Origin of the sequence: Gabonia massiliensis, from assembly GCF_001403595.1 — a bacterium.
Taxonomy (GTDB): domain Bacteria; phylum Bacteroidota; class Bacteroidia; order Bacteroidales; family Coprobacteraceae; genus Coprobacter; species Coprobacter secundus.
This window is the reverse complement of the sequence record NZ_LN877940.1, coordinates 1,278,070-1,335,740: the sequence shown is the minus strand read 5'-3', so window position 1 is coordinate 1,335,740 and position 57,671 is coordinate 1,278,070. Positions and strand designations below refer to the sequence as shown.

The 57,671-nt window shown below is 36.7% G+C and carries 51 protein-coding genes (2 of these 51 only partly in view); 16 read left to right on the top strand and 35 right to left on the bottom strand.

Translation table 11 applies throughout. The features are described from left to right. The 15 genes from BN2628_RS15145 to BN2628_RS15080 form a co-directional block, all read right to left on the bottom strand. Window positions 1–2,736 carry the 5' portion of a TonB-dependent receptor gene (locus BN2628_RS15145; RefSeq protein WP_044227354.1) on the bottom strand. Its footprint begins 93 nt before the window's first position, so only the first 2,736 of its 2,829 coding nucleotides appear in the window; the start codon lies at window positions 2,734–2,736; its stop codon lies beyond the left edge, outside the window. Between the two features lie 284 nt (window positions 2,737–3,020). Further along, window positions 3,021–5,723: a glycosyl hydrolase family 28 protein gene (locus tag BN2628_RS15140; RefSeq protein WP_257606511.1), complete on the bottom strand. Its 2,703-nt coding sequence runs from the start codon at window positions 5,721–5,723 to the stop codon at window positions 3,021–3,023. A gap of 28 nt (window positions 5,724–5,751) precedes the next feature. Further along, window positions 5,752–7,047 (bottom strand): acetylxylan esterase, encoded by a 1,296-nt coding sequence (locus BN2628_RS15135; RefSeq protein ID WP_021930114.1) that lies wholly within the window; start codon window positions 7,045–7,047, stop codon window positions 5,752–5,754. After that, window positions 7,044–8,450 (bottom strand): glycoside hydrolase family 28 protein, encoded by a 1,407-nt coding sequence (locus BN2628_RS15130; RefSeq protein WP_055098660.1) that lies wholly within the window; start codon window positions 8,448–8,450, stop codon window positions 7,044–7,046. Before BN2628_RS15130 ends, BN2628_RS15135 begins: the two co-directional genes overlap by 4 nt. Before the next feature lie 109 nt (window positions 8,451–8,559). After that, window positions 8,560–9,648, bottom strand: a complete 1,089-nt coding sequence (locus BN2628_RS15125) for an SGNH/GDSL hydrolase family protein (protein ID WP_055098659.1) — start codon at window positions 9,646–9,648, stop codon at window positions 8,560–8,562. A gap of 4 nt (window positions 9,649–9,652) precedes the next feature. Next, window positions 9,653–11,284: a T9SS type A sorting domain-containing protein gene (locus tag BN2628_RS15120; protein WP_055098658.1), complete on the bottom strand. Its 1,632-nt coding sequence runs from the start codon at window positions 11,282–11,284 to the stop codon at window positions 9,653–9,655. Window positions 11,285–11,362: 78 nt separating this feature from the next. Then, entirely contained in the window at window positions 11,363–11,743 is a 381-nt protein-coding gene (locus BN2628_RS15115; RefSeq protein WP_055098657.1) for a hypothetical protein, read from the bottom strand. Window positions 11,744–11,772: 29 nt separating this feature from the next. Beyond that, window positions 11,773–13,581, bottom strand: a complete 1,809-nt coding sequence (locus BN2628_RS15110) for a RagB/SusD family nutrient uptake outer membrane protein (RefSeq protein ID WP_055098656.1) — start codon at window positions 13,579–13,581, stop codon at window positions 11,773–11,775. Between the two features lie 12 nt (window positions 13,582–13,593). Further along, window positions 13,594–16,290, bottom strand: coding sequence for a SusC/RagA family TonB-linked outer membrane protein (locus BN2628_RS15105; protein ID WP_257606510.1), 2,697 nt, complete (start codon window positions 16,288–16,290; stop codon window positions 13,594–13,596). A 2-nt stretch (window positions 16,291–16,292) separates the two neighbouring features. Then, on the bottom strand, window positions 16,293–16,679 hold the full coding sequence (locus tag BN2628_RS17665) for a carboxypeptidase-like regulatory domain-containing protein (RefSeq protein ID WP_257606509.1): 387 nt from the start codon (window positions 16,677–16,679) through the stop codon (window positions 16,293–16,295). A gap of 105 nt (window positions 16,680–16,784) precedes the next feature. Next, the gene (locus BN2628_RS15100) at window positions 16,785–18,173 is read right to left on the bottom strand and encodes a T9SS type A sorting domain-containing protein (RefSeq protein WP_257606508.1); all 1,389 of its coding nucleotides are present in this window, start codon (window positions 18,171–18,173) and stop codon (window positions 16,785–16,787) included. A gap of 55 nt (window positions 18,174–18,228) precedes the next feature. Continuing rightward, window positions 18,229–19,338, bottom strand: a complete 1,110-nt coding sequence (locus BN2628_RS15095) for a glycoside hydrolase family 26 protein (protein ID WP_055098655.1) — start codon at window positions 19,336–19,338, stop codon at window positions 18,229–18,231. 105 nt (window positions 19,339–19,443) lie between these two features. Further along, window positions 19,444–20,640, bottom strand: coding sequence for a glycoside hydrolase family 130 protein (locus tag BN2628_RS15090; protein ID WP_055100456.1), 1,197 nt, complete (start codon window positions 20,638–20,640; stop codon window positions 19,444–19,446). Between the two features lie 451 nt (window positions 20,641–21,091). Then, window positions 21,092–23,881: a family 78 glycoside hydrolase catalytic domain gene (locus tag BN2628_RS15085; RefSeq protein ID WP_055098654.1), complete on the bottom strand. Its 2,790-nt coding sequence runs from the start codon at window positions 23,879–23,881 to the stop codon at window positions 21,092–21,094. Window positions 23,882–24,000: 119 nt separating this feature from the next. Next, entirely contained in the window at window positions 24,001–24,879 is an 879-nt protein-coding gene (locus BN2628_RS15080; RefSeq protein WP_044227370.1) for an AraC family transcriptional regulator, read from the bottom strand. 541 nt (window positions 24,880–25,420) lie between these two features. Here BN2628_RS15080 and ffh point away from each other — a divergent pair. Together ffh and folD are read left to right on the top strand one after the other, a co-directional pair. After that, window positions 25,421–26,749, top strand: a complete 1,329-nt coding sequence (gene ffh, locus BN2628_RS15075; protein ID WP_021930791.1) for a signal recognition particle protein — start codon at window positions 25,421–25,423, stop codon at window positions 26,747–26,749. A gap of 140 nt (window positions 26,750–26,889) precedes the next feature. Beyond that, window positions 26,890–27,768 (top strand): bifunctional methylenetetrahydrofolate dehydrogenase/methenyltetrahydrofolate cyclohydrolase FolD, encoded by an 879-nt coding sequence (gene folD / locus BN2628_RS15070; RefSeq protein ID WP_021930790.1) that lies wholly within the window; start codon window positions 26,890–26,892, stop codon window positions 27,766–27,768. Window positions 27,769–27,840: 72 nt separating this feature from the next. On the opposite strand, the gene BN2628_RS15065 is transcribed toward folD, so the two are convergent. From BN2628_RS15065 to BN2628_RS15055, 3 genes are read right to left on the bottom strand one after another with little or no spacing between them, the layout of a single operon-like run. Then, on the bottom strand, window positions 27,841–28,992 hold the full coding sequence (locus tag BN2628_RS15065; protein ID WP_055098653.1) for a cytochrome d ubiquinol oxidase subunit II: 1,152 nt from the start codon (window positions 28,990–28,992) through the stop codon (window positions 27,841–27,843). A gap of 6 nt (window positions 28,993–28,998) precedes the next feature. Continuing rightward, the gene (locus BN2628_RS15060) at window positions 28,999–30,555 is read right to left on the bottom strand and encodes a cytochrome ubiquinol oxidase subunit I (RefSeq protein WP_021930788.1); all 1,557 of its coding nucleotides are present in this window, start codon (window positions 30,553–30,555) and stop codon (window positions 28,999–29,001) included. A gap of 18 nt (window positions 30,556–30,573) precedes the next feature. Next, entirely contained in the window at window positions 30,574–30,825 is a 252-nt protein-coding gene (locus BN2628_RS15055) for a DUF4492 domain-containing protein (protein ID WP_044227379.1), read from the bottom strand. A 465-nt stretch (window positions 30,826–31,290) separates the two neighbouring features. Between BN2628_RS15055 and BN2628_RS15050 the strand changes: the two genes are divergently transcribed. Then, complete coding sequence (locus BN2628_RS15050) at window positions 31,291–32,109, top strand: hypothetical protein (RefSeq protein ID WP_044227381.1); 819 nt, start codon at window positions 31,291–31,293, stop codon at window positions 32,107–32,109. Between the two features lie 11 nt (window positions 32,110–32,120). On the opposite strand, the gene BN2628_RS15045 is transcribed toward BN2628_RS15050, so the two are convergent. Next, window positions 32,121–33,749, bottom strand: a complete 1,629-nt coding sequence (locus tag BN2628_RS15045; RefSeq protein WP_154668483.1) for a DUF6383 domain-containing protein — start codon at window positions 33,747–33,749, stop codon at window positions 32,121–32,123. A 220-nt stretch (window positions 33,750–33,969) separates the two neighbouring features. On the opposite strand from BN2628_RS15045, the gene BN2628_RS15040 reads away from it, so the two are divergent. The 5 genes from BN2628_RS15040 to BN2628_RS16915 all read left to right on the top strand — a co-directional run bounded on the left by BN2628_RS15040 (window position 33,970) and on the right by BN2628_RS16915 (window position 37,272). After that, the gene (locus BN2628_RS15040; protein ID WP_052431470.1) at window positions 33,970–34,197 is read left to right on the top strand and encodes a putative signal transducing protein; all 228 of its coding nucleotides are present in this window, start codon (window positions 33,970–33,972) and stop codon (window positions 34,195–34,197) included. 59 nt (window positions 34,198–34,256) lie between these two features. Beyond that, a complete protein-coding gene (locus tag BN2628_RS15035) occupies window positions 34,257–35,390 on the top strand; it encodes a CapA family protein (protein WP_044227384.1) in 1,134 nt (377 codons plus the stop codon). Between the two features lie 102 nt (window positions 35,391–35,492). Further along, a complete protein-coding gene (locus BN2628_RS15030; protein WP_044227387.1) occupies window positions 35,493–35,771 on the top strand; it encodes a tetratricopeptide repeat protein in 279 nt (92 codons plus the stop codon). Between the two features lie 148 nt (window positions 35,772–35,919). Next, entirely contained in the window at window positions 35,920–36,888 is a 969-nt protein-coding gene (fmt, locus tag BN2628_RS15025) for a methionyl-tRNA formyltransferase (protein ID WP_044227389.1), read from the top strand. Between the two features lie 3 nt (window positions 36,889–36,891). Beyond that, on the top strand, window positions 36,892–37,272 hold the full coding sequence (locus BN2628_RS16915; RefSeq protein WP_074024205.1) for a YbaN family protein: 381 nt from the start codon (window positions 36,892–36,894) through the stop codon (window positions 37,270–37,272). Window positions 37,273–37,291: 19 nt separating this feature from the next. Here BN2628_RS16915 and BN2628_RS15020 read toward each other — a convergent pair whose 3' ends face one another. The 4 genes from BN2628_RS15020 to rpmB form a co-directional block, all read right to left on the bottom strand. Continuing rightward, window positions 37,292–37,702 carry a DUF6789 family protein gene (locus BN2628_RS15020; RefSeq protein WP_044227392.1) on the bottom strand — a complete coding sequence of 137 codons (411 nt, stop codon included), beginning with the start codon at window positions 37,700–37,702 and terminating at the stop codon, window positions 37,292–37,294. A 307-nt stretch (window positions 37,703–38,009) separates the two neighbouring features. Further along, a complete protein-coding gene (locus BN2628_RS16910) occupies window positions 38,010–38,162 on the bottom strand; it encodes a DUF4295 domain-containing protein (protein ID WP_021930925.1) in 153 nt (50 codons plus the stop codon). A 9-nt stretch (window positions 38,163–38,171) separates the two neighbouring features. Next, window positions 38,172–38,360, bottom strand: a complete 189-nt coding sequence (gene rpmG, locus BN2628_RS15015; protein ID WP_021930926.1) for a 50S ribosomal protein L33 — start codon at window positions 38,358–38,360, stop codon at window positions 38,172–38,174. Window positions 38,361–38,371: 11 nt separating this feature from the next. Further along, window positions 38,372–38,611: a 50S ribosomal protein L28 gene (gene rpmB / locus BN2628_RS15010; protein ID WP_021930927.1), complete on the bottom strand. Its 240-nt coding sequence runs from the start codon at window positions 38,609–38,611 to the stop codon at window positions 38,372–38,374. Between the two features lie 298 nt (window positions 38,612–38,909). Here rpmB and BN2628_RS15005 point away from each other — a divergent pair, with 298 nt between their 5' ends. Together BN2628_RS15005 and BN2628_RS15000 are read left to right on the top strand one after the other, a co-directional pair. Continuing rightward, window positions 38,910–40,064, top strand: a complete 1,155-nt coding sequence (locus tag BN2628_RS15005) for a glycerate kinase family protein (RefSeq protein WP_055100454.1) — start codon at window positions 38,910–38,912, stop codon at window positions 40,062–40,064. A 4-nt stretch (window positions 40,065–40,068) separates the two neighbouring features. Further along, window positions 40,069–41,289, top strand: a complete 1,221-nt coding sequence (locus BN2628_RS15000; RefSeq protein ID WP_021930929.1) for a purple acid phosphatase family protein — start codon at window positions 40,069–40,071, stop codon at window positions 41,287–41,289. A 112-nt stretch (window positions 41,290–41,401) separates the two neighbouring features. On the opposite strand, the gene BN2628_RS14995 is transcribed toward BN2628_RS15000, so the two are convergent. Continuing rightward, entirely contained in the window at window positions 41,402–42,139 is a 738-nt protein-coding gene (locus tag BN2628_RS14995; protein ID WP_044227397.1) for a DUF3784 domain-containing protein, read from the bottom strand. Between the two features lie 407 nt (window positions 42,140–42,546). Between BN2628_RS14995 and BN2628_RS14990 the strand changes: the two genes are divergently transcribed. Beyond that, on the top strand, window positions 42,547–42,936 hold the full coding sequence (locus BN2628_RS14990) for a T9SS type A sorting domain-containing protein (protein WP_044227400.1): 390 nt from the start codon (window positions 42,547–42,549) through the stop codon (window positions 42,934–42,936). Between the two features lie 111 nt (window positions 42,937–43,047). Here the strand turns inward: BN2628_RS14990 and rpiB are convergent, their stop codons facing one another. Next, window positions 43,048–43,500, bottom strand: a complete 453-nt coding sequence (rpiB, locus tag BN2628_RS14985; RefSeq protein WP_044227403.1) for a ribose 5-phosphate isomerase B — start codon at window positions 43,498–43,500, stop codon at window positions 43,048–43,050. A 55-nt stretch (window positions 43,501–43,555) separates the two neighbouring features. Next, window positions 43,556–44,992 (bottom strand): ATP-binding cassette domain-containing protein, encoded by a 1,437-nt coding sequence (locus BN2628_RS14980; protein WP_044227405.1) that lies wholly within the window; start codon window positions 44,990–44,992, stop codon window positions 43,556–43,558. Window positions 44,993–45,339: 347 nt separating this feature from the next. On the opposite strand from BN2628_RS14980, the gene BN2628_RS14975 reads away from it, so the two are divergent. Then, window positions 45,340–46,551 carry a BamA/TamA family outer membrane protein gene (locus tag BN2628_RS14975; protein WP_052431472.1) on the top strand — a complete coding sequence of 404 codons (1,212 nt, stop codon included), beginning with the start codon at window positions 45,340–45,342 and terminating at the stop codon, window positions 46,549–46,551. Between the two features lie 353 nt (window positions 46,552–46,904). Further along, a complete protein-coding gene (locus BN2628_RS14970; RefSeq protein ID WP_052431473.1) occupies window positions 46,905–47,528 on the top strand; it encodes a C40 family peptidase in 624 nt (207 codons plus the stop codon). Window positions 47,529–47,809: 281 nt separating this feature from the next. Here the strand turns inward: BN2628_RS14970 and BN2628_RS14965 are convergent, their stop codons facing one another. The 8 genes from BN2628_RS14965 to BN2628_RS14930 form a co-directional block, all read right to left on the bottom strand. Beyond that, window positions 47,810–48,148: a DUF4491 family protein gene (locus BN2628_RS14965; protein ID WP_044227407.1), complete on the bottom strand. Its 339-nt coding sequence runs from the start codon at window positions 48,146–48,148 to the stop codon at window positions 47,810–47,812. Between the two features lie 157 nt (window positions 48,149–48,305). Beyond that, entirely contained in the window at window positions 48,306–48,884 is a 579-nt protein-coding gene (gene rbr / locus BN2628_RS14960) for a rubrerythrin (RefSeq protein ID WP_055098652.1), read from the bottom strand. A gap of 21 nt (window positions 48,885–48,905) precedes the next feature. Then, the gene (locus tag BN2628_RS14955) at window positions 48,906–49,322 is read right to left on the bottom strand and encodes a Fur family transcriptional regulator (protein WP_052431474.1); all 417 of its coding nucleotides are present in this window, start codon (window positions 49,320–49,322) and stop codon (window positions 48,906–48,908) included. 161 nt (window positions 49,323–49,483) lie between these two features. Beyond that, the gene (locus BN2628_RS14950) at window positions 49,484–49,795 is read right to left on the bottom strand and encodes a heavy-metal-associated domain-containing protein (RefSeq protein ID WP_044227660.1); all 312 of its coding nucleotides are present in this window, start codon (window positions 49,793–49,795) and stop codon (window positions 49,484–49,486) included. A gap of 25 nt (window positions 49,796–49,820) precedes the next feature. Further along, on the bottom strand, window positions 49,821–52,157 hold the full coding sequence (locus BN2628_RS14945; protein WP_055100450.1) for a TonB-dependent receptor: 2,337 nt from the start codon (window positions 52,155–52,157) through the stop codon (window positions 49,821–49,823). A 75-nt stretch (window positions 52,158–52,232) separates the two neighbouring features. Next, complete coding sequence (locus BN2628_RS14940; RefSeq protein ID WP_044227409.1) at window positions 52,233–52,652, bottom strand: hypothetical protein; 420 nt, start codon at window positions 52,650–52,652, stop codon at window positions 52,233–52,235. Window positions 52,653–52,753: 101 nt separating this feature from the next. Beyond that, window positions 52,754–53,341 carry a helix-turn-helix domain-containing protein gene (locus BN2628_RS14935; RefSeq protein ID WP_074024203.1) on the bottom strand — a complete coding sequence of 196 codons (588 nt, stop codon included), beginning with the start codon at window positions 53,339–53,341 and terminating at the stop codon, window positions 52,754–52,756. Window positions 53,342–53,601: 260 nt separating this feature from the next. Continuing rightward, the gene (locus BN2628_RS14930; RefSeq protein ID WP_044227412.1) at window positions 53,602–54,888 is read right to left on the bottom strand and encodes an O-acetylhomoserine aminocarboxypropyltransferase/cysteine synthase family protein; all 1,287 of its coding nucleotides are present in this window, start codon (window positions 54,886–54,888) and stop codon (window positions 53,602–53,604) included. A gap of 162 nt (window positions 54,889–55,050) precedes the next feature. Here BN2628_RS14930 and BN2628_RS14925 point away from each other — a divergent pair, with 162 nt between their 5' ends. Further along, complete coding sequence (locus tag BN2628_RS14925) at window positions 55,051–55,512, top strand: Lrp/AsnC family transcriptional regulator (protein WP_044227415.1); 462 nt, start codon at window positions 55,051–55,053, stop codon at window positions 55,510–55,512. Window positions 55,513–55,623: 111 nt separating this feature from the next. On the opposite strand, the gene galE is transcribed toward BN2628_RS14925, so the two are convergent. Next, a complete protein-coding gene (gene galE, locus BN2628_RS14920; RefSeq protein ID WP_044227418.1) occupies window positions 55,624–56,658 on the bottom strand; it encodes a UDP-glucose 4-epimerase GalE in 1,035 nt (344 codons plus the stop codon). 342 nt (window positions 56,659–57,000) lie between these two features. Here galE and BN2628_RS14915 point away from each other — a divergent pair, with 342 nt between their 5' ends. Next, window positions 57,001–57,651, top strand: coding sequence for a 50S ribosomal protein L25/general stress protein Ctc (locus BN2628_RS14915; protein WP_055098651.1), 651 nt, complete (start codon window positions 57,001–57,003; stop codon window positions 57,649–57,651). Between the two features lie 10 nt (window positions 57,652–57,661). Beyond that, window positions 57,662–57,671, top strand: partial view of an aminoacyl-tRNA hydrolase gene (pth, locus tag BN2628_RS14910; protein ID WP_044227424.1) — the beginning only. 554 nt of this gene lie beyond the right edge of the window; the window shows 10 of its 564 coding nt (coding positions 1–10); the start codon lies at window positions 57,662–57,664; the stop codon falls past the right edge of the window.

Sequence of the window (57,671 nt, the reverse complement as noted above, 5' to 3'; positions counted from 1 at the left end):
CAGCTTATTAGCAAAAAAAGCTAAACTCAAATGCTTGCCAATCCTTTTTGTCGCCTTAAAATTGACATACAAAGCCATCGGTATTTTCATCGGCCTAAAATTGTCTTCATTATAATTCAGTATCAAATGCTGTAAAATAGCATCTGATTTAGACTCTTCCGTATACGGATGCAACTCTCCATCAGAAACATCGATATAAGAAACCGGGATTCCGTTTTTTCTTTGTAACTGACGTTGGGTATACCATACACACTGAACTGATGATGTAAAAATCAATCCCCATTCAGGGACCTGTGTATCCAACATAAAATTAGTATTGAACCGGTGATTTATCTGCCCGTCATTCCAATTATATAAACCGATATAATTATCCTGTACAATAACATTATCTACGACATCGCTAACGGCATAATACATTGGCAAACTATTTGTATATACTGACTTAAACCACGCTCCAGTTATATTCACTGCTGTGCGTAATGGTTTTATTCGTTGCGATGTAAACTGAAATTCAACACCTTCCTTTTCCAATCGACTGCCATTTTCCGCACGACGGTAATAATCCAATTTGCTTTTTTCAGAATAAGGAATGTTCTCCAATATCGGTGGTCCTTGCAACTCACTGCTTATTATCGAACTTTCATCGTAATCTTTATAACTATACGGAGCATATACATTAGAATAGCGGAAACCGGATGATGTAATTTCTCTAAAATAACTGACGGACAAGCGATTGCCATTATAACTGATATCTGTCCGAACCTCCCATTTTTTATTCCGGGCCGGTTTCAAATTGTAATTAGTCTGGTCTTGAATATAAGATAAGACGGTAAACCGACTGTTCTCTACCGGTTTTTTATCATCATAATATGCTAATTGAGTAATATCATTATAACGTTTATCTGGATATAAATAATTCAGTGTAGACATCTTTGTTGTCCATCCTATGCCTCCTGCCAAAGCAAAAACCAAATCATGTTTTCCTATTTTTATCCCCGGAAATGTCCACTGAGCATTAAAACGAGGGTCCAAATAAACCTTTCCTTTGAGCAAATAAGCTTCATCTAAACCCAATAAAGAGTTAGTACGGACTCCAGCAAGAAGTTCCAATTTATTTTTCCAAAAATTTTTGGTAATCATATCTTCAAGGAAAAAAGACAGATTTTGTATTGCCGGAATGTCCTTATAAGCCCGAGGACGAGAATCCCAATCCCCCACAGCAGACAGAGGATGCCCTAAATCATATACTTGGCCACGTCCATAATTTTTTGTATAATCCCATTGTCCACCGACTTTAATGTTATTACGCACACCGGCCGGATTCACATTGAATTCACTCTTCAACTTGACGTATGTATTGAACGGCTTCCCTTCACTCAAATAGTCGGCCATATATTCAGAAAACAAAATCTGGGCATCATGTTCTCCGGCATCAGTACTCGTAGGGGCCAAACCATAACGTTGAGGTGATACCAAACGGGTTTGTGTCAATCGGTCTACTTGCATACTAACTGCAGAATTTAGCTCAACCAGCTTCAAAAAACTTAATTTCGGGAATTTCCACTCTAAATTATTCGTAAAAGCCGAACGATTATAGACGGACTTATACTCATCAATACGACCAAAATTAAGTTCCGGGTCCTGTTTACTATTATCAAATGAACCCGTATAATCAAATGCAGAGGCCCATCTCATCACCCATCGTTCTTTTTTCCAATTCCAAGTAAGACGAATTGAAGCATTGATACGCTGATAATTCTCAAGTTTATTGGTCGGATCGACCTTTGAATTAAGATAACCACCATCCAAATTGACAATCAAATCCTGGTTGCCTGGGACAATAAAACCTTTTCCTACAGCAACAAGTTTACTATATCCATCAGCCTTGAAACGGGCGGCCAAAGGAGTTGCCTTTCTTATCTTCTTAATATTGACAACCCCACTGGTCAAATTTCCATACTCCACAGAAGGAATACCCCTGATAATCTCCACACTTTCTATATCATCCGTCGAGATAGCCCGCATATCTACACCTCGATTAGTTATATTTCGCTTATTTTCCGCATTGTTGTTATCTCCTGAAGAATAAGTATTTGACAATGGAGAATATTGCAAATTAGCATCCGTATTAATCGGAGCCCCGTCAACTACAAACAGTGTTCCAAGAGAAGTAATGGCATAATCGGGATTATTGGTTGCATTCCCATTCGCATCGGTTGTCCCTGTTTCCCGTAAATTAATAGTATTAGCTGCACCCATATTCGGATCTTTAGAAATTCCTCCGGGCAAAAGTTCCAACAAATCAGTAAAACTGGTCGGTTGTAAATGAGACATAGCCGAACGATCAATAATAGAAGCAGTAACAGGTCCTCTTGCTTCAGTAGCAGTTACAACCACCTCATGCAACTGATTACTGGAATATATATTGACTGTGAGATAAAGATTCTTTTTAAGTTCAAGATGTTTTTTCTGTTTTTTATAACCAATGTACGAAAAATAGATATCATATTCTCCGGGTTGTATTCCTGTTATTTTGAAATTCCCTTCGTCATCGGCAACAGTTGCGTAATTTTTTATTCCTTTTATCTGTACAGTAGCATAGGGCAATATTTCTTTCGTCTGTGCATCCCTTATACTCCCGCTAAGAATAACTTTATCTAAAGAAGTTTGTGTATACGCGGATAGAGTGGAAATTATATATATGAAAAGAGTAACTATAATTCTTTCTCGTCCCATTTTCTCTCTATATTTTGTGACGTGCGAAACTACACACAACTCCATATAGAAACAATCGCAATTTTTAGGTATTTTTTATGTTAATTTCAATATAATTGTTATATCTACCTCCAAATTACCAATAAGTTAACCAAAATAACTGATATCTGTATACTTGCATTTTTTCAATATGATTATCAAATAACGACTCCGTTCAAACTCTAATGATAATCGTAACAAAAAAGAGTGAAAAGCAAAGTATCACCCTTTACTTCCCACTCTTTTCCACTCTCGCCTTTAATCCTTTACATACACATCACTTTACGCATAATACTTCCTTTTGCGGTACGGACCGAAACCAAATATACTCCACGTTCAGGAACTTCTATCGTAACACCTCCTATAGCTACCTGCTGAGTAGTATAAACCACCTTACCCGAAATATCGAATACATCCACTTCGATATTTCCTTCGATATAGGAAGATATATTCAAACGACCGCCGTCAGTAGTGATAACAATATCTTTATCTTCAAGAACCTGAGCAATATCTGTTACTTCATGATTGGTTACATCAACAAATACATAATCAGGACGAGCATCAGCATTTGTCAAATTGAATCTGACATTATCAAATTTTACGTCATTAGCATGACGCACATAAAATCCATATGCAGGAAATGGGGTACCAAACATATTAGATTCGGGATAAGCATCGACAAGCTCTGGTACATTGGCATTAGCATCATTCACTGTACCGCCACCCGGCAACGTAATCTCGACATCCTTAATCAGCACATTATCGATAATTCCTCCCGGCACTCCGACAATAGCACTGGCCACTTTACTAACACATGTTGCTGTAACATTAGATATAGTAACATTCTTCAACTGGCTCATCTGTGCAGAACCTTCACGTTTTCCTAAACGCAGGAAAATAGCCGTATGTACATCCTTCATTTGTATATTGGAAATATTCACACCATCCAATATACCACCATTTACAGATTCCAATGCTATACCTGATATGACAGATGGTCCCTGAAGAGTTATACCACAGAATGACAATTTACTGTTCTCATAATGTTTACGGAAGTTATCTTCACTGGCTCTTTCTACAACACAATCGGTATAAGTAATATTTCTAAATCCGGTCTTACCGGCTGTTCCCAATTTAATGGCATTACAATTGGTACGAATAGTACAATTCTTCACTGTTACATTCTCCACCATAATTCCCCGGTCACTCTTCATACAAATACCGTCATCATCACAATCTATATCACAATTCTCTATTTCTACATTCTTAGAATCAATATCTATCCCATCATTATTCCAATTAGTGTGGCTATATACCTTCACGCCTTTTATTTTCACTCCGTCACACATTAAGAAATGGGCTGTCCAAAACGCCGAATTCTGCAAAGTAACATCCTCAACTACAACGTTTTTACATTCCACAAGATGAAGAACTTTAGGCCTATCACCCTTTCCATTGCCAAAATCAAAATCCGGAGCATCTCCACGACCGTTGATGATACCCTTACCTATTATCTTCACATTTTCTATTCCCTTTCCAAAAACTAATGCACTGGTTTCAATAGCTCCGGCATTAGGAAATACAGCACGATAATCTTCGATATTACGACTACCGATTAACTGGGCACCCTCCTCAAGTTTCAGCGTCATATTGGAACGCAGGAATATGGGCCGAATAGCATAACGGCCACTGGGAATCACAACCGTTGCCTGTTTCATTGAGCAAGCATCGATAGCTTGTTGTATCAAATCAGTAACATCATCTCGTCCATTATTAGAAACACCACAAGACTCCACTACATTTAGCTCCCCACCTTTAGGTACAAGATCTACAAACGGATTATCAGATTCTATTCCCAAATTATATTCATCCACCGGCTGTTTAGTTAAAGAAACATTCTTCAATACCGGAAGCTGAAACGATTCATTTCCCATGGTCCAGACAGTTTCAAAATCCCAATTAGTGTAAGTCGACTGAGTAGCCAACTCTTCAGCACTCTTATCCTGTCCGTTCTTACCATTGGCGTCGCTACTTGAAAATGGAGCGTCATTAATGGTACAACCGGAAAATGCAAAATTATTAGTCAACGTTATTTTCTCTTGTTTTGCCCAAGTAAATATACGATTAGGCGTTTCATCCTTAACCGACAATCTTTTATTAATAGCTACACAGTTCGATATAGTTGCCTCCATCTGTGCAACTGCACCATCGGATGCACTGACTGTACCCATTATGCCTCCTGTAGAACCTCCACCATCAACTGTTATATTATTCAATGCATAACACTTTTCTATAAGAACCGTACATCCACCATACGAACTACCGATAATCCCACCGACACCGTCGGCTGTAGCATATACATTTCCTTTTGCGTAAGAGTTGGTAATAGTTATATGTTGGTTATTGTTCCGTCCTACAATACCACCGACAAGTGTACCTTTCGACTCTACATTTCCTGAAACATAGACCTCCTGTATCAAAGTCTGCTTAGTTCCTCCAACACCTGTAGATAACCCAACTAGAATACCTACATTACTACTCCCTGTTATTTTTTTCCCATCAGCAACAATCACTCCTAATTTCTGTATGGTAACATCTCCACCGATAACTCCAAATAACCCGACATTAGCTGCATCAGCATCTATCCATATATTTTCTATCACATGGCCATTTCCGTCAAAAGTTCCGACAAATGGTGATGTATCTGTTCCTATAGGAGCCCATCCTGTCGCAGGAGTATTAATTGTTATCCAATTTGCCAAATCAATATCGGCACCTAATTTATAGTGGGCACTCAAATTATCCCTTACACTATTCAGCTCGTCGGCTGTACTTACCACATACGGGTCTTCTACCGTTCCTGTACCAGAAGCAAAACCGGCAGCCCACATATTGAATGAGACTCCCGAACAAAAAATACAGGATACCATCCAATATTTAAAACCATTAAACATTCTCATCGTTCTCATGATACTTAAGTATATAAAAATTAAACATTTATTTCTTATTCTCCATCAGGAGTTTCTCTCCCCACATCCAAGCTTCTCGCCACAATTCTGGATAATTATAATGCTCGGTCTCCGGTGCTGGAATAAACGTCTTCGGTGATAGAATACTGTTATATACAGCGTATGATGTTGTAGGTGGACATACCATATCATTATACCCAAAAGAGATAAAAATCGGTTTATCTAATATCCTTGCAAAGTTGACAGCATCATAATAAGCAATAACCTCTTCTTTTCTTCGGATAGTAACATCTGCATAATCTTTCTCCTTAAAATAATGTGGCCATCCCCCTGCACGACCATGCAAATAACCATTTACATCAGCCAATGCAGGATAGAATACAACACATCCCATTACCCTATCATCCAATGCAGCAGTTACCAACGATAATAACCCACCTTGGCTACCACCGTAAACAATCAAATCTCCGTTGAATTTTGACATACTATATATGTAATCGACCATACGGAGACACCCCATATATACCCGCTTATAATAAACCGTCTCAAGATTATCCCAATTAAAATTCCAATAGCTGTCCAACGGGCCATAACGCAAATCTTGATATACCGAAGCCGGCATTGTTACCGGGACTCCATGTATCCCCATATCCAACGTTATATATCCTCTTTCAGCTTCTGCTATATGTCCTTCATAAGGACGTACTCCAGCTCCGGGCACACGTAACAATGCAGGATATTTTTTATCTCCTTTCGGGATACAAAGTATTCCGAACATGCGGCTCCCATACTGAAAATTCTGGACACTCAGTTCATATACATCCACCTTCGATGTACATCTTTCCGGCAATAAACGTAACCGGGCATCCATTGGTACATCTGCATTCTCTCGTTTAGCTTTCTCCCAAAAATCCAGGAAATCAGCCGGCATCTTTGTAGTAGGTTTCAAACTCTGAGGCTCATACCCTGCCGTAGCCCTCCCCTCATACATTTTTTCCCCTACCTCCACAAACGCACGACAACGTAAAAAGCCGGGAGTACGCAAAGAACCGGCATCTACCGTAATTTTGCCATTTTTCAAAACTATTGTTTCTTCCTTAAAAGGCTCCATCATATCCCGAGACAGCTCATACCGGACCTCTACCCCTTTTTGCAAAATTCCATCTTTAGTCACCGTTATTGTGAAACAGGCATCTTTACCTAACGGATATAGCCAGGTCTCACTGTCTGGAACGACCGAGACTTGTATCATTTGTCTCATAGGTTGCGCCACACAAACCCACGAAATACAAACAAAAAAGAATAACAGACTTAACTTTCTCATTTCTTTTTCAACGTAGGTTTAGCACCGTTAAACGTACATCCTGTCTGTACAAAATTTTTGACATCATCAAGATAGAACATCGGCCTTTCATCTTTATTCTTAGTAATCATCTTTATATTGGACAAGGTAATACCATCGGCATGACGTATGTAAAAACCCGATGCCGGCAAAATAGAGCCAAACATTCTATTCTCAGGATACTTATCTATTGCTTCTGGTACTTCCATTTTTATTTCATCTTTACCTACTTCTGCATCAGTAACCAATGTTATATCACTTATAGTTAAATTCTGGATGTCCCCTCCGGGAACTCCCGTAATAGAGCAGGCTACCTTGCTTTCGCTACGAGCGACAACACGGCTTATCATCACATCATTGATACGGCTCATCTGTTTAGAAAAAGTCCTCTTGCGGTCACCCAATCGAACAAATATGGGTGTCTGCACAGCACGCATCGCAATATCAGAAATGATAACATTCTCCATTAATCCTCCATCTACTGACTCCAAAGCAATTCCTGCCACCACAGTCTTATCTTTAGTTCCAAGCCAAGGATAATTTTTATACCACTGACGAATATGATCTTCTGAAGCCCTATCAATCACACAATTAGATATTGTCACATTCTTAAATCCACTATATGAAGATGTCCCGAATTTTATAGCGTTACAATTTGTTTTCAATACACAATTAGTTACTGTTACGTTTTCACAAGGTGTATCGGTATCACTTTTAAGGCATAGTGCATCATCGTCACAATCAATATAACAATCTGACACCACAACATTACGACTATCAATGTCAAGACCATCGTTATTCCAGTTAGAATGACAATATACTTTCACTCCTCTCACAATAACCCCATCACATTTTTCATAATCTTGCGTCCAATACGCCGAATTGCGTAATGTTACATCTTGTACTCGTACATTATTGCAACTCATAAAGTAAATTATTTTAGGTCGTCTCGGACCACCTTTAGAGTCATTTCCATGTTGAAAGTTAGGATGAGCCCCTTGTCCGTTAATTGTGCCCAAACCTGTCACTGCAATATTCCGGGCATTCCGAGCAAAGATCAGTGCGGGAGTTTCTTTTCCTTTGAGATTAGGAAACACTTTATGATAAGACTCCAAATCTGTACTTCCCAATAACTCTGCACCAAATTGCAAATGCAAGTTTACATCTGATTTCAGAAAGAGTGTTCGCGTTAGAAATTTACCGGCGGGTATCTCCACAGTTCCCCCTTGCCGAGCAGAACAATCATCTATAGCCTTTTGTATAATAGCCGTATTATCAGTTATTCCGTCTCCTTTAGCTCCTAATGTGGTTACATCAACTGAATAGGCAAAAGACTGAAATACAAAAAAGCAAGCAATCAGTGTCAATAAATTTTGTCTCATCATAAATCGGTTCTTTTTTATTTTTATAATTCTATTTCGTATCTTCCTGTTCTTTATTCCTTATTTACAGGACAATAGGTTACTTTCTTTTGATTACAAATTTTATTTGCAATCATTCATTATTATTTAATATTTCCATTAGTTTTGGTTCTAAATAAGCAGCCATACGTTCGAATCCCAAATCATTCGGATGTATACCATCACCTGTTCCTTCATGGTCTTTTCCTATCAAATCTTTTCCTTCAATGAAATAGAGTTTTTTCACACCTCTTTTGCAAAGTTTTTCTACTTCATTTCGTATAGTTTCATCTTTTATCCGTAAATCGCTTTTTATCTTTAAATTGAAATTGCCTATATCCATAGCAATACTCTGCATGACAATAATAGGAGCTTCCGGATGCTTGTTCCGGATCGTTTCAACCAGATAAGCCGTACGTTCAGATATCTGCTGAGCCGTAGCATTGGGGACACAATCTAAAATATAAGCATCAGCCTTTATATCGGACAAACAATCAGCCATACTATTCTCCATACGAGCATTTCCACTAAAACCCAAATTGATAAAATCAACACCGGTACGCCGAGATAGTTTAGCTACATAAGTGGTTCCGGCTCTCGAAGCTTCAGCTCCATGCACAATACTTGACCCATAAACTAAGACTCTTTTCTCAAACGGATACGGTAACGCCACTATCTCAGAACCCTCTTCCACCCCTATTTTCAATGTTTTAGTTTCGCTAAATAAAGGGAGATAAAGAAGACATTTTTTCGGAGTATCGTCCATCTCCTGCACAATTATGCTTTTGCTACGAGTGCCGTTCAATTCTGGCTTACCTACCCCAGCAAACTCCCATACTCCATTACGCTCAATATATAAATCCAATCCACTATGTGCAATAGCAGATAAATTCGGAGATGGTTTATCTGGTTTTACTTCCCACTCAGCAGCAATCACCGAACTATTCGTCATAAAGCCGATAGCCAATCCGCAAGAAAACGTAGAAAGATATTTCACTTTAGGAGGTAAATTTCTATATAAAGCCGTATCGATCCGATGAAAATATTCTTCAGAAGGCTTTGCTTTACCGACCATAAGCAACCTATCCGCATCAATATACTTCAACGTTTGTGCTCCGGCTTGTCCAATACACAATAAAACCCAAATGCCCCATCCGAATACCTTATATGCTATATTATACATAAATTTACTTTTTTATAATTTTTATCATTCCTTTCTCCGTTTTTACAAAATATATACCCTTATGATAAGATGATAAATCAATATCCTTAGCAGATGTAAGAGCCAATTGCTTACCATACAAATCATATAAAACTACCTGTGAATACGGAGATACCCCCCTAATCGAAATTCTTCCCGTCGTAGGATTCGGAAATACATTAACTCTCTCTTTATCTATCAATATCTCATCAATACTTGTGAAATGGCAATCTTCATCTTTTCCTAAGATATAATAAAATGAAACGCTAAAATTATATAATGGATAAGTTTTGCCATATATTATCCCATTTTTATCCTGAGGTTCATAACTAGGTCGTAAAGTCGATTCTGTCGCATCTCGAGAATACAGATAACTACCATCGCCATTTTTTTCATCTAAATCAATATAATTCAAATAAGCCGAATAATCATCGCTATCACGTAAATTTCCATGCCCATTCGTCCCCATTCCTGCATAAGAAACACTCATCTCTTTTCCTACAAAAGAATAATTAGATGACAAAATCACACAATCGCCTTCTATTCTAACTGAGCTAATAGAACACTTACGTCCATTGAGATACAATTCAAATCCATAATTGTCTTGTTTTTCTACTAGATATTCATCAAAGACTAAGGGCAATACAGGAACTTGAAACTGTATTTTCAACTCATTCGGATTTTCCGTACGATAAATAGCTTTCGGTTGTAGCGGTGAAAAATTTTTTCCTTCAATTTGCGTTTTATAAAAAACTTTTCCCAACATTTCTCCATACCAACGGTAACCATTCGGATCCAAATGCCCTCCTCTATCTGTCATTGGATATACCGGACCAGCACATACAATATCCGAATAAGTATTCGCTGCTTCTAATTGTGCCATACTTATAGAGAGCTCCTTATTTTTAATATACTGCCCTCCGGTTTGGTACGTAATAAACATAGGTGAAATTTCCTGCAAATACAAATCTCGAATATCTTGTTGCATATCATTTTTCAAACGAAGCAACCATTCTTTATATTCATCTTTATCATCTGTACATAAACTTCCAGATACATATCCCGGATAAGAAGTTGAATAATTATTTTCACCTTGTAACCAAAATATCGCAGGACACATTATTTCAGATTCCTGAGCTTTCACAGCAACAGATGCAGAATTAATTGCATTCTGAAAACATCCATATAAAGTAGGTTCAGAAGATCCTTTCGACAATTGCTCTATTGTACGGCCATGATATCCGCAAGATGTAACCAAACTATTATATTTATAGTTCGTTTTTTTTTGAAAATGAGTAATAAACCCATATAAAGGAGATTCTGCCAGAACTCCAGCTTGACGATTGCGTAATCCATCAGCAGGTTCCCCCCCAACTGTAACCATTTGTAAAGGGACTACAGGCTTCGACCCAACATTTCCATAATTATACCATACCTGATTTCCCATCATAAACGTATTTTGCAAAGATCCTTTTGATAATAATGGATACGATTGGGCTCCTGCTGAAAGACTTTGTCCATACATTATAAAATGCCAGTATTTCAACTCGGCCAAAACATCTGAATAAAAGAGTGAGATCATACTAAATATGAATACCACAACATATCTTTTTTTCATAACTACAGCTACTAATAAAAATATGACATTCTACATCTGTTAATAACAGTCATCTCATTATTCTCTATATTTCCACTTTCAAGGAAGCGTTTCAGCAACGACGACACTCCACTTCATCTGTTTAATTCCATTCGGAGATATCACTGTATATTCCTTTGGAGTAGAAAGATCCGTGAAACCACTTAATGCCGGAGTTATGGTCGCTCCGGTAGATATAGTCAATACCAGTCTAAGATGAGTCAAATCGGTTCCTTCTGGGACAAAAGCCTCAACGACAGCATTTTCCATATCTATCTCAAAAGACTCGATAATATTTACAGGATTTTCGCTTGTTGCATAAATAGTTATCCCTGTTATATTTGCCGTCTCATACGCATCGTTTATTTCATAATCGATTTTAGAGCATCCGGCCGTAACAGACAATAAAGCAACAAATAATATATATATCAACTTTTTCATAAGTCTTTCCTTTTTTCATTTATAAATTATTACCACCCTGGATTTTGATGTCCTGCCAGTTTGGGATTACGACTTATCGCATGTTGCGGTATAGGTAAGAGATAATTTTTCTGCGAATCGAAAATTCTCGTAAAATATACTGCCCGCGGATTATAACTCGGTACAGAAACTGCCGTAGGTACCATCTCTGCCGGTCTTTGATAAGTAATTTCCATCTTATAGAAAGGACCTACAAGGACTTTGTCTCCAATTCGCCAACGCATAATATCGAAATAACGTTTATTCTCAAACGCCAACTCTACCCGACGCTCATTGCGAATACGCTCTCTCAATTCCGCTTGTCCCAATCCCGATATTTCCGGTTGTCCGGCACGACGACGCACATGGTTGATAGCATCATATACAGATTGATCTGGTCCTGAGAATTCATTCTTCGCTTCCGCATAAGTCAACAATATTTCAGCATAACGCAATACAATGAGATTTCCTCCTTCACCATCTCTGTTCAAATATCTATTTTTTGTACCGCAACTTACAGCTTCATTCTGATGTTTACGGATAAAATAGCCGGTTTTAGTACATTCTACTTTTGAGCAATACATACCATTCGGTAAATTATCTGTTACATTCTTCCACTTTCTCCTATCATTCTCATCCCAAACGTACCGATTAGTGCTAAGTGAAAGTGTCGAATCCTTCCACACAACACCATCATACAATATGGAAGCATAGAAACGGGCATCCCGATTTTCATAAGGATGGGCAGCCTTTTCCGGGTCATTCCAATCAAATGGGGTACCATCCTGCATTTCAAAAGCATCTACCAACATTTGAGACGGATTCGAATTTCCCCATCCATAATCACTACCTACTCCCGGATATCCAGGAGCTGCAATAGTCTGATATCCCTCCTGATGACGCTCCGGATTTTTATACTGCACGTCAAAAATTACTTCTTCATTACCTTCATACGCTTCTAAAAATAAATTGGCAAAATTCTCGGCCTTTTTACTCAACTTCTTTGTTGTAGACTTCTCGTTAGGATCTCCGTCATTTTCCCGGAACAGCCTATACTCACCTTTTAGTTCTCCATTAATCAATATATCTGCTGTATTAGCTGCATCCTCATAATATTTAGCATCGATTACTCCCGCTGCATGCAAATAAGTTACAGCCTGAAAACCTACAGCCGCCCCCTTAGTAGCCCGACCATACTCCTCTGCTGGAAGTTCCGAACGCTTAGGCAAGCGTCTGGCAGCTTCCCCAAAATCCTCTATAATAAATTTCATAGTCTCCTCCGAAGTGCTCCTCTCATAATAAATATCATCAACTTCTTTATTCAAAGCCTTTTTTACCAAAGGTACTCCACCCCAAAAACGCCAAAGTTCTAAATAATTCAGAGCACGAAGGAAATACATATCCCCCAAGAAACGCTCTTTTTCAGCCTCAGACAATACTTCAGAAGCTGCAATTTTCTCCAACCCAAGATTTGTCCTACGAATATTTTCATAAAGGGCATCCCAACGACTTTTGAAAGGTTCAGGAATCGTAGCTGCCGTAAAACTGAACTCCGACAATGAAATAAATCCCGAAATACCCATATCATCCGTCCAAGCATGGTCAAAAGAATACCAATCGCGAATTCCTTTAGCCATACAATACAAAGGTCCTTTCAATGTTTTATTATACGTTTCATTCACATACAGCCCGGTGGCCGATTTACTTGACCAAACAGCCTCATCTGTAATTGCCGTCCTGGATTCTATATCCATAAAATCGGTACAAGAATTAAATAAAATACCTACCCCGACTACGGCTAATATCATCATCTTTTTCATAATCTTTTCCTGTTAAAATGTTATATTAACACCCAATGAAGTTATAAACTGTTGTGGATAAGCATTATAATTTTGGTTTTCCACATCAAAATCTCTCGGCATAGCCGAATAGATAGTCCACAGATTATAGAAATTCAGGTATAACCTCAATTTATCTACATGAATTTTTCGCAACAACCGCTGCTCGAAATTATATCCCAACTCCAAAGATTTCAATTTCAAATATGCCGTATTTACTACCCAAAATGAAGAAGTTGTATAATTCATACCTTCAATCGTAGACAAACGCGGATATTTAGCATTCGGATTAGGATTATCTACCGTCCAAGAATTTATATGGTCTTCACGAGGCTTGTCATTTTTGAATGGGAAACGTACTCCTCGGTCAGACGAACCGCTGGCATCCTGCCCCATATAAAAATCAGAATGTCCTGTACCTTGTAAAAATAAGTTCAAATCAAAATTTTTAAATTTGATACCAAGCGTATAGCCATACATAATCTCCGGTACACGGGTACGACCAATAACAGTTTCATCTTCATTATCAATTTTCCCATCTCCGTTTATATCACGATATTTAATATCCCCAGGACGAGTCGACGCACTCTGATATGCCCAATTATCTATTTCTTCTTGACTGGCAAACAATCCCTCGGCAATATATCCTCTCAACTGCGATGCAGATTTACCGGTACGTCTGAAACGCGGAATACTATAGGTTCCCATCGATTCGGCAATATCTATCTGTCTATCACGAGAAAATCCAAAAACGAACGAATTATCAATTGAGAAATTTTCATTTATTCTCGTATGGTTGGTAACAGTAAGGTCCACTCCATAACGTTCTTCCTTTCCGGCATTATATTGAGAAGGTTTAATACCATATTCAGTAGGGAAATCATCAGTCGGAACAATAATTTTGTCTTTCCGATAATCACGATATACATCGAACTCTACTCCTAACAATCCGTTCCACATTGACAAGTCAAATCCGACATTAGCTTTCAATACACTTTCCCATGTCAAATACGGATTAGGCTCTGCACTTTCATACAATCCCGAAACTGTCGTCTGAGTTCCCGTCCCCCATACATAACCATCACCTATCGTGTAAGTAGGACTCCATTGGAAAGGATTACCTACCGGATTACCCGATTTCCCATAAGAAACCCTAAATTTCAAATTATCTATAATATTTATATCACGCATAAACGACTCTTCAGAAATACGCCATCCTAACGATATAGACGGAAAGAATGCAGCTCTACTACCGGGAGCATACTGGTAAGTACGGTCATAACGTCCGGCCAGCTCTACTAAATATTTTTGTGCATAATCATAATTAACACGAAATACGAAACCGTCTTGAGCCTCAGCAGATGAAGTACCTGAATTGTACTGATTATCTTTAGAACCCATATTCAATTCGGGAATCAAAACATCAAAGCCTACACGACGAGCACTATAATCAAGTTTGGTTCCACCCCAACGACGTTCATAAACAAAGAGTCCCGAAATATTATGGTCACCAAATGAGTTCGCATAATTCAAATATGCCTGTACAGTATAATAAGCTTTTATTTTAGACGATTGGGACAACTCCTCATCTGTCTGAAGTTCCGACTTATTGTACTTATCATTAGCCGCATCATATACATAATACTCATAAGGATATCCCCAATTTTTACTATGTGTATCTTTACGGTTCATATTGAACAATCCTTTCACAGACAAACCTTCTAAAAAAGGTAACTCTTGATTTACCGATAAACTTATATTCTGATAATTGTTTTCATTACGCTTTTCTCCGCCTCCATATATTGTCTGATACATACTACTACCAATAGATGACTGAAAAGCAGGCAATCCGTTACTATACACATCAGCTTCCGTAGCCTTTGCCCGGTAAATATTGGTCATCGCCGATCCGGCAGATGCCGAATTAGTCCTTTTACGGTCAAAAACAAGACCTAAATCTGCAGAAATAGTAGTCGTTTTGGTCGGCTTCAAATCAAGATTGGTTCGTACATTATAACGACGGTAATATTGGTCGTCGCTAAACATACTGCCTTGCTTCATATATCCCAAAGCGACATAAGCTCTTATCAAATCATTACCCCCGTTAAGTACAATATTATGTTTCTGGCTGGTAGAGGTGTTCATATAATTTTTTACCCAATCGGTATTCGGGTAAGCATCAGTTCCTTGTTCGTGTGCTGCAAGTATTTCTTCTGTAATGGCATTGGCTTCATCCATCATACCATCCATTTCATACGCTTTCTTTTTCAATCGCAGCCCGTCAGCTGCATTCATAAATTCAGGAGTATTAGTAGGTTTCTGCCAACCGAACTCTCCATTATAATTCAATGTTATTTTTCCTTGCGAGTTACTTCCTCGTTTTGTAGTAATCAAAACAACACCATTGGCGCCCTTCAATCCATAAGGTGCTACCGCCGATGCATCTTTTAATAAAGTTACAGACTCAACTTCCTCCATATTGATCATATTATAATCGCTTTCGATACCATCGACCAACACGAGAGGATTCTTATTACCTCGAAGATATAATGTAGAAGCATCATTTCCCGGCTCCCCAGACGCCTGCTGAGTAACCAGACCTGAAACTCGGCCTCCTAATGCATTGGAAACATTGGCAACCGGCATAGTTGTCATCTCTTCCGCTTTTACCGAAGCTACAGAACCCGTCATATTCACACGTTTTTGTACNCAACCTCGTCAAGAGTCTGATTATCCTCTTTCAAGACAACGTTTACCAAACTTTTCCCATTTGTAGGCACTTCCTGCTTCAAATAACCAATATAAGTAAAAACTAAAGTTGAATTTTTATTTCCAGCAGGAATATTTATTGAATACTTCCCGTCGATATCGGTTACTGTACCAACCGTAGTACCCTTCACAACAATACTCACCCCTATCATCGGCTCCCCGGCGGCATCATTTACTGTACCTGTTACCTTCTTCGACCCTTGGGCAAACGCCGATGACAAACACATCAGCATTAACACAGCCATTAATGCAGTAATCCGTCTCTTTAGTTTTACAAGACCAGATACATCTGTTTTTGCAGACTTAATCATGTTATTTTTTTTAATTAATATTATTCTCAAATAGTTAAGAGTAGAAAGACAAGAGTGAAAAATATCTTTTGCTATTCGTTTTTCCACTCTTGCCCTATTCAAAGCTTATTCTTTCACAATCTTAACAACTTGCCCATCAACACTCAGCAAATATATACCTGCATTTAAAGAAGATATATTCAACTCTGAGTCAAAGCTTGTCATCACAAGTTTTCCTGTCAAGTCATATACTGAAACTTCAGATCCATCAACTTTATTGACAATCGACACTTTACCTGTTGTTACCGTTGGATACACACATATATCATCTGCCGCTGCCAATATGATGCCAGAGGTTTCTCCCGGTAAATGAGCAACTTTAGTTGTAGGTTGCTTATCTTCAGCAAAAACATTCAAAATAGGTAATTGATAATCACCATTGCCCATCGTCCAAACTGCAGGGTCCCAGAACAAATAATCATCACCAAAATATACATCTTCTTTTACTACCTCTTCCGATGATTGGTTCAACCCATTTTTATTTGTATCAAGACCGCCAGTAACTACCGCTCCATTCACCGGCATATCAGCCCAAGCATATGCATATTCATAAGTATATGGAGTTCCATTCTCAGGTTTTTCATATCCAACCAAACGTCCCACGTTAGCAGCAGGAGAATTAGGAGCTTTTACTGAAGGATTCAATGCAATAGAAGCAATTACATCATGACGGATTGGAGAACCATTAGGGAAACCACATTCTCCAATAAGACCTCCAGCCTTAGATTCTGCAGCACTAGTACCAGCTTCTACTTCGCAAACAGAATAAGACGTCTCTATTTTGATGCCTCTGTATCCTTGACCTACCAATCCTCCTGCTTTAGCAAAAGCATATACTTTACCTGCTGTATAACAGTTTATCACTTCTATACGGCCCAAAGCTGAAGTCATAGCGATAATAGGACCAGCAGTACCGGTCTTCTGTCCATCACCAACTGCATATATATCACCGATAACGAAACATTCCGACATTGTAATGGTTTGTCCCGTATAAGGAACCTGCCCAAGGATACCGCCGACATTATTCAAACCTCTAACTTCTTTACCGTCAGCAACAATCAAGCCTAACTTTTTTACACCGAATTTACCACTCGATTTCACACATCCGAACAGCCCTACATTTTCGAGTTGAGGTCTATTAATGTAAAACCCTGAAATTACATGACCATTACCATCAAAAGAACCTGTAATACCTGTTTCAGGTGCAGCACCTATAGGGTTCCATCCACTTTCTGCAGAATTAGCAGTAAGATAATCTGTCAAATCAATATCCGCATTCAAGCGAAAATGATTTCCATCCAGATAATTACGTACCTCATTTAGTTGTTCCGCCGTTTCTATAATATATGGATCACTTTCTGATCCCGTTCCCCCGGCAAACTGTGCACTTGCACTCACCGACAACATCATTGTTGATATTGCCAAAGACATACTTTTGTAGAAAACATTTTTCATAATTTTAAATTTTAAAGATTAAACACTTACGTTTACAATTTATTTTGTATTTTATTTATATATTAGAATTCATCAATATCAAAGGTTTTTCAACGAATTTCTTAAAATCAGCTTCTGACGGATGTCCGGGAAAAGGTAAATAATAATGGTTTGGTTTATCCAGCTCCCAAGCATTACGCCAAAAAAGTATCCAACCCAATTTATACTTGCTGATAATTGGATAGACAATACTCGTAAAATAAGAAGTATCCCAAATTGATTCTTCTCCAGTCTCACCTACCACTGGAAGCTTTCCGGACTGGACTGCATAATCTGTCACAATCTGTATATTCCTCTCAAAATCAATCTTATATTGGTCTACATTCTCTTCACTACGGCCTTTTAGATAATGATCAAAACCCAAAATATCGACATACTCATCACCCGGATAACGTTCGAGATAATGTTCCTTACTCTGTACATTAGAAGAAGAATAAGCATATAACAAATTATGTACGCCTTTCTTATTTCGTAAATAATCACTTGTCATTACCCATAACTGTTTATACTCATCGGGAGTAGATTGTTTACTGCTCCACCAAAACCAATCTCCAGTATGTTCATGATACATACGGAAAATAACAGGAATGTATACCCCCTTATCATCTTTTAAATCTAAAAAGAAATCTCCTAAACGGTCCAACCACACCAAATAGTTACTATGAAGGCTACCTCCCGGCAAAATAGAACGAACCACTGTATCCTGGGCACAATCCCAAGTAGAATTTCCCGTAGCAATGTTATCAGCATGCCAACTAAATGAAGAAATTCCTCCCCGAGCATGGTGTTCCCGTACATATTTTTTTATTTGACTAAAATACACCGAGTCAAGGCTATATTCTGCCCCTAACTCTATATGTCCCAACTCAAATCCGAACATGGCAGGATAATCACCTGTCATACTCTTAACATCAGACCTGCCATCTTCCCCATACCAACCATGTCCATATAACGGGTCATCCTGGTGACCCAACATAATCCCTTTCTCCATCAAGTCAAACAACCGGTTATACAAGGCCACCGTTTCCTGTGTAGCCTGAGAATCTACCGGCATCCTCTCTTTCCGGGTCGTCTTACATGAGAAACAAACAAGCATAATCATTCCTATCAAACATATATTCTTCATGGACTCTTAATATTTATCAATTATATATCTGTTACAATGTGATGAATTTCTCTTTTATATTTGCTTACATTTAAAATCTTTCATTACCCTATTACACACAAAAGACTAAAGCTTCTCCGTCAATACTTCTTCTTTATTTGTCATATTTTTATCTATCAATGCACACAAAGTCTGTACAGAAGTCATCGAACGCAATCCATCAGATTTTGTGTTGATACAATAATCCAACAAACGGTCTACTGTAGACACTGCAACATGCATACGTGTATCACTTGAAGCATAATAAATAAATACTGTACCATCATCATCCAATATCCAACCATTACAAAACAACACATTCGATACATCCCCTACACGTTCACTACCCAAGGGTGCCATAAAATAGCCAGCGGGCTCGGCTATTAATTTATCCGGATGCTTCAAGTCTGTCAAATACAAATATAGCACATATCTCAGACCTGCAGCACAACCTCTCACACCATGAGCCATATGCAACCAACCTTTCGAAGTCTTTAACGGATGAGGCCCTTCTCCATTTTTCAACTCTTTTATTGTATGGTAATACCTGAAATTAATAATTTTCTCTTCTTTAACTTCCGCATTTTCCATACTATCAACCAATGCCCAACCGATACCTCCACCACTACCGGCATCAATGAAGCCGTCTTGAGGACGCGTATACAAAGCATATTTCCCATTCACAAACTCCGGATGCAATACAACGTTGCGCTGTTGACTCTTCGACTTCAAATCCGGTAAACGTTCCCAGTTTTTCAAATCTTTAGAACGAACTATTCCAGCGGCAGCGACAGCTGAAGACAAATCTCCTGCCGGAGCATCCGGGTCTTTCCGTTCAGTACAGAAAATACCATATACCCAACCATCTTCATGTGCTGTCAATCGCATATCATATACATTTACATCTGGTTTTTCCGTTTCGGGGATAACAACCGGATAATCGGCAAAACGGAAATTATCTATCCCATTTGGGCTTTCCGCCATAGCAAAAAAAGATTTCCGGTCATTCCCCTCTACCCTAACCATCATCACATACTTACCATTCCATTTTATAGCTCCGGCATTAAATGTTCCATTTATTCCAAACCGCTCCATTAAATACGGATTCTTTTCCGGATCAAAATCATATCTCCATTCCAAAGGCGCATGCGCTGCCGTTAAAACCGGATATTTATAACGCATGTAAATACCATTACCTGGTCTAATCGGTTCGTTCTTACGTCTCAACAACATCTCATGTTCCTGCGTAATCTCTTTCAATCGTTGATCAAAAAGAAGACTCATACCATCCATATTATTTTCTAACAATATCATATTTGTATTATAGTTACAAATATACACGTTGAATTACGGCAAGAAAAATACTTTATTATCCAAAACTTGTACTTTCTGTACAAAATATTATTGAGCAATACTTTTTTATCCTATCTATTATATTTTTTTATCTCGTTTTCATTATCTATTCCTTTAGAAACAAACATCATTCCATATATTATATTATCCATAATAACAAATGTGATAAATAGCTATTAATAAATTCCGACAATGATTAAGAACAAAAATAAATTTTAAAACCAAATATTCAAAATAAGAACAGTTAACATCATATAAGGCAAAAGTTAAAAGTGTAAAAGGTACATATTTATTTCATCAGCAAAAAATTCATATTTCCTAGCCTTTAAAAACTAAGAAATATGAATTTCTATATTACCATCACTTATTAAATATCCAAATCTTAATTCAACATGTCCATAATGGCAGAAAAGCGATAAACACCAGGTTGCAACAAAAAAGACGTAACATGGTCTTTTGGGGATACTAATTCTATACCTTCAGAATGAGTCCAACTACGACCATTTTCTTTTACAGAAGAACCACTAACTCCAGGTAACTTCAAGACGGCAGTCGTATTAGGTGGCACTACTACCTGCATATCCAAAGCTTTTCCTTCGAGAGTCCACTCAGATATAATATCTCCATACATAGAATCATAACGAGACTTCACCCGTTTCGGACCTTCAGGTGTAATCCAAGGTGCAATAACAAAATGTTTGAATCCTGCTTCTGGCCGCTGTATTCCTCCTAATGCTTCAATAAACCAACTACCAACATATAAATAAGAACTATGCAAAGCAGAACCTCGACACTCCCAATCCTCAAAAAAAGTCCCGTTTCCACATTTCAACATATATCCCCAACTTGGAAAATCTTCTTTTGTTGCCATTTCATATATAAGGTCATTACGTCCACTATCTAATAAAGTATGAAACAAAAATGAACCAGCCGTAATACCTCCCCAGAAATGACCTTTACGATTTATAAGAATTTCATGTTCGAGTCGTTTCCAAACTTTATCTTTCAAATCCTGAGGTGGTAAATTTACCATTATTGCCATAGCCAGATATGCGGGGTAACCATTTACATAACTATTGTCTGTAGCATTAAAGAAAGTTGCGTGTACAGCCTTACGCACTTGAGATGCTCTTTTCCGGTAACTCTTTGCAGTATCCACATCACCCAATATATCTGCGATAGAAGCCGCTGTCTCAAGGCTATAAATCCAATGACAGTTATTGAAAAACAAAGTCTCCCGAGTATCACCAAGCGCTTTTCCTTGCTTTTCCATAGCTTTACGTTCCGGCCAAGCCGCAGGCCAAAGCCAATCACCTAGAAAACTCCATTTACCTCCCCACCGAACCAACATATCATCGCGAGAATGTGTCTCTACAAAACCAAGCCATTTCTTTATCATCGGAAAACTCTCGGAAAGAACACGTTCGTCTCCATATTGCCGATATATCTCCCAAGGTAATGTAATACAATAACCACTCCATGAAGGCCCACCTCCTCCAATTCGAGTAGGTGCCGTATAAGGAACATTTCCATCTTCTACCTGCACATCTCTCCAATCCTCCATCCATTTATAATAAAATGCCCCTAAGTCATAATTGCCCAATGCTGTACGCGTGGTAGCCAAAGCATCCCCACCATAACCACAACGTTCCCGATGTGGACAATCAACGACATAGTTCCCTAAACTCAAGTTCTCAAAAGTCCACAAAGTCGTATTATATATATCATTCAAAAGAGGTATATCACATTCAAAACTGCCTGTACGCTGATAATCAGGACGAATCAACCATCCTCGGATATCTTTCAACTCCGGCTTCGATCGTAAACCGCTTACCTGCACCCAACGACCGGTCATGTAATTAAAACGGTTACAAAATTTCCCTTCTCCGGCAGGACCTATTTTATAAATGCTATGTATACCAAAACTTACAGTATCATTTTCTCTTTCAGAAAACTGAAATACAACAGAATCACCGGGCTGACCATTAAATCTCATTTCAAACCATCCGGCATAATTTATTCCCATATCAACCCTATATGTACCCGGAGATATTTCGCTGACAGAGAGAGGTTTTATTTCTTTTACCAAACGATTCGGTTCTGTTTTATCCGCAGATACAATAATTTTAGGCTCATAAACCTTAGCTTGCGACCAATCAGTATCATCAAACCCTATAGTATTCCAACCCGGCTTTTCTAATGAAGCATCATAAAACTCTCCACCAAAATGATGCGCTTCCCAATAGCCAATCAAGGTATTGGGACTGGCATGTACCTTCCAAGTTTCATCAGAAACAATCCGTTGTTTTTCTCCAGATAAGAATGCCATCTCCGTCTGAACCAAGGCCATAGGTATGGCGGGCTCCCCTGCACGCTGATAGGCCGGAAATATCGACCATGAAACTCCCAGCCATAAAGCTATCACATTTTCGCCTGAATTTAGATATTGCGTAATATCATACGTCATATAACGTGCACGGGATTTATGGTCGGTAACCGAAGGTGAAAGAACGGCATCTCCTACTTTCCGGCCATTAACATACAACTCATGATAACCGATAGACGCTACATATATAATAGCATCCTGAACTTTTTCCGGCAAATCAAACGTTTTACGGAACCATGGGTCAGACATTTTGTTATCTATTTTTTGTCCACCGACACTTTGTCGTTCCATCAACTCACACCCGATCCATCGACCCGACCAGTTATCTGGAAATAATCCCATACGCCAAAACCCAGGAGAGCTCCAAGCGGACCAGTTACCTTGCTCGTCACATATGCGAACTTTCCAAAAACACTTTTGATTTGATTCTAAAGATTTTCCTTTATATACTATATTGACCGACTCATCTGAAACGACACATCCACTATTCCATAAATCTCCTTTATCTCGCCGTAATAATTCCGATGAACTTGCCACCAAAATCTCATAAGCTGTTTGTTTTTTCCCTCGAACGGCTGTTGGAACCTGCATTTTCCAACTCAAACGCGGTTGGCGAACATCTATTCCTAACGGACTATCCAAATACTCGCACCGTAAATCTTTCAGTTTAATAACTGAGACACTCGAAATATTTTTGCTCTCGCCCCCTTTGCCAAAAGCAATAAGAGAATTTAAAAGACAAAAAATAGTACCTAAACTATATAATAGTCTCAATCGGCTCATAATTGCACACCTTTTTTAATTTATTATTATCTAATGATGCAAAAATAACCCTACATATTTTGTAAAAAGAATACTTTATTATCCAACACTGATACTTTCTCTACAAAATACAGCAAATAAGACTACAAAAAAATACGGGATTCAGTATAATTTTCTCGAAATTCTTTGGGTGTGCACCCTTTCTTCTTTTTGAATATCCGGTTAAAATTTGATATATTATTGAAACCACAGGCGAAACAAATCTCGGCAATACTGGTAGTCGTATCGACCAACATTCGAGTAGCGTATCCCAAACGAATTTCATTCAACGAATCAACAAAACTCCGACTTGTACGCTTCTTGAAAAAACGACTAAAAGAAACGTCTGTCATTCCTACCAAACCGGCAACATCTGAAAGATGTATCTCGCGAGAATAATTTTCCAACATATAATTATATGCTTTCTCTATACGCCGGCTTTTATACACTTTAACATCACTCTCCATTGTCGGGCTGGCCAATTCTCTCATCGATGTATCCAAAGATAAATCATATAATATTCCAAAAAGTTTAAACACTGAATGAGCCCCTTCTCTCTCAGAATATAAAGAATACAACCTCTCTTTTATCTGTTCAATGGCTTCCCTCGAAAATGTCAATCCGTAATTCGCTCTTTGAAGCATCTCCCTGAGAGAACACAATTGGTTTTTCTGCAACAACTGGTCATTTAGCAAATCACGATGAAACTGTATCGTAATTTCTTTTATCTCCTTCGAGTGACAATTGTAATTTGTCCAACCATGTTCAAGATTAGGATTCACAATCAAAGTCAATTCCAAATCTCCAATTTCTTCAATACTATCTCCAACGATTCGTTTTGCACCGGCAGCATTCTCTATAAAATTGAGTTCGCATTCGGCATGAGTATGTATAGGAAAAGTAAATTCTGTCTTTTCCCTCGAAAAAATCATAAAACAATCTTTGCTCGATAATGGCGTTACTTCTCTGAATACTGTGTTCATGGTTAATAATTAATCATTTAGAAAACGTTTCAAATATACTTAATCTTTAATTATAATAAATAATATAAAAGTAAAAAGTTTCTTATACAGTCAGATACAGTTACTTAATAATCAAAATTAAATCCGAAATCACGATAAACAACTCTCAATCCTTCTATATGCTACCTACAAAATAATCGGTAACCCTAAACATACTGACAATGACTGACATCTAAAATAAAACAAACTATAATCAAAATACAATTAATGAAATCTACTCCATAACAATCATACTTCCAATAACGGATAATATCATCATATTGTCTTCTAACTGTTCTTTTTATATAAACGAACATACAATATCAATAATTGTACAAATAATAAAATATATCAGACCGATACAAAACATAATAAAAAATCCGTAGTCCATACTCCAAAAGGAAGAATATAGCAATAATAAATTTATTTATTTCATTCTATATAAAATTTAGAGAATATCGAGCTTTTTTGTACTTTTGTGTTTTTAAATAAAATGCGATTATCAAAAGGAAAATAAATATATATGTTTGAGAATTTAAGTGACAGACTTGAACGCTCGTTTAAAATACTAAAAGGTGAAGGCAAAATCACTGAAATAAACGTAGCAGAAACATTAAAAGATGTACGCCGCGCATTACTTGATGCCGATGTGAATTATAAAGTTGCCAAACAATTTACCGATACTGTAAAGGCCAAAGCTCTGGGGATGGATGTACTTACATCAGTAAAACCCGGACAATTGATGGTCAAAATTGTACATGATGAATTGGCAACCCTGATGGGAGGTGAAGCTGTTGACGTACAAATCAGTGGCAATCCAGCTATCATATTAATGTCAGGATTACAAGGTTCAGGTAAAACAACCTTCTCTGGTAAATTGGCCAACCTGATGAAAAACAAACGGTCAAAGAAGCCGTTGCTGGTAGCAGGAGACGTATATCGTCCGGCTGCCATTGAGCAATTAAAAGTATTAGGTGAACAGATACAAGTTCCGGTTTATACAGAAGAAGGGAATAAAAATCCGGTACAAATTGCACAAAATGCCATAAAACAAGCCCGTCAAGATGGTAATGACTTAGTGATAATCGATACGGCAGGTCGTTTAGCTATTGATGAACAGATGATGCAGGAAATCAAAGCTATTAAAGACGCTGTAAACCCTCAGGAAATCTTGTTTGTCGTAGACTCTATGACAGGTCAAGATGCTGTAAATACAGCAAAAGAGTTTAATGACCGCCTCGATTTCACAGGAGTCGTCTTAACCAAACTTGATGGTGATACCCGCGGTGGTGCCGCGCTCTCTATACGTACTGTTGTAAACAAACCTATTAAGTTTGTAGGTACCGGTGAAAAAATGGAAGCATTGGATGTCTTCCATCCAGCTCGTATGGCCGACCGTATATTGGGAATGGGAGATATAGTATCTCTTGTCGAACGCGCTCAAGAACAATATGATGAAGAAGAAGCTAAACGGCTACAAAAAAAGATTGCCAAGAATCAGTTTGATTTCAATGATTTTATCAGTCAGATACAGCAAATAAAAAAAATGGGTAATCTGAAAGAACTGGCATCAATGATTCCAGGAGTAGGCAAAGCAATAAAAGACATGGATATCGATGATAATGCGTTCAAAAGTATCGAAGCTATCATCTACTCCATGACTCCCAAAGAACGGACAAATCCGGAAATATTGAACGGCAGTCGCCGCCAACGTATTGCTGCCGGTAGCGGAACTTCCATTCAAGAAGTAAACCGGTTGATTAAACAATTCGATGAAACACGGAAAATGATGCGAATGGTAACACAAGCAAAAAATCCAGCTCGAATGATGCGAGGAATAAAAAGACGGTAAAATTTTAATATAAAAGGTCAAACATGAAAACCACCGCTTCCGAAATACTCAAGCTACAAAATAAAAAAAGACTTTTCCTTCTACTGTAGCAAGGCATATTCGAGACCGGTGGTTTTGTTATTATAAATATTATATACATTATGCAATTGATAGACGGAAAGGCTATTGCCGATCAGATTAAAAAAGAAATTGCGGCAGAAGTAGAAGAAATTAAAGCTGCCGGTGGTAAGATACCTCATTTGGCTGCTATTTTAGTAGGCCATGACGGAGGAAGTGAAACATATGTAGCCCATAAAGTAAAAGCGTGTGAACAGTGCGGTTTCAAATCCACCTTAATCCGTTTTGAGAACGACGTTACCGAAGAAGAACTCCTTGCCGAAGTCGAACGGCTCAACCAAGATGATGACGTTGACGGGTTCATCGTACAGTTACCTTTACCTAAACATATTTCAGAGCAAAAAGTTATTGAAGCTGTAGACTATCGAAAAGACGTAGATGGTTTTCATCCTATAAATGTAGGCCGTATGTCTATCGGCTTGCCATGTTTCGTATCGGCAACCCCTGCTGGCATTATGGAATTACTAAAACGCTATAACATAGAGACCAAAGGCAAACACTGTGTTGTATTAGGACGCAGCAATATCGTAGGTAAACCTGTAGCCACGCTGATGATGCAAAAAAGTAACCCCGGAAATGCTACAGTAACAGTATGTCACAGCTATTCCCAAAATCTAAAAGAAATATGTTTACAAGCTGACATCATCATTGCAGCTTTAGGTGTACCAGAATTCCTAAAAGGAGACATGGTTAAAGAAGGTGCAACAGTTATAGATGTAGGTACTACACGGGTACCTTCTGATAAAACTAAATCAGGTTTTAAATTGACTGGTGATGTGAAATTTGATGAAGTAGCACCCAAATGCGCCTATATTACTCCTGTTCCGGGAGGTGTAGGCCCTATGACTATTGTATCATTAATGCGTAATACTTTGTTAGCCGGTAAGAAAGCTATCTATTAATCTATTCCTAATATAATAAAAGGGGTAATTAATATTACCCCTTTTATTATATTATCTCAATGATTAGATACATCAATACTTGTGTTCTCCACTCTCCATTTCCAATTCAGTAATAGGTGCTCGGTCCATCGCCCGCCAAGCATAGAAAATATAGCCCAATACAAATGGTAACAGCAATGATACAACACTCATTACTTCAAGGGTAAACAAACTTGATGAACTATTATAAATAGTCAATGAACTTTGCATATCGGTAGCTGAAGGATAATAAGGCGTATTATTATATCCAGCCAAAAAAAACAGGCTCAACACCACAAGCACCGTTCCTATACCACTAAACCATATTCCCAAACGCCATTTCGTTGCAAATGCAGCTCGTATTATAGCATATAAGACACTTGCTACACCTGCCAAAAATAAGACAGCAACCCAAGGCATCTCTACCAAATTAAAGAAATACTTGTACGGTCGTACATATATTTCAGAACTTCCGTCAGCAAACTCATAACCATCGGACAACAACGTTACAGCAACAAAAGTCAAAAACAAAACCACAAACGGAATCGCATTATACAATACCTGTCGACGACAACGGATATAAATCGTATCATCATCTATATTATTCATAAAATAAAGAGAAGCCTGTACACGTGCCAAGAAAAATACCGTAACGCCCAGCAACAAATTGCGCCAATCAACAATGGCCTCCAAACCATGAGACGGATTTTGCCAAGTCGAAATCACCGGCATAGATACATCCATCAAATTATTCTTATCTATTCTAAAATCAGCTCCAGTAAAAAACGTTCCCACAGCGATACCCAATAAGATAATGCCAACAAACCCATTTATTAATAAAAAAATATCATACACCTTAGTTCCCAATAAATTACCTTTTTTGGAACGATATTCATATGAAACCGCTTGTATAATAAAGCTAAACAATATAGCCATCCATAACCAATAAGCTCCACCAAAGCTGGTAGAATAAAATAACGGAAATGATGCAAAAAATGCACCTCCGAAAACGACCAAAGTAGTAAACGTAAACTCCCACTTACGTCCTAAAGAATTTACGAGCATAGTCTTTTCAATCGGTTTTTTGGCTACTGCCGAAAATAAGGTCTGCCCTCCCTGAACAAAAAGCAAAAAAACGAGTAATGCACCCAACAGAGAGATAAGAAACCACCAATAGTGCTGATAAAAAAGTTCATTCAGTTCCATAATATTCTATTTTTGTTCAGTTCCTTTTTTAATTTGTTTCACCATAATACCTACCTCTGCAATCAATAATACTGTAAACAATGCGGCAAACATCCAAAAAGTAGTTTGTACATTAGCAGCACCTATTTTTGATATAGCAGCAAATGTTGGCATAATACTCTCTATTACCCAAGGTTGACGCCCCATTTCTGCGACAATCCAGCCCGATTCGAGGCAAATATATGCAATAGGCAACGAAATCACACAAACCCAAAGCATCCATTTCATCTTATATAGACGATCTTTTCGTATGAGCCATAATACAACAATAAACAACAGTAAAAAATAACATCCCAATGTAATCATAACATGGAAAGCATAAAATACATACGGAACAGGAGGAATCACTTGTGATGGATCTGTTACATATCCGTAACCAAAATATTCATAATTTTCATCCAAGGTCTTTCCTGCAGCAATCATGGCTTCTTCATCCCCTTGTTTCTGTGCTTTTTTATATGCGCTCAGAGCTTCCACTGCTTTCTTACCTTTAGCCATTTTTTCCATCACAGACGGAGCCACAATCTCATCCCCGGCCAGATTTTTCATTACATACCCACCATTTATAATATCATTTATTCCAGGAACAAATCCATCGACCTGACGCGTAGCCAAAATAGACAACAATTTAGGAACTTTTATCTCAAACAAAAAAGCATCTTCATTATCAGCATAACTTTTCTTCTCCGGATTAAGAATACCAAAAGCAACTAATCCTTGACCTTTTTCTCCATGATAAACGCCCTCCATAGCCGCCAATTTCATCGGTTGTTTCTCTGCTACCTGAAATGCCGAGCCATCACCGGTATAAGCGACAATCAACATACCGACAAGACCTACCCATGCACCGACTTTCATACTCCGTTTAGCCAGATTCATTTCTCGATTCTTCAAAATATACCAAGCGCTGACACTCATTACAAATATACCGCCCAACACCCAACCTGAAGTAACTGTATGGAAAAACTTATTGACAGCTACCGGAGAAGAAACGACCTCCCAGAAACTAAACATTTCATTTCGTACCGTATCAGGATTAAATTTCATGCCTACCGGATATTGCATCCAGGCATTTGCAACCAATATCCATAATGCAGAGATTGTAGCACCTATTACTGTAAGCCAAGTAGCCGCAAGATGAGCTCTCTTACTTACCTTATTCCAGCCGAAAAACATAATCGCAATAAAAGTCGATTCCATAAAAAACGCCATAATACCTTCAATAGCTAATGGCGCACCGAATATATCTCCTACGAACCAACTATAATTTGACCAATTGGTTCCGAACTGGAATTCGAGAATAATACCAGTCGCAACACCAATAGCAAAATTTACGCCAAAAAGCGTCATCCAAAATTTAGTTATTCTCTTCCAACTTTCATCCCCAGTACGATAATATATTGTCTCCATAATAGAAACAATAAGCCCCAAGCCTAATGTAAGTGGTACAAAAAGCCAATGGTACATGGCTGTCAAGGCAAACTGTGCCCGAGACCAATCCACAACCGAAAATAAATCATTCATACTCTTATTTTTTACAGGTTACTTATTATCAGAATTCGGAATAGGCAATGCCAATTCATTACTTACATGCTCAGCACGTTCTGCATCCGTCTTAAAATTAGTATTCAAAACATTCGGAAAGAAAAACAACTTCAGAATAAAAAACATGATAAACAACTTTATCAATATTATTGCCCATAAAGTCCACCCCAATGTCATACTCCTAAAACCATTAAGATAAAAATAAAATATGCGGACAAAAATATTTCGGGATACAACTGACTGCGCCATATATTACAAGCTTTTCATTAAGATTTAGGAATATAAAATACTATCTCGAATATAAACAGATAATAATTTTTTATACCTCTACTACAAATATATAAAATGTTTCCTTTTTATCGTATGTTAATTATACAAATTATTCTTGCTATATCTTCATTATATTAAAAACATATGCAATATACAATTATCCATTTACATAGCAACTGCCTCATCGACTCGCCTACACATACTCTTTGTGTAACAATTCTAAAATGTTTTTGTTCAAACTTTATCTGCAAAAAAACTTTGGAAAATAATATAAATTTCATACTCAATAACTATTTTTGTCATAAATAATTTATTAAAACCTTATTTACTCAAACACGTATCATCCTAGTTACCGTCCTTACGATTATATTACTATTTACATTCACCGGAGAAAAAGTAGCCCGTTTCAAACAATCAGGGTGGGATAGCAGAGAATATTGTGAAATGGCTCAAACCTTTAGTGAAAAGATAAATGGTGACTCATACAATACATACAAAATACAGCATATACTCCCTTTTGCTCTTATCAATACTATCTTCAATATTTTCGGATGGGACAAAAGCAACACCCAGATAATGACTGCAATGATTATATTATGCATATTGGTTGTCATTGTAAGTCTTATCTGCTTTTTTAAAACCAGCAACACATTACGACTCAACACAACCCTCGAAATCATAGCTTTTTCAGCTATCTTCTATAACTATCCTATTCTAAAACATCTCGGCTACTACCCTCTCCAAACTAACATATTCGCTTTTATGCTCGGTATAATGATCTTTTATTTCTTCATCAAAAGGAAAAAATGGCTTATCATCCTAACAGGAATCCTTCTTATTGTTATTTATAGCTCGGTTTATATAATAATCCATCTACTTGTAAAAGGTGAGAGCAATTTCGATTTGCAAGTTTTAATTGTTCAGACATCCTTACGTGCAACCGCCAAACCTATCGTATTTTTAGAGGCACACTTCATTTACTTCGGTCCTATTGCCCTATTAATCATATTTTTATGGAAATCTTATATCTCATATGTTGCAAAATATGGTTACGGATTCAATTTCCTGGAATTTCCAGCACAACTATATTTCATGAATTCAGGTTCTTGGCAAAACTGGACAACTTATTTTATATTCATGACCATTATTATAATATACGCATTTTTAATATGGTACGGGGTACGGGTATCGCCACAGATGGTACACTCGTCCACAAAAAAAGTAGCTCCACTCACGTTGGAACTACCTTTCTCATACAATTGACATACAAAGTATCAGAATAGAACAACTTTATGAGCCACTCCTTTAGTTTTCACTATATATAATCCTTTAGTAAGAGCAATAGAAACTTGCTGAGAATCACAGAGAGCCTTCTGTACTAAAACTCCTTGTTGATCATAAATTTCTATTTCTGTCCCGATTGCACCCTTGACATATATAAACCCATTAGCAGCATATACTTCCGTTTCTGCTATCATATCAGTCTCCACCGAAACTGTTTCTGAAGCCTTTATTTCAACAGGGACCAATTGTGTCTGAGGCTCACCGTTTCTCTCATAAACTAATATAACTCCCGTTATGTCCTGTTTACCAACCGGTATATTCTGACCAACACATGCCAAATCATTATACTGTATACGAACCGGCAGATTTTCATAGCCACTCAATGAATAACTTGTACTAGCTTCAAAGACTCCGGTTTCCACAAATTCCACCCCTTTGACCTGAATTAGTTTACCTTGATCTCCTACCGTGATTTCCGAAGGATTCTTTACTTCTGCAATCACCTCTTTTCCTGACTCCCCTTTTACAGCATCAGAAATAGGAACAAATTGTAACATACCGAAATATTCCGATAAAGTACCTTGTATCAATGTTATTTCATCTCCAGATACATAATCACCCTGAATTATCCCACTGGCATCATCGATTAATATAGCACCACTATCATCTTGTATATATTTAACATTTCTCGATGATGAAGATAAGGTTACTATGGCTGTCCCTTTGAATGTGTATACAGTATTATCTCCTTCCTCATAAAAAGAACGTAACTCAGCGATATTAGAAGCTGATAATTTCTTACATGTTCCTATCAATTCTACTTCTACACTCTCTGCACCGCTACTGGTTAACGTCAAGGTTGCCTTATGATTTCCCATAGCAGAAGGCCGATAAGTGATTGTCAACGTCCCACCAACAGATGTTAACTCTCCTGAGGTAGTAAAATTTATTTCATCGGATAAGTGAACTGAAATATCATCTGTCAAATCAGATGCTATAATATCCAATGACAAAGATTTTGTCTCACCACTCTCCACTGCACCAAAATCCAAAGAAGAAACAGCACTGATTGTAGGTGTACCATCCGCTTCTATTTGAGTAATTACCACATCATCAATAAAAAAACGCTTTTTATTGGCTGCCGACGCAACAAAAGCAATCTTATCTGTCGCTCCAGTCAACATTCCAGTCACTGTAAATGTCTTCATTTTACCAGCATCACTGTCTACCTCTGGAAGCCCTGTTACTGTTTCTATCTCCAAATCATTCAGCAATATCTTTATATCTGTTTTATCTCCGTCCCACGTACATGCTTTAAATGTCATCGTAAAGGCTCCTGCTTTTGCTTTTTCCAACGAGGGAGTTACCAATTTTCCCATTTTAGAACTCGAACCAAGTTTTACCACTCCAGCTGCAGCATATCCATTTTCGGCTGACCAACCAGAATTTCCCAAATCCAATTTTCCATTAGCTGTCGATCCACTCGTCCCAAACTCACCATCAGCGGCTATCACATTAAAATCCTCACTTAATATCACTACCTCTTTAGCCGCCAATTGGCCCAAACACAAACATGTTATCACAATAGCAACTGCACATTTCAAGTAAAATTTTTTCATAATCATACTTTTAGCTAATTTATATACTTATATATTTAAACTCATGACAAAAGTATCGGGAAGATGTAACAAACAAATGACAAACATTCTACCTTATGATTTCATTCTCATATCATTTTGACTTCATCATAACACGTCTCAACAATATTATATAATAACTTTATCAAAATTATAAGAGGTTATATGACCGACTTTTCTTATATTTGGGAAAAAGAGAATTATGGAAGATAGTAAAATTGTCGTATACAGAACATTTCAGAATGTATATGAAGCCCACGAAGCAAAAAATATACTTGAAGCAAACGGTGTTCCTTGTTTCTTGTCAAACGAAAACATGTCAACACTCTATCCTATTTTCAATGAAGATATAAGTGGAGTCCGATTACAACTATTTGAAAAAGACATTCCTATAGCTGACCAAATTTTGGACAATTTTATGAAAGGATAAAATTATAATAATAGGAAACAAATACTTCTAAGAATAATTCCAACCATAATCTGAAATCAATGATAAAATACTTTATAGCAGCCCTGCTTATATCAGTAGCTTGTACACAAGTAACTAATAAAAAAACATCTGCCAATAAAGATATAGAAGCAATAGAATTTCCTGTTGCCGACACTCTTACTTTGTTATTTGGAGGTGATGCCATGCAACATCTGCCTCAAATTAACTCTGCTCGTACTGATACAGGATACGATTATACATCCTGTCTGGCTCCAGTCAAAAACATCATATCCCAAACTGATATTTCAATAATAAATTTTGAGACCACATTGGGGGATAAACCATATACCGGATATCCGCAATTCAGCTCTCCCGACGAATTCGCCAAAGCATTAAAAGAATGCGGATTCGATATTTTCCTGACAGCAAATAATCATTGTCTCGACCGTTATACCCAAGGAGCCCAACGTACTCTTAACAAATTAGACTCTCTATCTATCACTCATATAGGAACTTATCGAAATTCCTTGGAACGACAGCATAACTATCCTATGATAAAAACAATCAACAACATCCATATCGCATTTCTTAACTATACATACGGAACAAACGGTATTTCCCCTCAAGCCCCCTTTGTTGTAAATCTTATAGATACTCTCCAAATAAAGCAAGATATAAACTCGGCTCGAAATAAAGGTGCAGAATTGCTAATTGCTTGTATGCACTGGGGAGATGAATATTATCGGCATCCGAACAAAACACAAAAGATGCTGGCAAATTGGTTAGAAAAAAACGGAGTACAACTCATTATCGGATCACACCCTCATGTTGTACAACCTATCGAATTACACTCCGATTCAACAGGTTCTGCTCAGTCACTCGTAGCCTATTCATTAGGAAATTTTGTCTCCAACATGCAAAAAAGATATTGTGACGGAGGAATTATGCTAAAAGTGAAAATCTGTAAAGAACACGAACAGATTCGAATCATCTCAGCCGGCTACATCTTGCATTTTACTCGTCGTCCGGCACATGGTGCAGGTCCAGGATACGAAATATTGCCTCTCGCTCATATCTCAGAAAAAAAAGATTCAATTCCCCAACTTCTTTGGACATCTATCTCTCGCTTTGTCAGTGATACCCGCTCTTTAATGGAGCAATATAGTTTTGGTGTAAAAGAAATTATAAATTAATTTCCAAATGCATTTTTTATTATCAGCACATCATTCTTAACTAAAAACAAATTCATTTTTAGTCATCATATTTGTATCTTTGTAATACTTAATATTTAAGTTATGGACTACGATATGACTACAAATCATATAAAATCATTGATTGACAATAATTGTCTCGATGAGGCCATTCATCTTCTTTCTCACCGGATAGAGAGAAACAAAGAAGACGATGAAGCCTACTATTTAATGGGCAATGTATATCGAAAGCAAGGAAATATGAAAATGGCTATGTTTTATTATACGAGCGCAACGGAAATAAACGCACACAGCCCTGCTGCCGAAGCTTACCGTGTATTGCTGGATATTCGTAATTTTATCAATCCGGATTATAATCCATAATTTTTATATAAATTATTTTGACCGGACTAATTTTTTCGTGACAAAAATATCAAGGTATTTTTCTCCTTGAAAGGGAGGTATATTTATTCAAAGTAAAATACGTAATTTTGTCATTTATTATTTTAATTCAAAAAAACGAGCAAACATAATGGAGAAAAAAGACCTCAGAATAGTATACATGGGAACTCCCGACTTTGCAGTTGAGAGCCTTAGACATCTAATCGAAAATAATTACAATGTGGTAGGTGTCATCACTATGCCCGACAAGCCTTCTGGACGCGGTCATAAAATACAATTTTCCCCCGTTAAAGAATACGCTCTATCTCAAAATCTGCCTTTATTACAACCCGAAAAATTGAAAAATGAAGAATTCCTTAACGCTTTGCGTGAGTGGAAAGCCGATTTGCAGATTGTCGTTGCTTTCCGTATGTTACCCGAAGTAGTTTGGAATATGCCACGACTCGGTACTTTTAATTTACACGCATCTCTACTACCTCAATACAGAGGAGCAGCTCCGATAAACTGGGCCATCATTAATGGAGAAACAGAAACCGGTGCCACAACCTTTTTCCTGACACACGAAATCGACACAGGAAAAATAATACTACAAAAACACATGACAATCAATGATACGGATAATGCCGGTTCCGTACATGATCGTCTCATGATAATGGGAGCAGAAATGGTTTCCCAAACCGTAGATATGATACTCGATGGTTCTGTCAACACCATAGAACAAGAATCGATGATAAATAACATCTCTCTCAAATCTGCCCCAAAAATTTTCAAAGAAACCTGTCGCATCGACTGGAATAACTCCGTAAAGAAAATACATAATCTAATTAGAGGACTCTCGCCTTACCCATCGGCATGGAGTGAACTTGAAGCTCCTGACGGTACACGATATCCAATAAAAATATATGAAACCACGTGCTTATCGGAAAATACAAAAATGAAAACAGGAGAAATACGCTGTGACGGGAAAAAATATATTGATGTTGCCTGTGCCGATGGTCTCTTACGCATCAAAACGTTACAACTGGCAGGGAAAAAACGATTAAATGCAGACGAATTGCTCCGAGGGTTTACTATTGATGAAAGATTCCGTTTTATTTAGACGATGAATCAATCATCATCCATTACTCAAATTTTTTTGCTAATAGCAGGCTCGCTCTGTCTGCTATTAGGTGCATTGGGACTTTTTCTTCCTGTACTCCCTACTACCCCATTTTGGCTGCTTACAGCCTGGTGCTACACCAAAGCATCCCCCAAACTTTACCAGCGCATGATGAAAGTTCCCATTTTTGGTAACTGCATACGCAATTATCGCCTATACCACGCTATATCCATCAAAAATAAAATCATCTCTATATCTACCTTATGGATAACAATACTATTATCGATATATCTGGTCAACAAATTATGGATAACGATATTACTATTAATTGTCGCTATAGGAGTTACTTGCCATTTACTCTCGTTCAAGACCTTAAAAAAATAAAAGAATCGAGATAGAAAAACTATCTCGAACGCGTCACAACCATTCCTAATACTGCACCATATACAATATAGGCTATAGCCATACCTGCTGAAGCCACCAACAAATCACTCTCCATTATTTCACTGTCGGACATAAATATGATAATCTGTAAAAGTATAGCAATCAGAAGTCCATATACAGCACCTCTAAATACATTGGAAGGAATCCATTCCAAAACCTTAATAAAAAGAAATGAATATATAATAGCAAACAAACAACCAAAAAATAGGTGTATTAACCATTCGACCCAAATAATTCCACCTGCCCACCCAATCAGAAATTTAGGAGTATCAAATGACAAAATACCAGTCATATTCTCAACTCCGATTACCAAAAGTAAAAAAACAGTCGCAAAAAAACCACCAATCAGAGATAATTGTAACTTTTTCATAAGATTATTCTTTATCCTATCCTTCCATAAACACTTATATCTCGACTTTTGTTTAGCTTTTAAATCGGTTCTTTACCCGCCTTTACAGAATACTATCCTGAGAAAATGGATTATCCATCCCCATTTCCAATAACAAGTATAAATACAATACCTCTTTCACATCCTTTCCAAGAAAAAGATAAAATTCCCCCCTCTTACTATTCTATCAATCCGAACGTCCTATTAATTTACCTGTCATAAAAAAGGGTCTGAATAACCAATGATTGGTTATTCAGACCCTCCTATATATTGTTATAGAAAATCTTACTTATTTAGCAAGAACTTCATTTACTTTTTCATTAGGAACCATTTCTTCCTGGAAGATATAAGCACCTGTCTTAGGAGATTTTACCATTTTAATCACCTTAGAATAAGTACGTCCTTCACCTTTTTGTAATGATGCAACGGTTTTCTTTGCCATGACCTAAACTTATTTAATTTCTTTGTGAATAGTTACTTTTTTCAAGATAGGATTGTATTTTTTCAATTCCAATCTTTCCGTGGTATTTTTTCTGTTCTTGGTGGTAATGTATCTTGATGTACCAGGCATACCACTATTTTTGTGCTCTGTACATTCGAGAATTACTTGTACTCTATTACCTTTAGCTTTCTTTGCCATCTTTCAATTAATTATGCGTTTAAATACCCTTTTTCGGCAGCCTGTTTCAATGCAGCATCCAACCCCACTTTGTTAATGAGACGAAGTCCTGCAGCTGAAATCTTCAAGCTGATCCAACAATCCTGTTCTACCCAATAGAACTTCTTAGTAAACAAGTTGACATTAAATCTTCTCTTTGTGCGTCTCTTTGAATGCGAGACATTATTGCCAACCAATGCTTTCTTTCCGGTAATTTGACAAATCTTCGACATCGCTTTATCTTATTTTTTTATTGATACTTTTTACTGCTTTCACAAACAGAGTGCAAAGTAAATGATTTTACGAATACTATCCAAATTTTTTATTCATTAAATATTTCTCCATTTACACTACTCTATGATTATTTTGGCCTGCATATTTATCTGTCACGAAATATAACAAGCCAGATTCAATTATTCTTACCTCAAAAAGTATTTTGCAAAATATTCAAAAGATATGTGCCAAATTTACAATGATTATATACCTTTACAAAAATTACCAACAGCAAGTACTTTATCAAAAACTGGACTTATGAAAAAAATCGTCATTGCTCCTGATTCTTTCAAAGGCTCTCTGACCTCTCTACAGGTTGCTCAAGCAATAGAAGAAGGAATACATATGACTCTTCCATCAGCCCACGTAATAAAAATCCCTGTTGCCGACGGAGGAGAGGGTACTATGCATACCCTTATCGATGCTCTCCATGGAATATACACAACATGTAAAGTATATAATCCTCTGATGCGTGAAATCACAGCAGAATATGGCATAATAAAAAACTCCGATAGCTATACTGCGATCATTGACATGGCTTCAGCCAGTGGACTGACTCTACTTACGGAAAAAGAGAGAAATCCACTTATAACAAGCACTTATGGGACAGGACAACTTATCGCCGACGCCTATGCTCGAGGGTGTAGGCATTTTATTATAGGGATAGGAGGCAGCGCAACTAACGATGCCGGCAAAGGTATGCTCGAAGCCTTAGGATGTAGATTTTTAGATGCCAATGGACATCCATTAACCCAAGGGGGAGAATCCTTAAACCTATTATCTCACATCGATATATCAGGAGTAAAGGCATCCCTTCTACGCTCTGATTTCACAATTATTTGTGATGTCAATAATCCACTTTACGGAGAATCAGGGGCTGCTCACATATTTGCCAGTCAAAAAGGTGCTTCATTTGCTGCTATAGAAATATTAGACAAAGGCCTACGCAGATTTGCTTTCTGTATAAAAAAACAATTTGGAATTGATATCGCCCATACTCCCGGAGCTGGAGCAGCCGGAGGTATGGGTGCTGCATTTACAACATTTTTTAATGCTACACTCAAATCTGGAATAAAAACCATACTCAAAATATTAGATTTCGAAAAGAGAATTACTGGGGCAGACCTAATTATCACAGGGGAAGGCAAAATCGATAAACAGACCCTCATGGGAAAACTTTCTCAAGGGGTTCTTTTTGCCGCACAAAAAAAATCGATTCCAGTCATTGCTCTTGGTGGAACAATTGAAGACAGGAAACTGCTTACAGACGCAGGATTCTTAGGTGTATTTTGCATACAATCATCCGCAATACCGCTCTCTCAAGCAATGCAACCTGAAATTACGGCAGAAAACCTAAAACAAACTACATCTCAAATTATCAGACTGATATCGTTCAATCATCTTATACCTTAGTATTATGAATCATACAAAATATTTATATTCAAAAGATAAGACTAAACATTGTAAATTGTATTTTATCATAGTAGCAATTTTTACCGGACAGCTATTTCATGCTCAAGCAAAAGAATCAGAATTTATTTTCACCTGCCAGCCTTACTTACAACAAGTTTCCGGAACGGAAGCAACAATCATGTGGGCTACCAACAAAGATGCCGTATCATGGGTAGAAATTGCCCCCAACGATACATTACATTTTTATGCAGCTGAACGTCCCCAATTTTTTGACACGAATTTTGGTCGAAAAAAAATCGGGAAACTGCACAAAATCCGTATTACCGGACTTACACCCGCTACCTCATATCGTTACCGCATTTTTTCCAAAGAAATTACTCATAAAGAACATCAGGATATAAGATACGGACGTACAATTGCCAACGATGTATACAAAGGGAAACCCTACATATTCTCTACCACAGTTCCCTCAAAAAATAAAATACACTTTGCCGTAGTAAACGATATACACGAAAATACAGAACGTTACTCTAGTCTATTTCATGCAATAGATTCTGCTTCATTGGACTTCATGATACTTAACGGAGACATGGTAAATAAAATGGATTCTGCACAACAAATGTATAAAAGTTTTATCAATACTTCTTCACAACTATATGCTAAAACCATTCCTTTTTTTATGGTAAGAGGCAACCATGAAACACGAGGAAACTACTCGGAAGAATACGCTAATCTTTTTCCTTCCCCTACAGGACAACCCTACTATTCTTTTTCCAGAGGTCCCGTATATTTCATCGTACTTGATGGTGGAGAAGACAAACCTGATTCGGATATCGAATATAACGGACTTGCAGATTTTGATAAATATAGAGATGAAGAGGCTATCTGGTTGAAACAAATAATCAACTCAAACGAATATCGAAAAGCATCAGTTCACATTGTCTTGATTCATGTCCCCCCAACAGGTGACACCTGGCATGGGTCACTTGAAGTTCAATCAAAATTTATACCTATTCTCAATAATGCAGGAATAGACCTTATGCTTAGTGGACATATACACCGACATGCATATTACTCTCCAGACAAAACACTATGCAAATTTCCACTATTAATCAATTCAAACCGTCATATTTTAGACATAACAGTTGACAACATGTATATAAATATAAATATGATAAATGAGCAAGGCCTATCTGAAAAGCAATTTAAATTTGACGTAAAATAACCAAACAAATACATCACGACCTTTTGTCCGATTCCACTTTATAAAAAAGAGTTAGTTTTTTAATCACAAATATAAAAATCAAATCAAAACATTCTATTTTCCACACAACTTCCTAGACATTTTCTTTTCTGATAATTCGCTGTTTCAACGTTTTATAAAGAGTCTCCGTTTTTTCTTTATCAGTAAAATTTATATATACAGGCTCCAGCGAACGCCGCATAATAAGGACATAAGGACCATGACCCTCCTCTAAATACAAAATTGCAGGCAAATCATTATCCAGTAAAAAATGCCCCTTACGTATTTCCATCATCGAAAATCCATTTGTTCGTATACGTATTCCCGGCATACTATCGATGAGCTCTACCGACTCTATTGTTTTCAACGGGAAACTTTGTCCATAACTTCCCGATATAGTAACATCCTTCATACTCAACGATACCGAAGGAGACCTGAAAGAATAAAATACAGCTCCACACAATGTCAACGCCACAACAATAACTACCCATACAGACTTAGAGCGATGATATAGCATATTGATATGTGTCCCATGAGAATATTTGTGAATCTGAAAAAATATATAGATAGTAATAGGAAATACAAACACAGGTACTAAGAAATTAATAATCATCGGAGAACCCACCAGCCGTAAAAAACAATGAGATGCAATAATCCCAGCCCCCATAATGACAAAACTATTACATATCATACAAGAAAGACGCCGAATATCTATCTTTTCTTTTTCATTCTTCGACAAAGTATTGTAACCAGCAATAAAACAAGGAAACTTATACACTAAAAAACCTGCAATAATAAGTATACAGCCTGTTATATAATTAGCAAAATCCATAGTATTATTTCATAATTATGTTACAAATTTAATAAAATAGGAAGAAATTACTCCAAATAAATTTATTTTTTGCCCAATTATTCACAGACTACCAAACACAAATTATCACATTGCCAACAAAAATTATCGAAATATAGGAAGAACTGTATAAAAGAATAACCAAAGAACAATTATTTATCTACCTTTCACATTTCTCCTGAGCAAAAGTCTCCCATTATTATGATTGTAATTCTCCCCCCCCCTCTCGTTTTTAATCACTAAAAACTTCAAATTTACATTTCTACAATAAACTATCCTAAAAACTATTTTTCTAAGATTTTCGATAATTAACGAGAAAAGCTTTTTTTTATTGTAAAAAAGAAGTACTTTTATAGCGATTTTAATCTGTTTTTAAAAAACTTAGGGATATGAAAGTGATAAAAATTTCGGGTGTATTGCTTAGCTTGTGGCTGGTGGCAGCTTCAAGTGCTGCACAATCATTACTTCCGGATTATTGGAACGACTCATCCCATGAAGTAGCACAGCCCGTAGACAATGCTGATATGACAGAAGATAATTATGTATTTCAGGGTCAGTCATTAAATAGTGATCAGTCGGACGATGAAATCGAAATCTATAGTAGTGACGGCTATATTTACATACGTTCCTCCAAAAAGCAATCGGCAAAAGTCTTTACTATTTTAGGACAATTGGTTTTCAATGGAAATGTAGGGCCTGGACTTACAGAGATACAAATGCAACCACGAGGAATTTACATTGTCAAAGTTGGCTCAGTAACTCAGAAGGTTGCATTGTAAAATTGGGATTACACCTAACGCTAAAGAAACATTATTATAGAAAGCGGAATAAATTATTAAATTTATCCCGCTTTGTTTTTTTGAAACACTTAATCGAGCCTTATCAAAAAACTATATTACAGGAATTTTTCCTATTCGCTTTTGATGCCTCCCTCCCTCAAATGGAGTAGAAAGAAATGTCTCAACTATTGATTTCGCTGTAGGATGATCAATAAACCGACCAGGCATAACACAAACATTAGCATCATTATGCAAACGTGCTAAACGGCTTATTTCCTCAATCCAGCATAAAGCCGCTCTTATACTTTGATGTTTATTCAATGTCATATTTATTCCATTCCCACTACCACAAATAGCTATTCCGGGATAACATTCGCCTTTTTCAACAGCAATCGCTAAAGGATGGGCAAAATCCGGATAATCGACACTTTCTGTCGAATAAGTTCCAAAATCATGAAAAGGAATATTTTTTCCAGTCAAAAGCTGTTTCACATACTCTTTCAACTCATAGCCTGCATGATCGCTTGCTAACCCTACTGGAATATTTTTTTTCAAAATTGTCATTTTGTTATCTGTTAGAATTCAAAAATATACAAAAGTAAAAAATACATTTGTATAATCAACAATTCTTCTTTAAATTAAATCGATGATCAATACAACTTGGCATTTCGTCAGGATAGTGTGTTACATATATCAATGTTTTCCCCGGACGATTACAAAACTTTTCAATAACAAACCCAGCCTTCTTTTTGTTCGCAATATCCAGTCCATGCAAAGGTTCATCAAGAATAAGAAGATCGGGATCCTTGACAAATGCACGAGCTAATAAAACAAGACGTTGTTCTCCGGAAGATAAACTCAAAAACGAACGCTCATGCAAATGTAAAATTCCAAAAACTTCCATCCAGTTCATCGCAATACGTTCTTGCTCAGACGAACACTTCCGATAAAGTCCTACAGAATCAAAAAAGCCAGATCCCACAATCTGCACAGCAGGAACATTTTCCATATAATAAAGATGCATTTCGGGAGAAACATATCCAATACGTTTTTTTATCTCCCATATACTTTCTCCTGTACCCCGTTTTCGGTCAAAAAGATATAATGTATTAGCATACGATTGAGGATTATCAGCATATATTAAACTTAAAAGAGTAGACTTTCCTGCCCCATTCGGCCCCAATAAAGCCCACTTTTCGCCATTCTTTACCTCCCAGTCGAGTTCTTTAAGTATGATACGTTTACCATATTTTATATTTACTTTCTCCATTCTGAAAGTAACATTATGTTCCGAAACTCTTGAAACCTGAATTGGCAGGCCGATATCTCGAAAACTTACGGGAAACAATTTCCTCATCAAAACTGTATCAGAAAGGAACTCTTCTCTTTTAACAGGATTTCCACATTCACAATTACAAATAGGAAGTACATCTGTAATCATATCCGGTATATCTTGTGGATTCGACAATAAAAGAACTACATGTAACCCGTTTAACTCACTCATTTGTTTCAAAAGTTCATTCAGAATACCTCGTGATGAAGCATCTAACCCAATAAAAGGATTATCGAGAATAAGAATACGAGGTCGAGTCAACAATATCCTGAATATAAGAAATTTACGAAGTTCACCACTGGATAAATATATCACCAACTTATCAAGCATTTCTCCGATATTAAAATACTTGAAAAGTCCATCGATAACCTCATCATTCTGATTTTTATCCAACAATTCACGTACTGTAGGGACACCGTCAGTTTCAGTAGAATGCCAACGCTGTTGGTAATAAGTCGTTTTGCTATCAGCAAAAGAATGAATATCCTTAAATGCTATAGACTTTATCTTTTCAGAAATATTTTCATCTTCATGAAAAATAATTTCACCCTCTCTCAATGCCAATTTTTTCTGCATTAAATCAGCCAATAGTGTCTTCCCCGCACCATTAGGTCCGATAATCGCCCATTGTTCTCCTTCTTTGATTTCCCAATTTATAGGTTTTCGAAATCGTAATTCAGGTATACGGGGAACCAAATCGTGTAATTTTAGAATCGTTTTCATATCTTTAAAACAACTGTACAAAAATATGCAAATTAGTTTAGAGTGGTAAATAAACAATTAAGAAACATCTTTTAGTACCATTTACTATCTTATTCCAATATACCCAGTTTCCTAAACTTTAAATAAAAAAAGCAAATCATTATTGACAATATACATTTTATTTGAAAATAAAAGTACTTGATTATTAAAAATTAAGAAGATTTCGACAAAACGAGGGAAAACTGATAGAAACAAAAGAAGTTTTCTATTATCTTTGTCGTACAATAAAAGCGCCAAAAATATCTGTAAAAAAACAATAAACTAATTTGTAACAATCCTCATTAAGGATAGATTTGAACATCCATTTTATGAAAGAGATTAAAATTCTCACGGCTATATGCTTATTTATGATTTCGACAATTTCGGCGGCTACATTGACCGATAGCATACCAGCCGGAGAAATTCTTACAAATATCGTACCCGATTCTATCGATTCGACGAAAACTACAGTCGACTCCATTACAAAAAAAAGAACTTTTTTCCGTCGTTTTGCCGACTATTTTGTTAATGCCAACAAACCTCATCCAAATAAAAAATTTGATTTCAGTATCATAGGCGGACCACAATATTCGAGCACAACCTCTTTGGGTATTGGCTTAGTTGCTGCAGGAGTCTATCGTATGGACCAGCACGATACCATTACTCAACCATCAGTAATGTCCGTCTACGGAAACGTTTCGATTACAGGATTCTATTTATTAGGTGTACGCGGAACCAATATTTTTCCGGGAGATAAATATCGGTTATTATACAATCTATATTTTTTCTCTTTCCCCAGTAATTTCTGGGGTTGGGGATACCACGATGGAGCCAATAAAGACAATAAAAGTACCTACCTCAGATTACAAAACCAAGTAAAATTCGATTTCTTATTCCGTTTGTCCCATAACTTATACTTAGGACCGATGGTCAGTTTCGATTATGTTTCAGGACGAGATTTTTCAAAACCCGAATTATTACATGGGCAAGAAAAAACGACCTTAACCACCGGAATTGGAGCCTCCATATCATATGATACCAGAGATTTGATAACAAATGCTTACAAAGGTATATATGTTAAATTTGAACAAGGTATATATCCATCATTTATGGGAAATAAATATGCTTTTTATATGACAGACGTTATTGTAGACTGGTACAAAAAGATATGGAAAGGAGGCGTCATAGCCATTGACTTCCATAGCAAATTTAACTACGGAGATGTGCCTTGGACAATGATGAGCCGTTTAGGAGGTGTTGCCCGTATGCGCGGATACTATGAAGGCCAATACAGAGATAATAATATAACCGAATTACAAGTAGAACTACGTCAGCACATATGGCGTCGTAATGGCATTGCAGTATGGGCTGGAGCAGCAAATGTATACAAAGATTTCAAAACATTCAATTTCAAACAAACACTTCCCAACTATGGCATCGGTTACCGTTGGGAGTTTAAAAAACGAGTAAATGTACGGCTCGATTTAGGCTTTGGAAAAGGCAGTACAGGTTTTATGTTTAACATCAACGAAGCATTCTAAATAACATCTTAAAAAAATGAGCGCCTTAATACCCTGAACTACTTGAATATAATCAACATATTTCATCACTAAAAAATCGATATGCCATATTTTTAGAAGAATCTTTATATAATCCAATAATAATTTACCATTGAAAAAGTCCCTATACATCATAATTATAACGACCAAATAATATTCAATATCTTAAACAGCGAAAAGAATAGATTTGAGGCAAAAAAGTATAACAAAATATGTAAAACACACAATGTTAATAAGTGATAATAATCAAACAATAAATAATTAACTGTATTGCATTTTTTATATTAAACACTTAATTTTGTAAGATACGTGAATGTTAATTTAAGCACCGGAAAATGGAGTATCCAAAATTAAAAAACAATATATTATCCCTATTTTTTATTGTATTCATACTCTTTGCTTTACCCTTATTTGCAACAGTAAAAGCACAAAATACACATCATTCCCAGGCCAAGTATATATCACCTATCGGTCATAAAACTATTATGGAACTGGCAAAACCTTCTGTTTACATCGAAGACCTTGTCCCTTCCATTTCTGTCGTAAACAAAGACGACACATCTGATGACATAGTAGACAATTTACTTAAATATGCTTTCAAATTTAAAGGTCGCCCATATCGTAGTGGAAGTAAAGGTCCATCGAGTTTTGACTGCTCAGGTTTTACATGTTATGTATTCAAAAAGTTATCGATGACTTTGAACGCTTCATCAGCCTCTCAATACCGACAGGGTAAATCTGTAACACGAGATGAATTGAAACCCGGAGATTTAGTATTCTTCAAAGGTCGAAATACAACAACTTCAAGGGTTGGACATGTAGGGTTAGTATCAGAAGTATTACCCAATGGAAGTTTCAAATTCATACACGCCTCCTGCTCAAAAGGCATCTGTGAAGAATCGATAAATTCTACTTACTATTCAAAACGTTATATCGGAGCGCGTCGGGTTATCGACTAATTGTAAAAAGAAAGACTAATTGAACAATATATTTTTCAATAAACAGAGTTTTATTCATCTGTTTATTCTTCAAAAGCAGAAGCCTGAGAAGGTCCCCTGCTTTTTGATTATTCATAAACTAAATCTTTCTTAATGATAAACGGCCGCTTCGGATGTAATGAACAAATATAGATACAAAAATTTAAGCTTATTAGAATAACTGCCCAATGACTTAAACAAAAATTGATTAAAAAAGACAAGTTCAAATCATAAAAAACAAATCCTACAAATCCACTTTTTCATCACTTTTCATGACTTCTTATTTCATCATCCCACGGATACTTCCTTTTTGGATTTCGAGGAAACCATCCTTTTTTTACACGTTGTTCCTGCTCAAATATTTCTTTTATTGTCCAAAAAGAAGAGAAAGCGAATACCCCTAACAATGCGGCCCATAATACATTAGACGTACATATTGAAAATATAATTCCGATTACTCCTAAAACAAGAAAAAGCCACCAGCCCTTCGTGCCCCAATAGTATTCCACTTTGACAACAACAGGATGAAAAAGACCGATAATCAAAAAAGTAGATATACCAATTACGAGTCCCAACAAGTGATAATCTTCCAAAAAATCCATTCTACTAAAAAATTATTTAATATCAAAAAAGTGTTTCAGAATGAAGGTAACAGTTACCCTATTCTAAAACACTTATCATCACAGTTAAGTTCGGTTATATTCTTAATTATGCAAATATACTGATAAAATCAGTCTGTCGTTCAAGTAAGCAAATTATTTAATAATTATTTTTCTTACGTTCGAAGTATGCTTGTGGATGTGCACATGCCGGACATTTTTCTGGAGCTTTCTTCCCCTTATGTACATAACCGCAATTACGGCATTGCCATTCGATTTCTTCGTCCTCTTCAAAGAATTTACCTGCTTCAACACGTTCCAGTAACTTACGGTAACGAGCTTCATGCTCAGCCTCAACTTTAGCTACCATTCTAAATGTCACAGCAATTGCTTTAAATCCTTCCTCATCAGCAATACGGGCAAATTCAGGATAAAGATCAGCCCACTCTTCATTTTCACCTTCTGCTGCAGCCTTCAAATTCTCAACCGTAGTACCAATAACCCCAGCAGGATAAGAAGCTGTAATTTCAACCATTCCTCCTTCAAGATATTTAAAAAACTTCTTAGCATGTTCTTTTTCTTGTTCGGCAGTTTCCATAAACACTCCCGCAATCTGTTCATAACCTTCTTTTTTCGCTACACTGGCAAAAAATGTATAACGACTGCGTGCCTGAGATTCGCCGGCAAATGATTTCAATAAATTTTGTTCTGTCCTTGTTCCTTTAATACTTTTTTCCATTTCTCTTTAGTTTTTGGGTTATTATTCTCCTATATTTCCTATTAATTGCAAATTAATTTTTTCTAATTTAAATCCAGGTATTTTTTTATTTTGAATATGTTTTCGAATAATATCCGAAAGCTCTTCATCATAATAATCAGCAATCTCATGCTTATTAGAGCAATATAAATGATGGTGTTCGTGTACATCAACATCAAAATACATGCGGTTATCTCCTGTCAGTACTTTATTTATGAGTCCGCTTTTGAAAAAAAACTCAAGTACATTATAAACCGTCGCAACAGAAACTAAAGGCGTTTTACTTCTAACCTGCTCAATCACTTCTTCAGCGCAAGGATGCTTCAACTCCATTAAAGCCTTATACACCACAACTCTTTGAGGTGTTGCTTTTATACCTTTAGACTTAAACATATCTATTATCTCTATATCACTCATCATCCATTCCTCATTTTGATAATGCAAATATAATTAGAATAATTCTAAATTAAAAATTATTCTAATCTAATTTTACAATAATTAACAAAATGATAAGGCTATGATAATAAATACAAAAAAGGCAGTTAAAAAAACTGCCTTAAACTGTTTTATATATAGAACAATTACTGTTTATCACACTCCTTTACTGGTTCAGCTTTTATCTTAAGAGATGAAAAACCTTTTATTATATTCTTATCATTGTTCTTTCTCACATCATATACAACTGTTACTTTCTTCTTTGCAAGATCTACTTGCACATCTTTAATACCTTTTCCTAAAGAAGGGACATTATTCATAATCTTTTTGACACAATTCTCACATACAATATCCGTTTTGAATACAGTAGTTACGACTTTCTTTTGTCCCGTTTCCTGAGCCTCACTAATCCCAATTCCAAGTATTAGTGCAAAACAAATAATTAAAATTCTTTTCATTTTCATATCAATTTTCAATATCTAACTAATACAAATTCAAACGGAACCCGGCATAGAACTTCCGTCCCATCAAAGGGCCCCATACATTCATCGAATTAAAACCAGCCGAATAAGGTTCTGATGCATTCAATATCGGATCCGCCTGCCGATAATCACCTATATTTTCACAACCAATGTAAATATCGAATTTACCAATTTTATGCGTTATCTGTGCATAAAAAACCGGATAATGTGGAGAATAATAACTATCCTGAAGATTAGCGGTTTGTGTAGGTATACGCATAGGCCCATTAAACTGGGCTGTAGCATCAAACACCCAACGACGAAATTTCGTCGCATATTGCATATTCAACAATGTCTTATATCTGCTCACCAATGGTCTTTCGACATGGATATATTTTTCTCCATGCCGACGAACAGTTACTTCACTATCTGTATATCGGAATGTAGCAAAAATATCAAACCGAGCAACAGGCGTCCATGAAAAGTCTACCTGATAAGTATTGGTAAACGAGCGCTTACCCGTATTATAAAAAACTATTTTATCTGCAAACATTTCTTGATCCACAATTACAGTATTATAGAATTGTGTACGAAAATAATCAAAACTCAATGATGCATCATTTGAACCAACCAAAGAAAATGTCTGAGTTATACTACCTCCAACCGTAAGGGCCTTTTCCATACGGTCAAAAGTCCTCATATCCGGAATTTCAATTTGCCGTCCTGTCGCCAATACACCAATATTATCAGTAATGATATTGGTCGAGCGATAACCCAGTCCGGCAGAAGCTCGTAATGTTGTCAACGGAAAAATATTCCACTTAATATGACCACGAGGTGTCAGGAAAAAACGATTATAATAACGATTATAATCTCCTCTCGCCCCAAGAACTACCGAAAATCTGTCCCTAAAAGCATATGTATATTCAGCATAAGCACCAATCTCTCCCTCATCACGATCAAAATTATAATATTTCATCTGCTCTGGCAATTCGGTCAGCCATGGAGTTCGATTGGTTAGCCCCTCCCGATAATATGAAAAATACATCTGTGTGCCAACAATAAGAGAAGAACGATAGGTAAAATAATGGTTATACATCAAATTAGCCGAAACCAAATTTTCATTCCCAGTATAATCATTTAACCCCCAATAAGCATTCTCGTTAAAATGATCAAAATCTGCTACCAATGCCACATTTGAGCGTTTTTCATCATTTTCGTCAGAATCATAAACAGCTTTTCCGACAGGCATTGCAATTTTCAAGTAACCGTTAATATTGCGATTCTTAATAAACGAGCCGTATAAAGGCTTATTTTTACTGCTCCAATCAGAATACATAGCCTCACGCATATTTTCCGAATCGTTATATCCCAACATCCCGCCTAAACGATTCTCTTGTACAAACTTCCATCCCCAACGCATTTGCATGCCATTATCTGCCATATATAACCAACGGTTAGCTACATTTACCTGATCTGATTTGGGCAAATCCCGAAAATGGTCGTGATTATGGTCAATTTTGCGAACATCTGTATCTACAGAACCGTGCAACAAAATGATACTCGACAATTTCTTATTTTTCGTCACTGGAAATGCCGTAGAAACATTAGCTTCTGTACGTAGCTCATCGTCGACATATACATTTACAAACAATCTCTCGTCGTCCACTGGCTTACGATATTCCAAATTAATTTGTCCGGTAATAGCTTCATGCCCAGCAGTAACGGACGATACACCTTTGGACACTTGAATAGAATTAAGCCACATCCCCGGTGTATACCCCAATCCGTAAGGTGCACTAAGACCTCGCATTATCGGCCGGTTTTCATCAAGTATTTGTGTATATGTCCCGGCCAATCCAAGCATCTTTATCTGACGCGCTCCCGAAATCGCATCACTATAACCTACCGTCACTGAAGCCGAATTCTCAAAACTTTCGGCAAGATTACAACAAGCCATTTTAGTCAATCCAGCAAAAGTAATCAGTTCATTTTTTGCAATACCGTCACGTTTTATCAAATTTCCCCTTTGAATACCTTCAATAACTATATCATTTAAAGCGACTTCCTGCTCCTGAAGCAAAAATCGTACATAATCGTTATTGTTATTCTTTTTCAAATCCAACGTATCATTGATATATCCCAAATATGAAGCTACAAGTTTACTATAACCCTTTACTTTATGAATCGAAAAACGACCTATGCTGTCAGTACTTACCCCAGCATTCGTCTCTGCCCAATAAACCGAAGCTCCAATAAGAGGTTCTCCGTCAGAACCAAAAACCTCTCCCCGCAATCCCTGGGCAAAAAGGACTCCACTTGCAATAAAATCAAAAAACAATATGATTAGAAATTTCATTTTTCCCATAAATATCTATATTTTATTAAAAAGATACACAAAAAACACTAAACCTTCTGGCTTCAATGTTACTTTTTAACTAAATATAGGTGGCGCTCGTAAACCTGTCGCAGATGAAAGAACATCCGATATAAAAAAGACAAACTGTTCTACAATACTTTCACTCGTATAAAAAGGTTCCTGACATAAACTTCTAACTCCTATTTTAGGAGGCAAACTCAATATTACGATACGAACATTATAATCTTCTTTCTGAAACAAAGAGCTTATATAAGAATACCCCTTTATAGAATGATTACAACAACATATCATTCCGGTCCTGTCCGAAACCGGAATATCACTTTTACAAACAGCCTCTCCCGTATGGCAACAATCAGCGCTTTTACAGTTTCCTACACCATAGATACATGTACTAATAATCAATAACTGTCCTCCCATCACTGCCAAAAAGACGATGAATAACAGTAATGATATAAATTTTTTTCGTTGTGACATGCTTATATATTTCCTCCTTAGAACAGACAAAGGTAATAGGAAATAATGAAAAAAATTTTACAAAATTGTGGGATAGATTTATAAGATTTTTGGTCCGATAATCAAATTTTATCCAATGGAGTACGCCTATTCTGCTTTCGCTTTTTATAAGAACTGGGTGTTTCCCCTGTTACACTTTTAAACTGAGCACTTAGATAAGCTACACTGGAATAATTCATCGCATCCGCAATTTGACTCAATGACAATTCCCCATAAAAAAGCAGTTCTTTTGCACGTTCTATTTTCTGTGCTATGAAATATTTTTCAATAGTCGTACCTGTTGTCTCAGAAAATAATTTACTCAACTGGCTATATTCACAACGCATTATTTCCGTCAAAAAATCAGATAAATTCTCTTTTAAACACCCATTATCATGATGTACCAATTTTATAATTTCATTTTTTATTTGCTCCGTAATTTGTTGCCTTCGATCATCAATCAGTTCAAATCCCAATTCATACAAAGACTCTCTTAATTTATAAAGATTATCTTCCTCAACTGAAGTCACAACACAAACTATTCCCAATTCTACCGATTCAGTGCTTATGCCCATAGATTCAAACAAATTGCGAACTACCATAATACAACGATCACAGACCATATTTTTGATATACAAAGTTTGCCTCTTATTATTATTACACTGCATCATAACAACAGATATTTAGAACAATCATAAATACTTCATTCTATTACTCCCCTAGACAAATAAAAAACATTCTTAATTTTTCAAAATTACTATATTCCACAATAAAGCACAAAAATATATCTATTTATAATTACAATTTCATTATTAAATTGTTTCTGGCACAAACTGATTATTAGTAATCTCACAAGTTTGAATTACTTTCCATTAACCAGATAAAATCATCCTCGTATTCTCCATACCAGCACTCAACTATCTCCTTAATATTATATTTTATCGAAAGCTTGCCTTAAGTCATCTAACAAATCCTCAATATGTTCTATCCCTACAGACAGACGTACCGTACTGGGAAATATTCCCTGTTCTGTAAGTTCCTCCGTACTAAGCTGTGAATGTGTAGTACTCGCCGGATGTATTACCAGAGATTTTACATCTGCAACATTAGCCAATAAAGAAAAAATTTCCAGACTATCAATAAAACGATGAGCTTCTTTTTCACCCCCCTTTATCTCAAACGTAAAAATAGATCCAGCTCCACGGGGAAAATAACGTTTATATAAAAGATGGTCAGGATGACCGGACAATGCTGGATGATTTACACTCTTTACTTTAGGATGGCTCTGAAGGAACTTTACTACTTTCAACGCATTGTCCACATGCCGTTCTACACGTAGAGACAATGTTTCCAAACCTTGTAATAAAATAAAAGCATTGAACGGACTGATAGTCGCACCCATATCACGCAAAAGAATAGCACGTATACGTACAATATAAGCTGCTGCTCCCGCTGCATCGATAAAACGCACTCCATGATAACTTGGATCGGGTTCAGTTAACTGCGGAAATTTTCCCGATGCAACCCAGTCAAATTTACCCGAATCCACAATAATTCCCCCCAACGAAGAGCCATGTCCCCCAATAAATTTAGTCGCAGAATGTATTACAATATCTGCTCCATACTCAATAGGACGAATCAAATAAGGAGTACCGAATGTATTGTCAATAATAAGAGGAATTTTATGATGATGTGCAATATTTGCAACTGCTTCTATATCTATAACATTTGAATTCGGATTACCTAAAGTTTCAATAAATATGGCTTTCGTATTTTCTCGGATTGCCCTTTCGAAATTAGATAAATCCTCCGGATTTACAAAAGTTGTAGTCACCCCATAAGCCGGTAAAGTATGTGCTAACAGATTATAACTGCCTCCATAGATAGTTTTAGCTGCAACAATATGATCACCACTCCGTGTTATATTTTCAAAAGCATAGGTTATAGCTGCTGCACCTGAAGCTACGGCCAAACCTGCAATACCCCCTTCGAGTGCAGCCACACGTTCTTCAAATACCCCCTGAGTAGGGTTGGTCAATCGTCCATAAATATTTCCGGGATCTTGTAACCCAAAACGTGCCGCAGCGTGAGCCGAATCTCGAAATACATACGACGTTGTCTGATAAATAGGTACAGCACGTGCACCCGTAGCTAAATCGGGTTGTTCTTGTCCTACATGTACTTGTAATGTCTCAAAACGTAGTTTTCTTGTTTTCATAATCACAATTTTTATAAAATTATTTTCTAACAAAATTAGAAATTAAAGAATTAAAATTCAATATATTTTTTATAATTAGAAAATAAAACTAATTTTGTGTAAGAATTTAGAAAATAAGAATAAAACAATAAACAAAAATATCTTCTAAAAGAAATTTTTTCTATGGACACCTTAGATAAAACAGACTTACAGATACTGAGTATTCTTCAAAGTAACGCCAGACTTACGACAAAAGAGCTAGCTTCACAAGTAAATTTATCATCTACCCCAGTTTTCGAACGTCTTAAACGCCTCGAAAATGGAGGATATATAAAAAAATATATTGCTGTATTAGACGCAGAGAAACTCAATCAAGGATTTATCGTATTTTGCAGTGTAAAACTCTCTAAACTTAATCGGGATATTGCTGCTGAATTTACAAAAATCGTACAAGACATTCCTGAAGTAACCGAATGTTATAATATTTCGGGCAGTTATGATTATCTATTAAAAATCCATGCTCCCAATATGAAATACTATCAGGAATTCATCCTTAATGTACTAGGTAGTATCGATAGTTTAGGATCTTTAACCAGTACATTTGTTATGGATGAAGTAAAACACAATTACGGAATCCCGTTATAACTCTTCCTTTATAGAAAAAGCGAATCCCATAGTTCAGATGACCATGAAATTCGCTTAAATAATTTCAATTTTCAAATAATTCTAAAACTTACCAAAATGCTCTTGCAAATATTACATGATACCGCGTTCACGTAATTTTTGTTGCCATTTCCATGCAGAAGCCAAAGTATCTTCAAGAGTTTCTTTTGCTTCCCAGCCTAATTCTTTATTTGCCCATTCCGGATTTGCCCATACTTTTTCGATATCACCTTCACGTCGACCAACAATTTTGTAATTGACTTTTACTCCTGTAGCTTTCTCAAAAGTTTGAATCAACTCCAATACCGAAACGCCCTTTCCGGTACCCAAATTGAATATTTCTACATCTTGCTTTGACTTACCTCCAAGCATACGATCCACAGCAATGACATGAGCCTTAGCCAAATCCACAACATTGATATAATCACGAATACAGGAACCATCAGGAGTATTGTAATCATCTCCAAAAACACTTAACTGCTCACGTATCCCCATAGCTGTCTGAGTTACATAAGGCAACAAATTTTGAGGAACTCCAAGAGGTAATTCTCCAATTTCTGCAGTCGGATGAGCTCCTATCGGATTAAAATAACGAAGAATTATCGATTTAAATGGTACACCGGAATATATCGTATCTTTAATAATTTCCTCACATATTTGCTTAGTATTACCATAAGGTGACATCGCAGGCTTTATAGGCGCTTTCTCATCTACCGGCAAGATATCCGGCTGTCCGTACACAGTACAAGAAGACGAAAATACAATAGCTTCTACCCCATACTCCGGCATAAGATCTAACAAATTCATTAACGTCACTAAATTATTGCGATAATACAACAAAGGTTTCTGTACCGACTCACCCACAGCCTTGCTCGCTGCAAAATTAATTATGCCTTTAATGCCCTTGTGCTCTTCAAATAGTTTGCGAAGAGCATCTTTATCTTGAAGATCCATTTGAACAAAAACCGGACGAATTCCCGTAATATGTTCTATACCATCAATAACACCTGCATTGGAGTTAGATAAGTTATCCAATACCACAACTTCATATCCGGCATTCTGCAATTCTACAGTAGTATGCGAACCAATATATCCGGCACCACCGGTCACTAAAATTTTACCTTTCATAATTTGCCTTTCGTTATTTTAATATGTATAATTTAAGGATTATAGTGAGCTACAAAAATAGTTAAAAACAAAAACATACAGAACTAATTTTCACATAAATTTCCGCACCAAATCGACAAATATTATCTATACTTCAATTATAAAACTCACCAGACATAACATATGATATATCCAGATTTTATTGACTAAAAACTTTTTACCCAAACAATCTTATTAAAATATTGAATCTCCCTATTAGATTATCAAAAAATATTTTTACCTTTGCCTCGCTTTTTGAATAGTACCGTGTGATGGGAAATTAGGAAGCAAACTAATTTTGAGTAACACAAACAAATTAAACAAATGAAAACATTCCAATTAGAAGGAATTCCCCGTGTAGACTTGGGGAAAAAAGCTGTAAAAGCTATCCGTAAACAAGATTTAATCCCTGCAGTACTCAATGGCGGAGAAATTGTTGAAATGCCTTGTAATAAAGCATTAAAAGCTGGAGAAAAAGTTGTTGAAATAGCTAATAACAAAGGTCTTATCGTTACAGACTTTACTGTTTCTAATGACGCTGTTCGCAAACTTATCTATACTCCCGAAATTTTTGCAGTAGATCTGACCATCGGAGAAAAGAAAGTAATGGCCGTTGTAAAAGACGTACAATTCCATCCGGTAAATGACCGTATCCTCCATATGGATTTCCTTGAAGTTAACGATAAGAAACCTATCGTAATGGAAGTTCCTGTAGCCCTTGAAGGTCACTCTGAAGGTGTTAAAGCCGGTGGTAAATTAAGTCTCGAAATGAGAAAGCTTAAAGTAAAAGCTATATATACTCAAATCCCTGAAAAGTTGGTTATCAATATAGACAATTTAGGTTTAGGTAAGACTATGCAGGTAGGAGATCTTCATTTTGAAGGTCTTGAAATCATGAATGCCAAAAATGCTGTGGTTTGTGCCGTTAAGTTGACAAGAGCAGCCAGAGGTGCCCAAGCAAAAAGTGGTAAATAATATTGCTTAAATGAAATATT

Excerpts from the sequence above, each read along its gene's own strand:
- BN2628_RS14990 (WP_044227400.1), top strand. The coding sequence starts at position 42,547 with ATGAAAGTGATAAAAATTTCGGGTGTATTGCTTAGCTTGTGGCTGGTG.
- BN2628_RS15110 (WP_055098656.1), bottom strand. The coding sequence starts at position 13,581 with ATGAAAAAGATGATGATATTAGCCGTAGTCGGGGTAGGTATTTTATTT.
- BN2628_RS15095 (WP_055098655.1), bottom strand. The coding sequence starts at position 19,338 with ATGAAGAATATATGTTTGATAGGAATGATTATGCTTGTTTGTTTCTCA.
- BN2628_RS14935 (WP_074024203.1), bottom strand. The coding sequence starts at position 53,341 with ATGATGCAGTGTAATAATAATAAGAGGCAAACTTTGTATATCAAAAAT.
- BN2628_RS14915 (WP_055098651.1), top strand. The coding sequence starts at position 57,001 with ATGAAAACATTCCAATTAGAAGGAATTCCCCGTGTAGACTTGGGGAAA.
- folD (WP_021930790.1), top strand. The coding sequence starts at position 26,890 with ATGCAATTGATAGACGGAAAGGCTATTGCCGATCAGATTAAAAAAGAA.
- BN2628_RS15115 (WP_055098657.1), bottom strand. The coding sequence starts at position 11,743 with ATGAAAAAGTTGATATATATATTATTTGTTGCTTTATTGTCTGTTACG.
- BN2628_RS15000 (WP_021930929.1), top strand. The coding sequence starts at position 40,069 with ATGAATCATACAAAATATTTATATTCAAAAGATAAGACTAAACATTGT.
- BN2628_RS14930 (WP_044227412.1), bottom strand. The coding sequence starts at position 54,888 with ATGAAAACAAGAAAACTACGTTTTGAGACATTACAAGTACATGTAGGA.
- BN2628_RS15050 (WP_044227381.1), top strand. The coding sequence starts at position 31,291 with ATGGCTCAAACCTTTAGTGAAAAGATAAATGGTGACTCATACAATACA.
- BN2628_RS14980 (WP_044227405.1), bottom strand. The coding sequence starts at position 44,992 with ATGAAAACGATTCTAAAATTACACGATTTGGTTCCCCGTATACCTGAA.
- BN2628_RS15120 (WP_055098658.1), bottom strand. The coding sequence starts at position 11,284 with ATGAAAAAAAGATATGTTGTGGTATTCATATTTAGTATGATCTCACTC.
- BN2628_RS16910 (WP_021930925.1), bottom strand. The coding sequence starts at position 38,162 with ATGGCAAAGAAAACCGTTGCATCATTACAAAAAGGTGAAGGACGTACT.
- BN2628_RS15090 (WP_055100456.1), bottom strand. The coding sequence starts at position 20,640 with ATGAGTCTTCTTTTTGATCAACGATTGAAAGAGATTACGCAGGAACAT.
- BN2628_RS14940 (WP_044227409.1), bottom strand. The coding sequence starts at position 52,652 with ATGTCACAACGAAAAAAATTTATATCATTACTGTTATTCATCGTCTTT.
- BN2628_RS15135 (WP_021930114.1), bottom strand. The coding sequence starts at position 7,047 with ATGAGAAAGTTAAGTCTGTTATTCTTTTTTGTTTGTATTTCGTGGGTT.
- fmt (WP_044227389.1), top strand. The coding sequence starts at position 35,920 with ATGGAGAAAAAAGACCTCAGAATAGTATACATGGGAACTCCCGACTTT.
- BN2628_RS15045 (WP_154668483.1), bottom strand. The coding sequence starts at position 33,749 with ATGAAAAAATTTTACTTGAAATGTGCAGTTGCTATTGTGATAACATGT.
- rpiB (WP_044227403.1), bottom strand. The coding sequence starts at position 43,500 with ATGACAATTTTGAAAAAAAATATTCCAGTAGGGTTAGCAAGCGATCAT.
- BN2628_RS15100 (WP_257606508.1), bottom strand. The coding sequence starts at position 18,173 with ATGAAAAATGTTTTCTACAAAAGTATGTCTTTGGCAATATCAACAATG.
- BN2628_RS14965 (WP_044227407.1), bottom strand. The coding sequence starts at position 48,148 with ATGGATTTTTTGGAAGATTATCACTTGTTGGGACTCGTAATTGGTATA.
- ffh (WP_021930791.1), top strand. The coding sequence starts at position 25,421 with ATGTTTGAGAATTTAAGTGACAGACTTGAACGCTCGTTTAAAATACTA.
- BN2628_RS15035 (WP_044227384.1), top strand. The coding sequence starts at position 34,257 with ATGATAAAATACTTTATAGCAGCCCTGCTTATATCAGTAGCTTGTACA.
- BN2628_RS15040 (WP_052431470.1), top strand. The coding sequence starts at position 33,970 with ATGGAAGATAGTAAAATTGTCGTATACAGAACATTTCAGAATGTATAT.
- BN2628_RS15130 (WP_055098660.1), bottom strand. The coding sequence starts at position 8,450 with ATGATGAGACAAAATTTATTGACACTGATTGCTTGCTTTTTTGTATTT.
- BN2628_RS15125 (WP_055098659.1), bottom strand. The coding sequence starts at position 9,648 with ATGTATAATATAGCATATAAGGTATTCGGATGGGGCATTTGGGTTTTA.
- galE (WP_044227418.1), bottom strand. The coding sequence starts at position 56,658 with ATGAAAGGTAAAATTTTAGTGACCGGTGGTGCCGGATATATTGGTTCG.
- BN2628_RS15055 (WP_044227379.1), bottom strand. The coding sequence starts at position 30,825 with ATGGCGCAGTCAGTTGTATCCCGAAATATTTTTGTCCGCATATTTTAT.
- BN2628_RS16915 (WP_074024205.1), top strand. The coding sequence starts at position 36,892 with ATGAATCAATCATCATCCATTACTCAAATTTTTTTGCTAATAGCAGGC.
- BN2628_RS15080 (WP_044227370.1), bottom strand. The coding sequence starts at position 24,879 with ATGAACACAGTATTCAGAGAAGTAACGCCATTATCGAGCAAAGATTGT.
- BN2628_RS15140 (WP_257606511.1), bottom strand. The coding sequence starts at position 5,723 with ATGAGAACGATGAGAATGTTTAATGGTTTTAAATATTGGATGGTATCC.
- BN2628_RS15030 (WP_044227387.1), top strand. The coding sequence starts at position 35,493 with ATGGACTACGATATGACTACAAATCATATAAAATCATTGATTGACAAT.
- BN2628_RS14970 (WP_052431473.1), top strand. The coding sequence starts at position 46,905 with ATGGAGTATCCAAAATTAAAAAACAATATATTATCCCTATTTTTTATT.
- BN2628_RS14945 (WP_055100450.1), bottom strand. The coding sequence starts at position 52,157 with ATGAAATTTCTAATCATATTGTTTTTTGATTTTATTGCAAGTGGAGTC.
- BN2628_RS14975 (WP_052431472.1), top strand. The coding sequence starts at position 45,340 with ATGAAAGAGATTAAAATTCTCACGGCTATATGCTTATTTATGATTTCG.
- rpmB (WP_021930927.1), bottom strand. The coding sequence starts at position 38,611 with ATGTCGAAGATTTGTCAAATTACCGGAAAGAAAGCATTGGTTGGCAAT.
- BN2628_RS15060 (WP_021930788.1), bottom strand. The coding sequence starts at position 30,555 with ATGAATGATTTATTTTCGGTTGTGGATTGGTCTCGGGCACAGTTTGCC.
- BN2628_RS15020 (WP_044227392.1), bottom strand. The coding sequence starts at position 37,702 with ATGAAAAAGTTACAATTATCTCTGATTGGTGGTTTTTTTGCGACTGTT.
- BN2628_RS14950 (WP_044227660.1), bottom strand. The coding sequence starts at position 49,795 with ATGAAAAGAATTTTAATTATTTGTTTTGCACTAATACTTGGAATTGGG.
- BN2628_RS14995 (WP_044227397.1), bottom strand. The coding sequence starts at position 42,139 with ATGGATTTTGCTAATTATATAACAGGCTGTATACTTATTATTGCAGGT.
- BN2628_RS15005 (WP_055100454.1), top strand. The coding sequence starts at position 38,910 with ATGAAAAAAATCGTCATTGCTCCTGATTCTTTCAAAGGCTCTCTGACC.
- BN2628_RS15065 (WP_055098653.1), bottom strand. The coding sequence starts at position 28,992 with ATGGAACTGAATGAACTTTTTTATCAGCACTATTGGTGGTTTCTTATC.
- BN2628_RS14955 (WP_052431474.1), bottom strand. The coding sequence starts at position 49,322 with ATGATGAGTGATATAGAGATAATAGATATGTTTAAGTCTAAAGGTATA.
- rbr (WP_055098652.1), bottom strand. The coding sequence starts at position 48,884 with ATGGAAAAAAGTATTAAAGGAACAAGGACAGAACAAAATTTATTGAAA.
- rpmG (WP_021930926.1), bottom strand. The coding sequence starts at position 38,360 with ATGGCAAAGAAAGCTAAAGGTAATAGAGTACAAGTAATTCTCGAATGT.
- BN2628_RS15105 (WP_257606510.1), bottom strand. The coding sequence starts at position 16,290 with ATGACGGGTTCTGTAGCTTCGGTAAAAGCGGAAGAGATGACAACTATG.
- BN2628_RS14925 (WP_044227415.1), top strand. The coding sequence starts at position 55,051 with ATGGACACCTTAGATAAAACAGACTTACAGATACTGAGTATTCTTCAA.